We start from the raw sequence: 46961 nt of genomic DNA, 5'->3' as shown, positions 1-46961 counted from the left end.
CACTCGCCGACCTGGCGGAGATCGACGCCACCGGCCTGCTGCCCGCGCCGCCCGGCGGGGTGCGACTGCTGGTCGACGTGACCGCACCGCTGGCCGGGCCGGCCGGTGCCGCCGCCGTCTACGGGCCGCAGAAGGGCGCCGGGCCGGCGGACGTGGCGCTGCTGGACGCGGCGCTGCGCCGGCTCGCCGAGCTGGCCGGCGGTGACCCCGACGAGCCGGGGGCCGGCGCGGCCGGCGGTACCGCGTATGGCCTGGCCGCGCTGTGGGGTGCCCGGATCGTGCCAGGGGCGACGAGCATCGCCGAGCTGGTCGGGCTGGCCGACGCGCTCGCCGACGCGGACGTGCTGCTCACCGGCGAGGGCCGGTTCGACCAGACCTCGCTGACCGGCAAGGTGGTCGGCTCGCTGCTGGACGCGGCCGGCCCCGACGTCCGGGTCGGGGTCGCCGCCGGGCAGGTCACCGGGCTGGTTCCCGCGTCGGTGTCGGCGGCGGTGTCCCTGGTGGAGCTCGCCGGCTCGATCGACGCGGCCCTGCACGACGCGGCGCGATGGTTGACCGAGACCGGCACGGTGCTGGCCGACCGGCTCTCCCGGACGTAACCAGGTTGTCCCGCGCGCCGGCGCTGCGGGCGACCGGCGGTCCAGGCCCAACGCCGCAGCCAGGTGACGTTGGAGTAGCTATGAGGAGATGGCGACCACGGTGCGATGAGTTTGCGGATCGTCGATCGCGGCCAGCAGGTAGTCGGCCAGGTCGGCCCGCGTCGTCTGGGTGCCAACCTTCGCGGTGGCGCCGAGCGATGTGCGTAGACGGCCGGTGCCGGGTCGGTCGGTCAGCCTTGTCGGGCGTACCACGGTCCAGGTCAGGTCACTGGCGGCGAGGAGTTCTTCCATCCGCGCCATGTCGGCGTAGGTGCGTCGCATGAGGCGGTGCAGGATGCGCGAGGCCAACCGGGTGCCGGCTCCGGCGTCGGCGGGGATGGACAGTCCGGCCGAGGAGATCACCAGGAGTCGGCCGTGGGGCTTGAGGGCGGAGATGAGCTCGGCGGTGCCGGCTGAGTAGACCGTGGTGGCTCCGCGGTCCGGGGCGCCGATCGCGGAGATCACCGCATCCTGGTCGTCGAGCAGGCCGTGAAGTGAGCCTGGGGCCAGTACGTCGGCGGCGTGCACGGTGAACCGGGCTCGGGTGGGGCCGAGCGTCTCGGGCTGCCGGGCGACCGCGGTGACGTGATGCCCGGCGAGTTGGGCACGCGCACCGGGTTGACCACCGGGCCGACCACCCGCCTCATCGACCGCCTCGAAGCGGCCGGCTACGTCCGCCGCGCCCCCGACCCCGACGACCGCCGCAAGGTGATCGTCGAGCCGATCGGTAAGCCGGCCCAACTCGACCAGGTCATGGCGCCGGCCCGGCAGAAGATCGGCCAGATCCTCGCCGGCTACTCAGACGAGCAACTCCGCGTGCTCTTCGACTACTTCACCCGCGCCACACAGGCGTACCAGGAGGCGGCCGAACACATCCCCGACGGCGACCAGCAGATGCCGTGAACCCGTGCTCGCCCTGGCGATGCTCGCCGCCGTCGGCGCAAGCTCCTCCGTAAACGCCGGTGGGGACGGCGGCCCCAGGTCGCCGTCCCCACCGGTTCGCACGTCAGGCCGGGTTGCCCGTCACCGTGAACAGACGGGTACGGCCGATGTTGTCGAAGGAGCCGAAGCCCACCCGACCGGAGGTGAAGGTGGTGTCCTTCGCGGTCAGCAGCGGATCCCTGTGCCCGTCGAGGTAGACGGCGATCTCACCGGTGGCGGGCTGGTGCACGACCCGCACCTTGTGCCAGTCGGCGTCGGTGATCGCCGGGTTAGCCCCGCGGGAGCGCCCGTTCCACTGCTGGTCGATGCGCTCCCGATCGGCGTTGTTGACCTTGAAGATGCCGTTGTGCGGGTAGATCGTGTTGTCGGTGGACAGGTGCGCGTAGTAGTACTGCGTGTCCGATTGCCAGCCGAAGACGATGATCACGTCCCGGTTGGTCACCGCCACCGGCGTGTCGAGGCGCACCCGGGCGTCGATCCGCACCGACGACCAGGCCGCCGGGCCCTTGTCGAGGAGGGCGTACTCGAACGGACGGCGCGGGCCGGGGCGGCTGACGCCGGCCTCGGCGAGGATGACCTCATCGCCGTCGAACTGCCACTTGGACGGGGTCACCGGCGCCCAGTTCTGCGCGCCGCCGGTGTGGACCACCCGGGTCCTGCCCACGTCGCCCTCCGCCACCTGCCTGGTGCCGACCACCTTCCAGATCTTGCCGTTGGCCTTGGCGAGAAGGTACAGCTCGCCGGCCGCGTCGGTGCCGAAACGCAGGTCGACCCGGTTCGGGTCGCCCGGCGCGCCGGGGGCGGACAGGTCCCGCATCCGCACCAGGTCACCGGCGGTGGTGTACAGGGCGAGCTGGTGGATGGTGGCCAGCCCCTCGCCACGGCGCATCTCGTTGGCCTCGGTGTAGAGGACACGGCCCTCCACGAGGTCGCCGAAGACGTACTTGCCGATCAGGGCCGGAAGGGTGTGTCCGCGGTAGACGAACCCGCCGGCCACCGCGACCCCGACGTCCGAGCTGCAGTTCCAGCCCGGCGCCGGGTCGTGGTCGTACGCCGCGACCGGGTACGTGTAGCCGTACTTCGCGTCGTCGGCCGGCAGCGGGTAGAGCTTGTCGCAGGGCTTGGTCGAGGTCTTGTCGAAGACCCAGGAGCCCTCGCGCTCGCTCCAGCCGAAGTTGTCCCCGGCCCGTACCTCGTAGATCGCCTCGACGGCGTGCTCGCCGATGTGGCCCAGGAACATCCGGCCGGTGGCCCGGTCCCAGCTGAACCGGTGCGGGTCCCGGAAACCCACCGCGTAGATCTCGCCCAGCGCGCCGGCCTGGCCGACGAACGGGTTGTCGGCCGGGATCCCGTACCGGCCGTTGGGCGAGTTGGTGCCCCGCGGGTCGATCCGCAGCAGCTTGCCGTGCGGCAGGCCCATGTTCTGCGGGTCGCCGTTGCGGTAGCCCTGCCCGCCGTCACCGACGGCCAGGTAGAGCATGCCGTAGTCCGCGTCGTCCGGCTTCGCGGTCGGGTTGAAGTTGATCTCCTGGATGCCGTGGATCTGGCCACCGAAGCCGATCCGCAGCAGCTCCCGGTGGGTGCCGGAGAACGTGTCCGCGGCCGGGTCGGTGGCCGTCCATTCGCTGATGACGCCCTGGTAGATGGTGTTCGGCTGGGCGTAGTCCGGCGTCCGGGTGGCCAGCGACGCCTGCTCGGTGTGGATGGTGTAGAAGCGGCCGTTGCGCGCGAAGTCCGGGTGGAACGCCACGTACCCGAAGCCCTGGCCGAGGCCCCGGCCGGAGAAGAACTGCGGCGCGAAGGTCGCTGCCACGTCGAGGTAGACGTGCGGCACGCCGTTCTCGACCAGGTACAGGTTGCCGTTGAGGTCCGGCACCGCGCGGCGGCCCGAGCCGTCGGGCAGCTCACTGATCGTGTTGATCCGGGCCTTGCGCACCAGCCGCTGGTCGGTCGGGGCCGGGTTCGGGTTCGACTGGGGGAAGCTGGCGTACTCCTCCAGCACCAGGCCCAGCCGGGACTGGGTCGGCGTCTCCGGGATCGGGTCGTAGACGGCCCCGGCGGCCCGGGCGGGCCCCGCGACCAGGGTGGACAGGACGAGGGTGGCGGCAGTGACCCCGGCGGTCAGCGTGGCTCTGCGGAGCCTGCCGGTGCTGCCAGCGCGAATGAACACGCGGTTTCTCCTTCTCGGTGGGACGGTGCCGAGGGACCGGTCAGTGGGCCATGTAGCGGTACTGCTTGGCGATGTCCTTCGCCGGGATCACGCTGTCGAGGAACATGAGCCCGTCCATGCGGCAGTCGCACGGGTTGCGTTCCAGGTTGTTCTGCGGGAAGCTGCCGCCGATCTTGATGCCGCGCGGGTCTGTGGCGCTGGTGACGTGCGGGCCGGGCCCGGACACCTTCCACGGGTCGCCGGCGACCGTGTAGAAGCCGTCGACCGGCTCGCCGTTGCGGTAGAGCGCCATGGTGCCGGTGGTGAAGTCGTACGTGGCGGCCAGGTGGACCCACTCCCCCTTGGGCAGCAGGGTCCGCCAGTCCTCGCTCGCGGCGAACGTCTGCGAGGAACCGCCGTCGAGCCGCCGGCCGAGGGCGACCAGGCGCAGCTCCCCGTTGACGTCGATGAGCTCCAGCAGGGCCCGTACGCCGTGCCCGTCGGAGTCGCCGGTCAGCACGCCGGCCAGGCCGATCGCGTTGTACCGGTCGGTCGGGTTGGCGGTGGTGGAGTTGAGCGCCGGGCCGTCCATCTCCCGCTTGAACCAGCCCATCACCGTCGTACCCTCGGCGCCGTTGAACGCGCGCAGCGTCCGCACGCCGCTGGACGACCAGATGCCGGCCTTCCAGTCGTCGTTGCCGGCGACCTCCGGGTTGACCTGCCGGGTCTGCAACGCGTTGCCACTTCCCCGGTACGCGTGGTCGGGCACCCGCATGGCCGCGCCGCCGTTGATCAGCTCGATCTCGGTGCCCGAGCGGCCGAGGTCCCGTTCGAGCGCGGGATCGCCGGGCACCGGGTGGTCGAAGTCGTAGAAGGCGACCAGGCGCGACCACAGTGCCGGGTGGACGTCGTGCGGGCCGGGCCGGTCGGCCTGGGCGGGGCTCGCCGCCGTGGTCAGGGCCAGTCCGAGCAGGACGGTGGCCGCGACCGCCGCCCGTCGGGTTCTTCTCATGGATGGTGCTCCGTTCGTCGTAGCCGTGCCTATCGCTGACGGAAGCGCTTACGTGACGGGGCGCGGGGCCGTGCTCGGTCGCTGGGGTCGGGTACGTCTGGACAGGAGTGATCGCCGCCCGGCCACCGGACGGCCGAGGTGAGGCTCGCCGTACGGCGCGTGGGCAGCGGCGGTGCCGCGCGTACGAAAGCGCTTACGAAAGCGCTTTCGTAGCCTATGCTGTGCCTTACGCCACAGGCAAGAGCGCGGTGCGGATCAATGTCTCTCAGGAGTTACGGATGCCCAGACCCGGTCCCCGGCTGCGCCTCGTCGACGTGGCGGAACGTGCCGGTGTGTCGCTGGCGACCGCCTCGCGCGCCCTGGCCGGCCGCGAGGGCGTCAGCGAGGAGGTGGCCGACCGGGTTCGCCAGGTCTCCCGCGAGCTCGGCTACGTCGCCAACCCGTACGCCCGCACCCTCGCCGGTGGTGCCAGCTCCACCGTCGGCCTGATCGTCCACCAGATCGACGACCCCTACTTCTCGGAGATCGCCAGCGGCGTCATCGAGGTGGCCGCCGAGGAGGGGCTGCTGGTCCAGATCGCCCACTCCGGCCGCGACCCGGAGAACGAGCTGCGCCAGCTGCGCCACCTCATCGCCCAGCGGGTCGGGATCATCCTGATCGCCGGCTCCGGCTACGACGACCAGCGTATGGAGGCCGAGGCGCGCGCCGAACTGGCCGCGTTCCAACGCGCCGGGGGCCGGGTCGCCGTCATCGGCCGGCACGCCCTGGGCGTCGACGCCGTCCTGCCCGACAACGAGGCCGGCGGCCGCGCGATCGGCACCCACCTGCTGGACCTCGGCCACCGACGCATCGCCGTCGCCGCCGGCACCCCCGGTCTGACCACGGTGGCCGACCGGCTCGCCGGCGTGGCCGCCGCGCTGGCCGAACACGGGCTCTCGCTCGACGCGCTACCCGTCGTACACAGCGACTTCACCCGGGACGGTGGCCGGGTGGCCGCCGAGCGGATCCTGCGCGAGCATCCGGAGAGCACCGCGGTCATCGCGCTCAACGACGCGATGGCGACCGGTGTGCTGTCCGCCCTGCGGGCTCACCGCGTGCGGGTGCCCGACCGGGTGTCGGTGGTCGGTTTCGACGACGTGTCGGTGGCCGCGGACCTCGCGCCCAGTCTCACCACGGTGCGCCTGCCGATGACGCAGATGGGGCGGATGGCGCTCGCCCTCGCCCTCCAGCCGCGCGCGACCCGCCCGCGCCGCCGCTCCACCGGGCACACCCTGATCGTGCGCGACTCGACCGGCCCCGCGCCGGCCGGGCGGCCCTGAGCCGGGCCCGCCGCCGCCCGGCACGAAGCGCGGCGGCGGGCCGAGCAGCCGACCGCCGCCGGCGGGTTTCCCCTGCCGAGGTCCGGGAAGGCACCGGCATGGCCGATTCTTTCGTGGATGAAGACCTGGCGACATTGCGGGCCATCGCGTACGCCGCCGGGATCCCGGACAGTGACCGGATGCCGCACGACGACCTTGTCGCCGCGCTGCGCCGGGCCGGCCTGGCCGAGCCGACCGGCAGGCCGATCGACACCAGCCTGGCTGATCCGGGTGATCCCGGCACGAACGAGGGCGTTTACCACGGCCGGGGCGTGGGGCGACGAGAGTCCGCCGGTGGCCCAGCCGCCCAGACGGCGGCGTCCCGAGCGGGCGGGCCGAGACCGGGACGTTCGGGCACCGACCACTGACCGGCGCTGCCGACCAGTTCGACAGCCCACCACACGGGAGGCGACATGAGCAAGGACATCAACCGGGTGGCGAAGTCCCGAGCCGACCACCTGCCGGGCGAGACCGCGCACCGGAGCATCGACGACCGCGGCGTGACGCGGGGCCGTACCGGGGATTCCCGTACCGCCGGGCCGCCCGACGGCACCGGCACCGTTTCCGGGGTGAAGGGCATGCCCCGCAGCGACCTGAACCTCGGTGACGAGAGCACCGGCGGCCAGGCTGCCGAGCAGGCGATCGGCGCCCGTCGGGAGGAGTCCGGCACCGAGATCGAGGACCGCACCGAACGGTGACGGCACGGCGTCCAGGGCGGCCAGAGGCCGCCCTGACCCGCATCTGACAGGTCCGCTCGCTCTACCCTGTCGGGCGTGCTGTCCCAGGTAACGGGTCTGTGCTGCCGCACCCGGAAACAGCACCCACAGTGCCGCAACAGGCACGACCGCGAGATCGACCCGGCGACCGGCCGATACCGCAGGGTCTGCCGTGTCTGCAACAGCGATGCGCAACGACGGTGGCGGCAGCGGGCAGGCCCGCCAGGCGGCCCAGGCCCGGGCCAGCTACGGCCGCCCGAACGGTTGACAGCTCACGCCTGAACGCTGCCGGTGCTCATCGCGTGAGGGTCGCCGGCAGTGGCTTGGTGTGCAGGATGACCAGCTCCGCGACGGCCCGGGTCAGGGCGACGTAGAGCCGGTTCATGCCACGGGGCTCGGCGGCGACGATGTCGGCTGGCTCCACCAGCACCACCCGGTCGTACTCCAGGCCCTTGACCTGGCTCACCGGGATCGCGTTCAACGACGCGGCGAGGTGATCGGGGGCGATGACCGCGCCGCTCTCCTGAGCGACCGCCGCGGCCAGGTCGTCCACCTGCCGGATCTCCAGGGCGCCGCCGGGTCGGTAGGAGCGGGTGGGCTCGATGCCCGGGGGCAGGGCCCGGGCGGCGAAGTCGGCGATGAGCTGCGGCACCCGGTATCCGGTGGGCAGGTCGAGCGTCCTGACCTCGCGCTTGCCCAGCCGCTGCACCAACTCCGACCAGGACTCGGCGGCCAGCGGGTGGGTGGCCTGCCCGAGGTCGCCCACGATGGTCATCGAGGCGTGGGCGGCGCGGCGGGCGATCATCCGACACTCCATCGGGGACAGGTCCTGCGCCTCGTCGAGGATGACGTGCAGGTACACGTCCTCGACGGGCTCCTCGGGCTCGGCGACCGGGAGCGGCTCGGCCAGGACCGGCACGTAACCTTCCGCGCCGTACGGGTCGAAGCCGTCGTTCCAGCCGGTCACCTTGTGGCCCTCGCGCAGGATGATCGCGGCCGCCCAGCGCTGCGCGGCCCAGTGGTCGTTGCTGTCGATGGACTGCCCGGACAGTGCGATCGGGGTGGACAGGCCGGGCGCGAACAGCTGCCAACCATCGTTGAGGCTCCAGCTCACCACGAAGGTCTCGGCTAGGCGGGTGCCGCTGCTCAGCTCACGCAACTTCCAACCGGGCACCGTCGCCTTGGGCTTCTCCGGCTTGCCGAGGATCTCGGCAAGCTCGTCGAGCAGCGGAACGTCGTCCACCGTCCACTCCCCGTTCTGCGCGGGGAGGACGTCCTGCGGGGTCAGCGGCGGCCACCACGCGTTGAGGAAGGCGTCCGGGATCTCCTTGCCGTCCAGCATCTCGGACAGCACTTTCGCTGCCATGGTGCGGCCGCCGTTGGGCTTGACGCCGAGCGCTTCGCAGCGCTTCCTTATCTCGAGGCGGGCCTTTGCCAGGTCGTCGGCGTTGAGGGTGCGCAGGTGGTCCGGTGCGTTCGGCGGAGTGTCCCACGCCAGCTCCGTGAGCACCCGCACCATCCGCAGATCGCCCTTCTTGCGGGCCACATCGGCGGGGTCGCGGCGCGTCGCGGTGACGCCCTCGAACAGCTCGCCGATCGCCCGCAGGTGGACACTTTCCTCGCCGAGCCCGGGCAGCACCCGACCGATGTATTCGGTGAACACCGTCGACGGGCCGACCACCAGCACCCGGCCGTCGGAGAACCTGCCGCGATCGGTGTAGAGCAGGTAGGCCGCCCGGTGCAGGGCCACCTGCGTCTTGCCGGTGCCGGGGCCACCGGTGATCAGGGTGACGCCGTGGGCGGGCGCCCGGATCGCCTCGTCCTGCTCGCGCTGGATCGTGGCGGCGATGTCGCGCAGGTGCTCGCCGCGCTTCCTGCTCAACGATCTGAGCAGGGCGCCCTCACCGACCACGCCATCCACGTCCTTCGTGGACAGGACCTCGTCATCGAGCCCGACCACCTTGGGGCCGTCGCAGACGATGACGCGTCGGCGATCCACGCCGAGCGGCTCGCCGGGGGTGGCCCGGTAGAAGGGCGCGGCGGCAGGCGCGCGCCAGTCCACCACCAGCGGCTCCCGGTCCTCGTCGCGGACGCCGAGGCGGCCGATGCGGTAGGTGTCGCCGTCGTCGAAGTCCAGCCTGCCGAAGACGATGCCCTCCTCCTGACTGTTCAGATCGGACATTCTGGCGGCGGCGCGCAGCACCATGGCGTCGCGCTCGACCAGGCCGGTGAGCGGGCCCGACGTGGCGCGGCTGTGCCCTTCTTCCTTCAACTCCCTCGTTTGCGTGCGCATGACCTCCAGGCGCTGGTAGACCCGGTCGACTACCTGCTGCTCGATGGCGATCTGCTGTTCTGTCTCGGACACGAGGCTCCCTTGATCGGGCGTGGCTCTTCGCGGATTTGTCGAGGATATGTGCCGGTCAGAGGCACAAAATCGGTATCCGGGACGATTCGAACGGCTTGACGGACCGATAGCATGGAGATGGCGGAAGGAAGAGCCGCTCGAAAAGCTGAAGGTCAGCGGGAGCTGTGGGGCGGCTGAGTCGGGTTCGTGGCCGACGAGACGGTGGCACCGGAACTCGGCCCGTCTTCGGGGGCCGGTCGGCAGCCGAGGTAGGCGTCCAGTGCGGCAGCGCCGCTGAGCATGGCGCGGCTGCGGGCCGAGAGGCGGGCATGCCAGTCGCGCAGCATCGATTCAAGGGGCGCGACGCCTCCGGCGGAGCGGACCTGGACGATCAGCGGGGCTATCTGCTCCAGCAGGTAGCCACCTCGTCTGAGCTGGTGGATGAGTAGGACGTCGCGCACGTCGGCCGCGCTGTAGACCCGGTAGCCCGTCTGCGGGTCGCGGCGCGGTTGGACCAGGCCGGCGCGTTCCCATTTGCGCAAGGTGGCTGGGCGGATGCCGAGCCTTCTCGCCAGGGGGCCGACGAACGTGTCGCCGCGTTCCTGCGGTACGGGACTGAGGTCGTGAAGCGCGGCTTCGACGGCCTGGAGGGTACGGCGGTCGTCGAGAAGCTGGGCGTGGCTCTCGTCGATGATCTGGAGCGCATCCTCGGTCGCGCCCCGGTTGATCGTCTGCATGATCGACGTGGCTCTCTGGTGGCCGTGTCCGGGCACGAGGGCGAGGAACGCGCGCAGCGCTTGCGCGTGCAGCGGCGTGTAGGTGCGGTAGCCATGCGGGGTGCGTGCCGCCGCCGGAATGATCCCGGCCGCCTCGTAGTTCCTGACCGCCTGCGTGGACAGACCGTGCGCTCGCGCCAGGTCAACCGGCCTGAGCTTTCCACCGCTTTGAAGGTTTCGCCTCATCGTCCTGCCATATCGCGGGAAAAGCCTCCACCGTCGGTTCAACGATACCGTTGAGGATATGACTACCGGTATCAAAGAGGCCGCCCACGTCGTCGACGCTGCCACCGTCATGGGCCTGCTCCCGGCCCGACCGCGGCTGCTTGCCTTGGGTGAGCCGACCCATGGCGAGGACGTTCTGCTCGAGCTGCGGAACGATCTCTTTCGGCAACTCGTCGAGCAGGAGGGCTACCGGACGATCGCGGTCGAGAGCGACTGCATGATGGGCCTGGTCGTGGACGACTACGTCACGTCGGGTACCGGTGCCCTCGACGAGGTCATGGAGCGCGGTTTCAGCCACGGGTTCGGCGCCTCCGCGGCCAACCGCGAACTGGTGCGCTGGATGCGGGCGTACAACGACGGCCGGCCAGCGGCAGAGCGGCTGCGCTTCGCCGGTTTCGACGGCCCGCTGGAGATCACCCACGCCGCGAGCCCTCGGCAGGCCCTCACCACACTCCACGCCTACCTCACCGCCTGGATTGACGCCGACCTGCTTCCCTGCGCCGCGGAAACGCTCGACCGCCTGCTCGGCGCCGACGACCGGTGGACCAATCCCGCCGCGATGATGGACCCGTCCCAGTCCGTGGGGCAGACGCCCGAGGCCAAACAGCTGCGGCTGCTCGCCGACGACCTGGTAGCCCTGCTTGACACGCAGGCGCCACACCTGATCGCGGCGTCCTTGCGGGACGACTGGGACCGGGCACGCGGGTACGGTCGTGCCGCCACCGGGTTGCTGCGGTACCACTTCTGGATGGCCGACACGTCACCGAGCCGCATGGCTCGACTGCTGGGCGTGCGGGATTCGATGATGGCCGCCAACCTCCTGGCCCTCGCCGAGCGCAGGCCGACGCTGGTCTACGCCCACAACGCACATCTGCAGCGGGACAAGAGCACGATGCGGATGTGGGAGGGCCCGGTGGAGTGGTGGAGCGCCGGGGCGATCGTCAGCGCCCACTTGGGCGAGGGGTACGCCTTCCTGGCCACGGCCCTCGGCACGATCCGCCACCACGGTGTGGAGACCCCACCGCCGGACACCGTCGAAGGGCTCCTGTACGCGCTCCCGGAGGACTCGTACGTCGTCGACGCCCGCCGACTGGCCGCCATCCTCGGCGACGTCACGCCCGCTCCTCGCGAGTCCCCCTGGTTCGGCTACGCCCCGCTGGACCCGGCCCACCTGGCGAGCAATGACGGGATCGTGTTCGTCAAGGACGCCCCCGCGGGGCAACCGTGGTGGCCGGTGGCGTGACCATCGACAGGTGATCAAGGGGCCAGGTGGCGGGGGGTGAAGCCGGGCGGGCCGGGGTGCCCGCCGCGGCTACATCCCCGCTAGTTCGCGGCCATCACGGTAAAGGTGAATCCGGTGCTCGTCGGACGGCGCAGCGGGATGTCGCACTTGATCCGGCGCAGTACCTCGTTCCTGCTGAGGCCGAGCCCGTGCGCGATGAGTCGTTCCGGGCGCACCGGTACCGGATCCTCGAAGACGACCTCCACCTGGACCGGCCACGCCCTCTCGAGCCATGCCGACGGGGTGTCCAGCCGCCAGGCCCCCGTCCAGTCGAGGGTGAAGCGGTTGCGCCGGGCGAGCAGCGGATCCAACAGCCTGGACGCCACCAGTTCCGGATCGTTGACGCCGTAGCCGTGGAGTTCGGCCGGATCGAAGGATTTGACCGGCGTTCGCTCGTGCACGGTGAGCTTGCTCGTCCGATCGCAGGATACACAGCGGACCAGCAGCCACACGTCCAGCAGCTTGCCGTTGGCGTTGACGCGGAACCGGCCCTCGCCGGTGGTGGCCGACTCCGACCGGCAGTCCACGCACCGCAACGACAGCAGAGGAAGCCTGGTCCGACGAACGACCCAGGGCAGCACGGTATGAGGTTGTGAAGACATGATCTCTCTAGACCTGATCTCTAGACCTGACACGAGGCCGATTGCGCGCGGCCTCAAACGCTGTATGACCAGGCGCACAAGGGCAGCCCGGCAGAACCGACGGGGAGCGTCGGCTACAGGTGAGCGGAAGAAGGTGTCAGGTCTAGAGAGCAGGCGGGGTCACGCGGTTTGTCCTCTGTCCTCGCGGCGACGGGCCGCAGGCAACCTACGGGAACGCGGAAGGAAGGCTCAAACGGTTTTCCGACCGAAACCAGTGCTACCGGGACCCCTCGGTGGCGAAGGCGCCCGGGCTGGGACCGCCGGGTGGCGGCCAGGGCCCGGCCGCCACCGATGTCAATGGGCGCGTCAACCAACACATGCCTCCGGTCGACGACGGCATGAAGATCCTCGCCGCCGCCGACCGGATGTATATCGAACTCCCGTCTTTCGATGACCGTCAGCCGCAGATCAGGTCGTCGAGCAGTGCCATTTCCCGCTGCATGACTGCCGGCGCACGGTCCGGGTCGGCCAGTACGGTGGCCAGGTAGAAGACCGTCGAGCGGTGCCCGTCCGGGGTGACCGCGTTGAGAGTGCTCATCCCGGGCATGTCGCCGAAGTGCGCCCAGTACCCGCCACACCGGTTGGGTAACCACATGATGCCCAGCCCGTAGGCGATGCCGGGCCGGATGTCCTGGACCGACTCGGCCAGCACGGTCTGGTGCAGCTCGGCCATCTGCCCCGGCCGCAATAGCTGGCCGCGCGCCACCGCCTGCCAGAAGCGGGCCAGGTCGGTGGTGGTGCTGACCAGGCCGCCGGCCGACGCCGCAACGGTCGGATTGAAGAGGGTCGTGTCGACCAGCGGCCCGCCCGGCACGAACTGCTGGTACCCCTCGGCGTGCGGCTGGGGCAGGGTCGGCCGGTCACCGGGGTAGAACGTATGGGTCAGGTGCAGCGGCATCAGGATCCGGGAGCGCACCTCGGTGTACCACGGGTGTCCGGTGACCCGTTCGATGAGCATCCCGACCAGGAGGTAGTTGGTGTTCGAGTAGCTCCAGTGCGTGCCGGCGGCGAACAGCGGCGGGTGCCGCATCGCCATCACCACGAGCTGCGCCTCGGTGTAGTGGTCGAAGCGGTGTGCCAGGAACTCGTCGGCCGACTGCAGCGCGACGAGGTCGTCGGTGGAGTCGTAGAGGCCGCTGGTGTGCTGCAGGATCTGGCGTACGGTGACGTGCCGGCCCTCGTTGCCGTTGCCGTTGACGACACCAGGCAGCCAGCGTTCGATCGGGTCGTCCAGCCCGATCCGGCCCTCGCCGACGAGTTGGAGCAGCACCACCGACACGAACGTCTTCGTGGCGCTGCCGATTCGGAAGTACCCGTCGACCGGCATCGGCGCGCCGGTGTCCAGGTCGGCCACGCCGCTGCGGGCCACGGTCACCCGGCCCCCGTCGCGGACCAGGCCCTGCGTCCCGGATACGCCGAGGCCGTGCAGATCGTCGAGGCCCTGCTGTAGCACCGTGGCCGTGGACCGGTGATCCAGGGCCGGCGGCGCGGCCGACCCGGCCCCACCGCCGACCGCCGCGGCCAGCATCACGCCAGCCGTCGCGGCCGCCACGACCCTCCGCCACCTCACCGCCCCCGGGACTGCGGAACGTGCGCTCACATCGAGGCTCCTTTCGGGAAAGCGACTGTGCGTCGACCGTACGAAGAGCTTCGATGCCCGCACCAGCCGGAAGACCCGAAACCGGACGTTGGGGCTAGCCCCACCACCCGACAAGAAGACCGCGTAGCCAGCGCGATACAACTGTTGACAGACCCATGTTCGGCAGCGGCTCGCAGAGCAATTCTGATCCTCGGCGGCGGCCGAACTCGTCGCCCATCGAAGGCGGGCGGTCTGGTGTAGGTGGTCGAAGATGATCTGGTCGACTGGCGAGACGCGGTGACGGTCGGCATGGGTAAGCCAGAGAATCTGCTCGATCTCGCCGGCCGGTTGCAGGGTGCCTCGGTAATCGGCGGTGTAGCAGGTCATCCGCACGATGGTGCCGTCGGGGTGCCCGTGGGCCTGGGCGTGGAAGGTGCCCACATGCGCGCGGCGCTGTCAGCAGCGATCGTGACGGTGAGCTCTTCCTGGGATATCGCGGATGAGGGTGTCGATGTCGCTTTCACCCGGTTCTCGCTTGCCGCCCGGAATGTAGAGACGTCCTTGCCGCGTGAGCGGGAACTGAGGATCGGCACCTTTCTCCAGCCGGATCCAGGCGATTTTGTCGATGGCGGTCACGGTGGTCTCCCTCGTAGCCGGCCCGTAGCAGGTTACGCAATCAGGCCAGGCGGACACTCGACCGATGCGTTGTCAAGGACGGGACCAGCGCTCGCGAGGGCGCCGACGTACGGCGTTGGCCGCGCCAGACTAAGTCCTTTACACAAGAACTGTCATTATGATGCAGTGCCGCTATGCCGGCTTTGTCCGGATAGATTGTTGGATTGCTATTAACGGTAATCCAATAATCCGTACGCACGTCGGACCGCAGACGAGGAAGGCCGGCAAAGCGCCGCCGTCAGCGCTGTCGCTTCGACGGCGAGATGGCGAGATGGCGAGCCGGGCTACGACGTGGCGAGGTGGTGCCGAGTTCTCATTCGATGTGGCGAGCGCCGAACCGAGGACCACGGCATCCAGGCGGGGCTGCCGTGCAGGGCGATTCCCAGCGGATCACCGACGCCGTGGGCGACGCGACGGCCAGCCGACGCCAGACCCCGTCTCGGCTGCGCGTACAGGCGCTCGACCAGGAGCACGGTCCTCCTGATTCAAGCCGATTCCGCGTACTCGGTGAGAACCTCGTCGATCACTCGTCTGGCCTCTACAGCCGCGGTATGGTCCCGCCGCAGCGCCCGGGCGTAGGTGACCAGCGCCTTCCACAGCGCCCAGCCCCGCCCACGGGCCCACGTCCCAGGGTCGACATCGAGCCTTGCGCGGAACGCTTCGCGGCTCGCCCCGGACAGAAGTGTCCAGGCGATCGCGACATCGCACGCGGGGTCACCGACACCGCAGGTCCCGAAGTCGATGACGGCAGCCAGCGCGCCGTCACGGACCAGAAGGTTCCCCGGGGCTACGTCGCCGTGGAACCACACCGGACGGCAATCCCAGGACGCCAGCAGCGCCAATTGCCAGATCTCCTCGACGGGATCCCTGGGTATCCGATCGTCGAGCGCCTCGATCGCCCGTTGCGTCTGGCGGTCGTAGACCTGCAGCGGCCCACCACGGAACCAGTTGTGCAGCCCCGGCTCGGGCCCGCCGGTGGGATCGATCTGTCGCAGCGCGACGAGGAAGGTGGCCAGGCTGTCCGCAAAATCGACCAGGTCGCCGATGGTGTCGATGCCGGCGGGATCGCCGTCGAGCCATTCATAGATGGACCAGTGGAAACCAAACCCTTCGTCGGGCTCGCCCTTCGCCAACGGCACAGGTATCCGCAGCGGCACCCGTGGCGCAAGTATCGGCAGCCATCGGTGTTCCTTGTCCACCGCCAAGGCATACTCCCCAGCGGTGGGCAGCCGTACGGACATACGGTCACCGAGATGAAAAGTCTGGTTGTCCCAACCACTGGTCGCAACAGGCCGCAAAGGCAGGTCGGCCCATCGCGGGAACTGCCTGGCTACCAGCCGTCTCACGACACTCACATCGACCAGCCGTCGATCTGGTACCGGGACGGTGTCCGGGTCAGAGGTCACGCGACAGCATCGCCAGGCGGCCGCCCGACGACAAACCGATTTTGCGCGCGGGCTCGTGCGAAGCGGACGGCCCGGAACACGGACGGGATCACCGATGTGACCGCATCCCTGCAGAAATTGCCGGCTGCGTCCTCGGGTGAGGGCCGGTCAGCGGCGGCGCCAGGGCAGGCGCCAGCGTCGCCGCCTGACGCGGACCGAAGCAGTGGCGGTGCCCGCGACGGCGGCGGTCGTGACACGCTCCGCGGCGGCCCGCTCCCGCTCCTCCCGCCAGCGTCGGACGGTCTCCTCGACGTTCACCGGGCGGACCGCCACCCGCGGCCCGCTCGGTGAACGCAGGAAGTCCACGATCTCCCGGTTCAGCGCGGCGACCACCGTTCGCACCGACTCCTCGGTCGGCAGGTCCCGCACCTCGCCGGGCAGCCGCTCCACCCGACGCCGCAGCTGCAGCGGGGTGGGCAACAGCAGGTCACCCGGGATCCGTTCCCGCTCCAGGAAGCTCTTGATCCACCACGACTCGTCGTAGGGCAGGTCGCGGCCCGGAATCGGCTTCCCGGCGCCGGGCAGGTTGTCGAACTCGCCGCGCTCCTGGGCCGAGCGGATCTGCGCCTCGACCGCCGCCTCCCAGCCAGTTGTCACCGCCGTCACCTCCCGCACCCACCGTATCCGCTGGTCCCGCCCAAGGTCAGCGCTCGGTGCCGACGGTCTGTTCCCCACGGCGCCCGGGGTGCGCCCCGGCGTACGTCTCCGGCCTGGGCCACGGGTGGCCCGTACCGTCAGCGCAGGGACCAGCGGCGGGGCGCGACTGGCCGATCGGCCTCGGCGCCGCGGTGGCGTGCCTGCCGGTGCTGCCGGCCCGCCGGCTTCCGGCGGGCATCCTGCGCGATCTGGCCGCGTTCATCCCGGATGTCCGACCACGGTGCGGCGGCTGTAGCGGGATCCGCGGGTGCCGCGCCGGGCGAAGGCCGCGTACCGTGTTCGCCCTGCTCCGGCTGGCAGGCCGATCGACCGTTGAGGGTTCGCCACGCCGCTGGCTCGCTGTCCGCCGAGCGGAGTTACCGGGTGTTCTTCCTGACCGCGTCGTGAACAGCCGCGGGTACGGGCCAGGGGCGGCAGCGGACGTGCCGGTGCCCGTCCCGCGGAAACGGGGGCCGGGCGGGCAGCACCTCCCGGAAGACGTACCCGCTCTTCTCCGCCACCCGACAGGAGGCCGGGTTGTCCACCTGGTGCAGCAGTTCGAGGCCGGTCAGTCCAGCAGCCGCGAAGCGGGCGAACGCCCACTTGCTGACCGCATCCACGGCACGGGGCGCGACGCCCCGCCCGCGGGCGGGTGCCGCCGTCCAGTAGCCCACCTCGGCGTACGGGCGTCCGGGGGTGACCTCCTTGAGCAGCACGTGCGCCACCAGCCGCTCCCCGTCGGGCGTCGGTTCCAGCACCGCGAAGCTGAACCGGCGATCGGCGGCCCAGCCCTGCTGGCTGCGGCGCAGGAACGCGCGGGCCTCGGCCGGCGTGGTCACCGGGTTCCGGGTCCAGCTCAACAGCACCGGATCCCGGTACGCGGCCAGCAGCGCGTCGGCGTCGCCGTCGCGCCACGGCCGCAGCAGCAGACCGGGCGCGGACGAGGTGGGCGGTGCGTGCAGCACGATCGACATGCCGGTAGTCTGGCCCGCCCCCGCCGCCCGGGGCGACCCCGCCGCCCGGCTGTGGCGGCTGCTCGACCGGCTGGCCGGTGGCATCCTGCTCGCCCTCGGCCTACGGTCCGCGCTGGCGTGACGTGCGTAACCGCCACAGCCGACCGGTGGGGCGTAGGGTCGGCGGCGGGACGAACCCGGGGAGGGCGCATGGTCACGGTCGGCGCGGTGGTGGGGATCGCCCTGGTGGCGCTGGGTCTGGTGCTCACGCCCGGCCCGAACATGGTCTACCTGGTCTCCCGGTCGGTCACTCAGGGCCGACGGGCCGGGCTGGTCTCGCTGCTCGGGGTGGCCGTCGGCTTCCTCGTCTACCTGGCCGCGGCGGTCGCCGGGATCGCGACGGTCTTCGTGCTGGTGCCCGCACTGTACGTGGCGGTGAAGCTGGCCGGGGCGGCGTACCTGCTCTGGCTGGCCTGGCGCACCCTGCGCCCCGGCGGCCACTCCGCGTTCACCCCGGCGCCGCTGCCGCCGGACCGCCCCCGGCGGCTGTTCACCATGGGCCTGGTCACGAACCTGCTCAACCCGAAGATCGCCATCCTCTACGTGTCGCTGCTGCCGCAGTTCATCGACCCGGCGCGCGGGCACGTGGCGGTGCAGAGCCTGCTGCTGGGGCTCACCCAGATCGGCATCGCGCTGACGGTGAACGGGCTGATCGTGCTCACCGCCGGCGCGGTGTCGGCGTTCCTGACCCGGCGGCCGGCGTGGGCGCGGGTACAGCGGTACGTGATGGGCAGCGTGCTGGCCGGCCTGGCGGTCCGCATCGCCGCCGACCGGTCCCGCGCCGCCGTCGCCACCCCCTGACCGGTCGCTGCCCCGCCCGCCTCGCGTCGACTCGGCCGGCGGCACCCAGCCGGTGTCGGCGCCCTGTCAGACCGGCAGCTCGCGCAGCACCGCCACGCCGCCGGGCGGCACGGTCACCGCCCGAGCGCTCGATCCGGGCCGACCGCGGCGGTAGGCGATGATGGTGCCCGTGCCACCCGGGCCGGTGGCGTCGGCGCAGGAGGCGGGCAGTTCGTGATCAGCATCCCCACCCCACCCCAGCCCACCGACCTCGGCGACGTCCGGGTGGCCAACCGGGCCGTGGTCCTGCGCCACGTCCGCCTGCACGCCCCCTGCTCCCGGGCCGACATCGCCGCGCACACCGGGCTCAACAAGGCCACCGTGTCCAGCCTGGTCGCCGAACTGCTCGAGCGGCGGCTGGTGCGTGAGACCGGCCTCACCGAGAACCGGGTGGGGCGGCCGGCCACCATGCTCGTCCTCGACGGCGAGCCCTACGCCGGGCTCGGCCTGCAGATCGGCGCCGACGAACTCGTGGTGGTCGCCGCCGACCTGGGCGGCAACCGCCTGCTCACCTGGCGGCGCGCCTTCGCCGCGCCGGCCGTCGCGCCGGAGGAGACCGTCCGGGCGCTCGCCGCGCTGGCCCACCGGGCGGTCACCCGGGTCACCGCGCAGGGCCGCCGCGTGCTCGGCCTCGTCGTGGGCGTGCCCGGGCTGGTGGCCACCGACGGCGCGGTCCCGCTGGCGCCGGCGCTGGGCTGGCGGGACGTGCCGCTCGCCGCCGAACTGCGCCGCGCGCTGCGGGAGCCGGGCTTCACCGTCGGCGTCGACACCGACGCCAACCTCGCCGTCCTGGCCGAGCAGCGACACGGCGCGTACGCCGGGACGGCCGACCTGGTGCACCTGACCGGCGGCATCGCCCCCGGCGCCGGGGTGATCAGCGGCGGCCGGCTCCTGCGCGGTGGTCGCGGCTTCGCCGGCGAGATCGGCCACGTGCCGCTGGACCCGGCCGGCCCGGCCTGCGTGTGCGGGCGGGCCGGCTGCCTCGCGGCGTTCGTCGGGGTGGACGCCGTGGTCCGGCGGGTGCTCCCGGACGCGGAGCAGGACGGCCCGGTCACCGACTACCTGCCGGAACTCGACCGTCTCCAGGCCCTCGCCCGCTCCGGCGACGAGGCCGTCCTGACCGGACTCGCCGAGATCGGCCGGCGGCTCGGCCACGGAGCGTCCATCCTGGCCAACCTGCTCGACCCACAGGTGGTCGTGGTCGGCGGCCACCTCGCGGCGCTGGCGTCCTGGCTGCTGCCCCCGGCCCGGGCCGAGTTGACCGCCCGTACCCTCGCCGCCGGCGGATGCCGGCTGGAGGCCAGCGCCCTCGGCACCGCGGCCACCGCGCTCGGCGGCGCCACCGCCGCGCTGGCCACCGTGGAGGCCGGCCGGCTACCGGCCGCCTGACCTCGGCGGGCAGCCCCGGTACCCACCGGGCCTTGACCGGTCGGTGCCGTGCTGCCAACCTCGATACCGCCTCCCCGTCACAAGGGCAGCCGGGGCGGCATCTCTTTCCGCGGTCGTCGAAGCGCTTCACCAGCGTCCGGGCCGACCACCGCGCTCCCATCCGCACGATCAGGCGCCGCCGCTCGTCACGGCGGTCGTCGAAGCGCTTCGAGACGTCGGTCGCCCCGACGCCCACGGAAGGCACCCGCCGTGACCGACCGCATCCCCCACCGCCTCGACGACCTGCTGGCCCGGCTCACCCTGCCCGAGAAGCTCGGCCTGCTGCACCAGTGGCAGGCCCCGGTGCCCCGGCTCGGCCTGCCGGCCTTCCGGACCGGCACGGAGGCGCTGCACGGCGTCGCCTGGCTCGGGCCCGCGACCGTCTTCCCCCAGGTGGTCGGGCTGGCCGCCACCTGGAACCCCGACCTGATCCGAGCCGTGGGCGCCGCCGTCGGCGACGAGGTCCGCGCCAAGCACCACGCCGACCCCGCCCGGGTCGGCCTCAACGTGTGGGCGCCGGTGGTGAACCCGCTGCGCGACCCGCGGTGGGGACGCAACGAGGAGGGCTGGTCCGAGGACCCGTGGCTGACCGGCCGACTGGCCACCGCGTACGCCCAGGGGCTTCGCGGCGACCACCCGACCCGGTTACGCACCGCGCCGACCCTCAAGCACTTCCTCTGCTACAACGACGAGACCGACCGGGCCACCACCTCCAGCAACCTGCCACCCCGGGTGCTGCACGAGTACGAGCTGCCCGCCTTCCGAGCACCCGTCGAAGCCGGCGCGGCGGTGGCGGTGATGGCCTCCTACAACCTGGTCAACGGCGTGCCGGCGCACCTGAGCCCGCTCATCGCCGGCGAGCTGCGCGGCTGGACCGACGACGAGATCATGGTGGTCGGCGACGCCGCGGCGGTCGGCAACATCGCCGATGTGCAGGCCCACCTGCCCGACCACGTCGCAGGCTTCGCCGCCGCGCTGCACGCCGGCGTCGACAGCTTCACCGAGGACGAAGCGCGCCGACCGTCGCCCGGCTGGCCGAGGCGCTGCGCCGCGGCCTGGTCACCGAGGCCGACGTGGACCGCGCGGTACGCCGGATCCTCGGCGTACGGCTACGCCTGGGCGACCTGGACCCACCGGACGAGGACCCGTACGCCGACGTGCCGCCGGACGTGGTCGCCTGCCCGGCACACCGGCGACTGGCCCGCGAGGCGGCCCGCCAGGCGGTCGTGCTGCTGCGCAACGACGGGCTGCTCCCCCTGTCCCCCGCCACGGCACCCCGGGTGGCGGTGCTCGGCCCGCTCGCCGACACCGTCCACCTCGACCGGTACAGCGGCACCCCGCCGTACGCGGTCAGCGTGTACGGCGGCCTGGCCGGGCGGCTGCCCGAGGTGACCACCCACCTGGGCACGGACCGGATCGCGCTGCGCCTCGGCGACCGCTACGTGCGCTGCCCGGACACCCCCGACGGCGGCCCGCTGACCCTGGCCGCCGCGCCCACCGGGTTCGACGTGCACCACTGGGCGCCGGGACGTGGTGACGCTGCGCGCGGTCGGCAACGGCCGGCACGTCGGTGCCGACGACACCGGCACGCTGGTCAACGACCGCCCCGGCCCGGGCGGCTGGGTGGTCCGGGAGACGTTCCGCCTCCACCACCGTGCCGACGGCACCGCGCTGCTGCACCATCTCGCCACCGACCGGTACGTCACCGTCGACACCGAGGGCCGGCTGGCCGCCGGGGCGGGTCTCGCCGACGCCGCCGCGTTCGCCGTGGACCTGCTCGCCGACGGGGCCGCCGCGCTGGCCGCCGCCGCGGACGTGGCCGTGGTGGCGCTCGGCAACCACCCGATGGTGGGCGGCCGCGAGACCGAGGACCGGGTCGACCTGGCCCTGCCGGGTGGGCAGGAGGCGCTGCTGCGTGCGGTGCACGCCGCCAACCCGCGGACCGTGCTGGTGGTGACCAGCAGCTACCCGTACGCGGTCGGCTGGGCGCAGCAGCACCTGCCGGCGGTGCTGTGGAGCTGCCACGGCGGCCAGGAGCACGGGAACGCCCTCGCGGACGTGCTGCTCGGCGACGCCGACCCGGCCGGCCGGCTCACCCAGACCTGGTACGGCGACACCGCCGACCTGCCCGACCTGCTCGACTACGACATCATCGGGGCCGACGCCACCTACCTGTACCACCGGGGCGAGCCGCTGTACCCGTTCGGGCACGGTCTCAGCTACACCCGCTTCGGCTATGCCGACCTGCGGTTGAGCGCCGCCGAGGTGATCGCCGGCGAGCAGGTCGAGGTGAGCGTCGCGGTCACCAACACCGGCGACCGGCCGGGCACCGAGGTGGTGCAGCTCTACACCCGGCAGCGGCGCTCCCGGGTCAAGCAGCCGCTGCGGCAGCTGCGCGACTTCACCCGGGTCAGCCTGGCGCCCGGGCAGCGCGCCACGGTCACGCTGCGGCTGCGTACCGCCGAGCTGGCCTGGTGGGACGAGGCGCGGGGCGCCCCGGTGGTGGAGGACGCCACCCACACCGTGCTGGTCGGCCGCTCCGCGCGGGACATCCGGCTGGCCGGCGCCCTCACCGTCACCGGCGGGGCCGGCGCCGCCCCGCCGGTCGTGGTGGACCGGTGCGGGGTGGGCCGGTGACCGGCGCGCGGGGTCGGGGCCGCGGCGCCGGCGGTCAGGTCACCGGCCGCGTTGAGGGTGCCCCGCCAGGGGCCGGACGTCGCCGACGTCGCCCGGCACGCCGGGGTCGCCGCCAGCACCGTCTCGCGTACGTCCTCAGCGGCCAGCGGGTGATCTCCGCGGTGACCCGCGACCGGGTCCTGGCCGCCGTCCGGGCGCTCGGCTGCGGGAGGAACCGGTGCCGGAGGTGACCCTGCTCGCACCGCGGCTGACCGTGCGGGACAGTACCGCCGCCCCCGCCTCGGGCCCGGTCAGAGGTTGTCGGGCTGGGTGAGCGCGGGGTGGCGCCGGCCCGGGGCGGCGTACCAGGCGGTGAGCTCCTCGCGCAGCGCGGTGTCGATCCGCAGCCGCGACCAGTCGTCCAGCTCGGGCAGGTCGTCCGGGTCGAACCAGCCGACCGCGACGGACTCGTCCCCGTCGGCGGTGGCTGCCCCGCCGGCCGCCCGGCAGCGGAACCAGACGTTGAGGTACTCGCAGGTGTCGCCGTTGGGATAGAGCACCGGATGGGTGGCCACCCCAGCGACCCGCTCGATCAGCACCCGCACCCCGGTCTCCTCGTACACCTCGCGCAGCAGCGCGTCGGCCGGCTGCTCACCCGGGTCGACCATCCCGGCGGGCAGCGACCAGCGCCCGTTGTCACCGCGGCGGGCCAGCAACAGCCGCCCGGCGTCGTCGGTCACCACCGCGCTGACCCCGTACAGCATGAGCAGGTCGTGTCCGATGTGCCGGCGCAGCCGGGCCACGTACGGCGAGACAGGCATGGCCGGAAACCTACTCGACGCGCGGGCGTGACCCGTCGTGGCCGGCCGTTAGACTTCGCCCCCGATGGACGCTCAGCCCACCCCCGAGACCCGCCCCTGCGCCCACTGTGGGCGCGACGTGCCGCAGCGCGCGGGCGCCGGCCGGCCGTTCCGCTACTGCCGGGACAACGACGGGGCCTGCCAGCGGGCGTCACGCAACTCGCGGATGCGCCACCGTAACGCCCCCGGGTTGCCCGGCCAGGTGGCCCGCGCCTGGGAGGCGGTGGACCGGCTCGACCAGATCGTGGCGACCCTGACCGAGGCGCTGCACGCCGAGCTGTCCCCGGCCGGGGTGGAGCGGCAGGTCGCCCAGGTCCGCGCCGATGCGGCCGCCCAGGTCGCGGCCGCGCACACCGAACGGGACGAGGCCCGCCGCGACGCCGAGGACGCCGCCGCGACGGCCGCCCGCTCCCGGCAGGACGCCCAGGCGGCGGCCGTCGAGCGGGACACGGCGCGGCAGCGGGCCGAGCGGGCCGAGGCGGAGGCCGCCCAGGCCGGCGAGCGGGCGCGGGACGCCGAGGCGGCCCGGGAGGCCGCCCGCGGGGAGGCCAGCGCCGCGCAGGCGCTGCGGGTGCAGGCCGAACGGGACCGCGACGCCGCCCGCCACGAGTTGTCCACGGTGCGGGCGGAGCTCGACGCCGAGCGGCGGCGGGTGGCCGACCTGGCGGCCGAGCGGGACGCGGCCCGCGCCGACGCCGAGCGGGCCACCCGTACGGCCGGCGAGGCGGCGGAACGCGCCGAGCGGCTGCACGCCGAGGCCGACCGGTCCCGCGCCGACGCCGACACGGCCCGGACGGCGGCCGAGCGGGCACGCGCGGAGACCGCCGAGGCGCGGCGGGCCGAGCGGGAGGCGCGGATGACCGCGGAGCGGGCCGAGGCCGCCCGGACGGAGGCCGTCGCGGCGGCCGTGGCGGCGCGGGAGGAGGCGGCGACCCGCGCCGGCGAGCGGGACGCCCTCGTCGCGGACCTGGTGGCCGTGCGGGAGGCCGCCGACACCGCCGAGGCCCGGCTGGCCCAGCTGACGGTACGCCTGGCCGCCGCCGAGGCCGACCGCGACGCGGCCCAGCGCCGGGCCGCCCAACTCGCCGACCAGGTCAGCGACCTGGCCACGGCGCTGGCCCGGCTCGGCACCCGGGCCGGCTGACCCGCATCCGGCCACCGCCACCGGGCCGTCGACTGCGGTCCCGGAATCGCCCTCGGAGTCCGCGCCGCGCTGCCCCTGAACGCCGGCGTGATCACCGGGTGGCCCGCCGAGGAGTGGGACGGGGCGGCGGCGCACCTGGCGCGGCGGGGATGATCCGGGGCGTGGGAAAGACGTACGAACGCATCGACGGCCGGCTGCGCACCTTCATCGAGGCGCAGCCGATGTTCTTCACCGCCACCGCCCCCCTCGCCGGCGACGGCACGGTCAACCTCTCCCCCAAGGGCCTGCGCGGCTCGTTCGCCGTGCTCGACGAGCGCACCGTCGCCTACCTGGACTTCGCCGGCAGTAACGCCGAGACCATCGCCCACCTGCGGGAGAACGGGCGCATCACGCTGATGTGGTGCGCGTTCTCCGGGCCGCCGAACATCGTGCGGGTGCACGGGCGCGGCGAGCCGGTGTTCCGCGACGATCCCCGCTGGCCCGACCTGCTGCGCCACTTCCCCGACATCGATTCGAGCAGCCACGGGCTGCGGGCCATCATCGTGGTCCACGCCACGCTGATCCGTGACACCTGCGGGTACGCGGTGCCGCTGATGACCTATGACGCGGATCGCGACCTGCACGGCAGGCGGTTCGCCCGGGAGGACGACGCGTCGCTGAGCGCGTACTTCGCCGGCAAGGAGCACGTGGCGACCAGCATCGACGGGCTGCCCGGCCTGCCCCTGCCGTTGCCGCCCACCCCGGCGGGGTGACCGTGGGCGCCGGTCAGTGGATGCCGGCCATCAGTGCCCGGATGTGCCGGGCGAACAGCACCGCGCTCAGTCCCAGCACCACCGACGCCAACCCGAAGGTGAGGAAGTAGACCGTCTGCGACCAGGCCCCGGCCAGCCGGGCCACCTGGCCACCGATCGCGTCACCGACGGCGGAGGCGAGGAACCACAGGCCCATCATCTGGCTGGCGTACTTGACCGGCGCCAGCTTCGTGGTGGCCGACAGCCCCACCGGGCTCAGCGACAGCTCACCGGCGACCTGGATCGCGTACACCGCGACCAGCCACCACGGCGAGACCAGCCGGCCACCGACGGCGGCCTGCGCGGCGGCGGCCATCAGCACGAACGACAGGCCGTTGAGGACCAGACCGACGGCGAACTTCATCGGGGTGGACACCCGGTGGCCCAGTTTCAGCCACGCCCAGGCGGCCAGCGGCGCCCCGATGATGATCAGGATCGGGTTCACCGACTGCAGCCACGACGCCGGGAAGGTGAAACCGAGCGCTTCCCGGTTGGTCTTGTCGGCGGCGAAGATGTTCAGCACCGACCCGGCCTGGTCGTAGATCAGCCAGAACGCGGCGGCGAAGACGAACAGCCACAGGTACGCCTTCATCCGGCTGCGTTCGGTGGTGCTGATCTCCCGGTCGGTCAGGATCCGGGCGAAGTAGCCGACGGCCACCAGCACGGTGACCGCGGTGAGCAGGTTGACCACGGTGTTGACGGTGAACAGCCCGGCCAGGGCGAGCGCCGCCAGCACCGCCAGCGCCACCACGACGACCACGCCGGCGCGGGTCAGGGCCCGTCGCCGGTCCGCCCCGAGCAGCGGGTCGGCCGGCCGAGCGCCGGCGTCGCCCAGGTTGCGGCCCCCGATGACGTACTGCACCACGCCGAAGGTCATGCCGATCGCGGCCGCACCGAACCCCAGATGCCAGTTGATCTTCTCGCCGAGGAAGCCGGTGACCAGTGGGGCGATGAACCCGCCCAGGTTGATGCCCATGTAGAAGATCGAGAACCCGGCGTCGCGGCGCGGGGAGTCCCGGTCGTACAGGTCGCCGACCATGGCGGAGATGTTGGGTTTGAGCAGGCCCGTACCGAGCACGATCAGGGTCATCCCGGCGAACACGCTCCACCGGGTCGGCACCGCCATCACGTAGTGGCCGGCGGCGATGACCACGCCGCCCCACAGCACGCTGCGTCGGGCACCGATGAGCCGGTCGGCGACCCAGCCGCCGGGCAGCGCCATCAGGTACACCATCGCGTTGTAGGTGCCGTAGACGGCGTTGGCGGTGGACTCGCCGATGGCCAGACCGCCGTCGGCGACGGCCGCGGTCAGGTAGAGGACCAGGATGGCCCGCATGCCGTAGAAGCTGAACCGCTCCCACATCTCGGTGAGGAACAGCGTCGACAGCGCCCGCGGATGACCGAAGAAGGTCTTCCCGCCGGGCGGTCTCGCCTCGACCGGCATGTCGCTGCTCATCGTCACCTCCGGCACTCTCTGGGTGGTTAACATCCCCAGTGGCAGCCGAAACACTCCACCCATTCGACCCGGCCGGGGACGACCCCGCCGGGCGGCTGGCATGGCCGGCTACCCTTGCAGGGTTCCGACCCGCGCGGATCGTGCCGGCGTGGGCGGGAATGGCCCGGCGGGGACGGACCGTTACACCGAGAAGACCAGCACCACGAACGAGGGGAAGTCGATCATGGGCGAGCGCATGCTGCGCGGAAGCCGCCTTGGCGCGGTCAGCTACGAATCCGACCGCAACACGGAGCTCGCGCCGCGTCAGACCCGCGAGTACCTCTGCGCCAAGGGCCACCAGTTCGAGGTGCCGTTCGCCGTCGACGCCGAGGTCCCGACGACCTGGGAGTGCAAGTTCGACGGCAGCGTCGCCCGGCTGGTCGACGGCAGCGAGCCGGAGCAGAAGAAGGCGAAGCCGCCGCGTACCCACTGGGACATGCTGCTGGAGCGGCGCTCCATCGCCGAACTGGAGGACATCCTCGCCGAGCGGCTCCAGGAGGTCCGCGCCCGCCGCGGTCGCGCCTGAGCACACGAAACGACCGAAGCGCCCCCGGGATCACCCCGGGGGCGCTTCGTCACGTTCAGTCAGGGCCGCCGCGGTTCGACGATCTCGCCCTCGATGGCCGGGCCCGGCTCGGCGGCCGGCTGCTGCGGGGCCGCCGGCGGCGGCTGCGGGGCACCCCGGCGCACCCGGACCCGGCGCGGGCCGAACAGGTCACCGGCGACCATCGACGACACCCGGCGCTCCGCGGCACGTTGCGCGCCGCCGCGAGCCAGCCGCCGCACCGGCGGCACCAGCAGCAGCAGCCCCACCGCGCCGGTGATCAGGCCGGGCAGCGCCAGCAGCAGCGCACCCGCCAACCCGACCAGGCCGTCGGTGACCTGCTGCCCCGGCGGCTGCCCGGACTCCGCGGCGGCGCGGAACCCCCGCCAGGCGCGCATCCCCTCCCGGCGCAGCAGCACCAGACCGAGCAGGGACGCCGCGAACACCAGCAGCAGCGCCGCGCCGAAGCCGATGCCCCGGCCCACCAGGACGAACACGGTCAGCTCCAGCACCGCGAGCAGCAGCAGGGCCGGCGGTACGTACCTCAGTCCTCGGCGCATCTCACCTCTTCAGCCACGGGCGTCATCACGCTCCTCCAGCATGACACGCCGGCGTTCACGGCCAACGGGCCAACTCGTCGGGCATGCCCCGCCGGACCGCCGGGCGCCGGTCCCGCAGCCCCCAGCTGGTGATCCGCCACAGCGCCTCGGCCATGATCAGCGGACTCATCTTGCTGTCGCCGTGCTCCCGCTCGGCGAAGGTGATCGGCACCTCGACGATCCGCATCCCGGCCCGGTGCGCCAGCCGGGACAGCTCCACCTGGAACGCGTACCCCTGTGAGCAGACCGAGTCCAGGTCGATGGCGTCCAGCGCGGTCGACCGGTACACCCGGTAGCCGCCGGTGGCGTCGGACACGGGCATGCCCAACGCCAGCCGCGTGTACAGGTTGGCGCAGCGGGACAGCAGCAGCCGCCGCAGCGGCCAGTTCAGCACCCGCGCCCCGCGGGTCCACCGGGAGCCGATCACCACGTCGGCGTCGCGGGCGGCGGCCAGCAGCGCCGGCAGGTCCTCCGGGGCGTGCGAGCCGTCGGCGTCCATCTCCACCACCGCGTCGTAGCCGCGCTCCCGCGCCCAGGCGAAACCGGCCAGGTAGGCCGCGCCGAGGCCTTCCTTGCCCTGCCGGTGCAGCACGTGCACGTGCGGGTCGGAACGGGCCAACGCGTCGGCGATCGCGCCGGTGCCGTCCGGACTGTTGTCGTCGGCGACGAGGACGTCCACGGCGGGCGCGGCCGTGCGGACGCCCGCGATGATCCGGCGGACGTTGTCGGCCTCGTTGTAGGTGGGGATGACCACGAGCACCCGTCCCACCCCGGGATGCCCGGACGTCCGCCGCTCGGCTGCCACACCCACCGTTCTACCGCCCTTCCCGCCGGCGTGCCGGCACCTCGCCCTACCCGGCGGCGACCTCCCGGCGGCGGCGCAGCACCGTCGCCCCGGCCAGGGCCGCGACGGCGAGCGCCGCGAGGGCCACCTCCGGCCACACCCCCGCCCGGGTGGCGGCGGTCCGCCCCTCCCCGAGCCGCATCTGCCGGACCACCACCGCCGCGGTGTTGAACCCGGTGGCACCGTCTACCCGCCCGTCGGGGGTAACGAACCCGGACACCCCGACCGTGGAGGCCATCAGCGCGGCCCGGCCGTGCTCGACGGCGCGCAGCCGCACCATCGCCAACTGCTGGCGGGCCTCCGCCACGTCGAAGGTGGCGTTGTTGGTCTGCACCACCAGCACCTGCCCACCGCCGGTGACGGTGTCCCGGACGAGGCCGTCGTAGGCGACCTCGAAGCAGATCACGTCGCCGACGGTGACCGCTCCGGCGTCGATCACCCCGGCTGTGGTGCCGGGCACGAAGTCGGAGCGGACCCGGTCGACCTCGGCGCTGACCATCCGCGCGATTTTGCGCAGCGGCACGTACTCGGCGAACGGCACCGGGTGCCGCTTGACGTACATCTGGTCCAGGTCGACGCCGCTGCCGGGCCGCCACAGCAGGCCGGCGTTGCGGACCTGCCCGACGTCGGGGCCGAGCAGCACCGCGCCGACCAGGACGGGCGCGCCGATCGCCTCGGCGGCCTGGGAGATCCGGTACCCGGCGTCCGGGTTGCGCAGCGGGTCGATGTCGCTGGAATTCTCCGGCCACACCACCAGGTCGGGGCGGCGTTGCGCGCCGGCGGCGACCTGCTCGGCCAGTTTCAGGGTGGCGTTGACGTGGTTGTCGAGCACGGCCTGCCGCTGGGCGTTGAAGTCCAGCCCGAGGCGGGGCACGTTGCCCTGCACGATGGCGACGGTCACCTCGTCCCCGCCACCGGGCACGCCGGCCGGCACCACCGGTGCGGCGGCGAGCAGCGCGGCCAGCGCGGCCGTGACCCCCGCCACAGGCCGCCACTGCCCGGCCGGCCGGCGCCAGTCCCGCCACGCGGCGGTGACCAGCAGCCCGCCGGCCACCGCGACGGCGCAGGTGACCAGCGGGGCGCCGCCGAGCGCGGCCAGCCGCAGCAGCGGGGAGGTGTCCTGGCTGAACGCCAGCCGCCCCCACGGGAAGCCACCGAACGGGGTGCGGTCGCGCAGCGCCTCCTGCCCCACCCACAGCACGCCGGTGAGCAGCGGCCACCCGACCCGGTACCGGTCGGCCAGCGGGGACACCCAGGCGGTGGCCGCGCCGAGCAGCGCGAGGTACCCCGCCTGCAGCAGGGACAGCAGGATCCACGGCAGGTAGCCGGTGTGCAGGTTGGTCCATTCCAGCAGCGGCGCGAACAGCGCCACGCCGGTCAGGAAACCCAGCCCGGCGCCGGCGCGCAGCCGCCGCCGGTGCGCCGCCGCGGCCAGCAGCGCCACCCCGACCGGGGCGAGGGTCCACACCCCGTACGGGGGGAACGCGGCCAGCAGCGCCAGCCCGGCCAGCACGGCCAGCGGCGCGGCCACCCGCAGCGGCAGCGGGCGGGCTCCCACCGTCTCGCGTACCCCCTCCGGGGCACTCACCTCTTCCCGGTCGAGCGTCGTCACCGGCGCCTCATCACGATCACGCGCCGAAGGCTACCCGGCCGGGCGGCGCCGCCGCCGGTGGCGCGGCCGCCGAACCCGCGCCCACCGGCGGCGGCGGGTCAGCGTGCTGGGGCCGGTACGCGCAGCCGACCGTCGTGCACCTCGACGATCCGGTCGACCGCGGCGAGGTGGGTGCGGTCGTGGGTGACCAGGACGGTGGCGGCGGCCTGCTGGTGGGTGAGGCGGACGATCAGGTCGATGACGGCGGCGCCGCGGTCGTGGTCGAGGGCGCTGGTGGGTTCGTCGACGAGCAGCACGGTCGGGTCGTCCATCAGGGCGCGGGCGATGTTGACGCGTTGACGCTGGCCGCCGGAGAGCTGGTGGGGGCGCCGGCCGGCCTCGGCGGCGAGGCCGACGGCGTCGAGCAGTTCCATCGCCCTGGGCCGGGCCCGGGCCGGGGACCGCCCGCCGATCTGGGCCATGACCTGGAGCTGTTCGACGGCGGTGAGCGAGGGCAGCAGGTTCGGCTGCTGGAAGACGATGCCGATGCGGCGGCGACGCAGATCGGCCAGTTCCGCCCGGGTCAGGCCGGTCGTGGCGGCGCCGTCGATGGTGACGGTGCCGGCGTCGGGGGTGATGAGGGTCGCGGCGACCGCGAGGAGGCTGGACTTGCCGGAGCCGGACGGGCCGACGACGGCGGTGAGGCTGCCCCGGGGCACGTCGAGGGTGACGTGGTCGAGGGCGGTCAGCCGACCCGCCCCGTCGGGGTAGGTGAGGGTGACGTCGGTCAGGTTGAGGCTCATCGGGCGCTCCCCAGGGCGGTCAGCGGGTCGACGGAGGTGATGCGGCGGATGGCCAGGGCGGCCCCGAGCGCGCCGAGGACGACGATCACGGCGGCGGGTACGCCGACCGTGGCGGGGGTGAGCAGGAACGGCACGGCCGTCGCCGCGACGGCGGCGCCGAGGGCGGCGGCGACGCCGGTGCCGACGAGGGTGCCCGCGGCCAGCAGGACGACGGCCTGGCCGAGCGCGTCGCGCAGCAGGTTCGCGGTGGAGGCGCCCAGCGCCTTCAGCACGGCGACGTCGGCGCCGCGTTGGATGGTCCACACGTTGAAGAACGCGCCGATGACCAGGGCGGCGATGGCGAACAGGAAGCCGCGCATCAACTGCAGCGAACCGTTCTCGGACCGGTACGAGCCGATCGCGGACAGCGAGTCGCTGGTGGTGACGGTCCTGGTGCCGGTGGCCGCGTCGGCGGCCTCGACGTCGACGTCGGGGGTGGTGCTCAGGGCGACCACGGTGGCGGTCGGACCATCGGCCGCCCCGGACGGCGGCGCCACCTGCCGCCACGTGTCGAGGCTGACCCAGACCACCGGAGTGTGGCTGTAGGAGGCGTCGCCCCGAACGGCGGCGACGGCCAGCCTCCGCCCGGCCAGGGTGACGCTGTCACCGGCCCGCGCGTCGAGGTCGTCGGCGGCGGACGTGGACAGCACCACCGACCGGTCGTCGATCCGTGCGCCGTCCGGAGCCAGCGCGGAGCCGGGAAGCACGCCGAAGGCGGTCACACCGACGCCCAGGTCACCCGCCGTGGCCCTGGTGACGGTGATGCCCAACGGCTCGGCCCGGGCCACCCCGGGCACCTCGGCCCACCGCCGCCACTGCCTTTCGGTGACCGTGGAGTCGGCGTACGACAGGCTCTGCCCGCCGGCAGGCGCGTTGAAGGCGATCCGGTCCGCGGGCAGGTCGGTGATCGCGGAGACGTTCTGGCGGCCCAGCCCGGCGGTGAGCCCGGACAGCAGCCCGACCAGGGCGCTGATGAGCGCGACGACGGTACCCATCAGGGCGAATCGCCCTCTGGCGAACTTCAGGTCTCTCCACGCGACGAACACGATGGTCCCGGCCTTTCTCGTCGGAAGCGGTGCCGGTCCAGCGTCGCCGCGCGGGTGTGGTGGCGGCATCTGGCCGAGGATCGGACTTCCCGGGTCGAACCGTGGCGGCCGGATTGCATCTTTTGGTAGAGGGCGACGCCCTGGGCAGCGCCTAGGCTGGAAGGACCGTGAACACCACCGCCTCCACCTCCACCCCGGGCGTCCGGGCCCTGTCCTGGTGCCTGCACCTGCTGGTCGCCGGCCTCCTCGCCCTGACCGCCGGCCGTGCCGTGGCCACCGCCGCGCCGCACGCGGCCGGTGTGGTCGCCGCGGCTGCGCTGCTGGCGCTGGTCTACGCGGCCGGTGGGCTGCTGCGGCGCGCCCCCACCGCGCACCGGGCCGCCGTCGGGTGGCTGGCCGCCGTGGGTGCCCTGTGGGTGGTGCTGCTGGCGCTGTCCGCCGACGCGGTGTGGCTCGCGTTCCCGCTCTACTTCCTGCACCTGCATCTGCTGCCGCGCCGGGCCGGGCCGGGGGCGGTGGCCGCGACCGCGCTCGCGGCGATCCTCGCCTTCGCCGCCCACCGGGGGTCGTTCGCCCTGGCCACCGCCGTCGGACCGGCCCTCGGCGCGGCGGTGGCGGTGGCGGTGGTGTGGGGGTACGAGGCCCTGTACCGGGAGAGCGAGCGGCGGCGCCGGCTGATCGAGGAACTCACCGCGACCCGGGCGGACCTGGCCGCCGCCCAGCACACCGCCGGGGTGCTGGCCGAACGCGAACGCCTGGCCCGGGAGATCCACGACACCCTCGCCCAGGGGCTGTCCAGCATCCAGTTGCTGCTGCGCGCCGCCGAGCGGGCGCTGCCCGACGGGACCGGCAACGCCGCCCGCTACGTGGAGCAGGCTCGCCAGGCGGCCGTGGACAACCTCGCCGAGGCCCGCCGCTTCGTCACCGCTCTCACCCCGCCGGCCCTGCAGGACGCCACCCTGGCCGGCGCCCTGCGGCGGCTGAGCGCCACCACGTCCACCCGCCACCGGTTCGCCGCGCGTTTCCACGTCGTCGGCGAACCGGTACCGCTGCCGACGGCACACGAGGTCGCCCTGCTGCGCATCGCCCAGTCCGCCCTGGCCAACACGGTCCGTCACGCGCAGGCCAGCGCCGCCGAGGTCACCCTCAGCTACCTCGACGGCCAGGTGACGGTGCGGGTCGCCGACGACGGCATCGGCTTCGAACCGGCCGCCGCCGGTTTCGGCCTGGCCGCCATGCGCGCCCGCGTGCACGCCCTCGGCGGCACCCTCGACGTCACCTCCGCCCCCGGGCAGGGCACCACCGTGACCGCCCGCCTGCCCGTCACCGCGCCCGTGCCCGACGTCGAGCCCGAGGTGAGCCGGTGACCGACGCCGACATCCACCTGCTGGTGGCCGACGACCATCCGGTGGTGCGGGCCGGACTGCGGGCCGTGCTGGAGACCGAACCCGGCCTGCAAGTGGTGGCCGAGGCCGCCACCGCGGAGGAGGCCGTCGCCCGCGCCGCCGCCGGTGACATCGACGTCGTGCTCATGGACCTGCAGTTCGGTCGAGGCATGAACGGCGCGGAGGCGACCGCCGCCATCACCGCGCGGCCCGGCGCGCCCCGGGTCCTGATCGTCACCACCTACGACTCCGACGCCGACACCCTGCCGGCCATCGAGGCCGGCGCCATCGGCTACCTGCTCAAGGACGCCCCGCCCGAGGACCTGGCCGCCGCCGTGCGGACCGCAGCGCAGGGGCGTACGACGCTGGCCCCGGCGGTGGCCGACCGGCTCATGAGCCGCCTGCGCGCCCCCGCCACCGCCCTGACCCGGCGGGAGACCGACGTGCTCGTGCTGGTCGCCGAGGGGCTGTCCAACCGGGCCGTCGCCCAGCGGCTGCACCTCACCGAGGGCACCGTCAAGTCGCACCTGGCCCGGATCTACGCCAAACTCGGTGTCGACTCCCGCACCGCCGCCGTCGCCACCGCCGCCAACCTCGGCCTCATCCGCCGCTGACACTTCCGCGGCTTTTGTGCCGCCGTGACCGGTGCGGCTGACAGACTCGGCAGCATGAGCGCCGGCCGCTGGCGGGGTCGGATCCTGCCTGCCGCGCCAGGGTCCCGGGCCACCCGCCTGGAGTTGTTCTACGACCTGGTGTTCGTGCTCGCGTTCCTCAACGTCACCACCCTGCTGTCGGAGAACCTGAGCGTACGCACGCTGCTCGGCGGGCTCGAGGTGCTGGCCCTGCTGTGGTGGTGCTGGGCGTCCTTCGCCGCACTCGGCAACGTGGTCCGCACCGACCAGGGCGTGCTGCCGCTGGTCGGCGCGGTCACGGTGGTCGCCCTGTTCGTGCTCAACCTGAGCGTGCCGCAGGCGTTCACGAACCGTCCCGGCGGGCCGCCCGGCCCGCTCGTCTTCGCCGCCTGCTACCTGCTCATCCGGGCGGTGCAGGTGCTGGTGCTGCTGACCCGCGCCGACGCGCCGGGCCGCGCGGCCGCCCGGTACGGTCTGCCGCTGCTGGCCAGCGTGACGCTCATCGTGATCGCCGGGGCGCTGCCCGAGCCGCCGGAGGTCGGGCCGACGTGGCGGCGGGTGGCGCTGTGGGCGGCCGCCGTGGCCATCGAGTTCACCGCCGGCGGCCGCGTCCACAGCGTCGGCATCGCGGTGGTCTCCGCCGCCCACTGGGCGGAGCGGTACGCGCTGATCCTGCTGATCGCGCTCGGCGAGTCGATCATCTCGCTGGGGCTGGGATCCAAGCCGATCACCGGCCCACCGGCCAGTTGGGCGGTGATCGTGGCGTCGATACTCGGCGTCACCACCATCGCGGCGCTGTGGTGGATGTACTTCGACACCCTGGCGCCCGCCCTCGAGCAGCAACTGCACCGCACCCGCGACCCGGGCGCGCGGGCGGCCTACGCCCGCGACGTCTACACCTACCTGCACCTACCGTTGATCGCCGGGATCATCATGTTCGCCCTCGGCCTGAAGCGCTACCTCGCCGTGATCGCCGATCCGCACGGGGATCCGTGGCGGGTGCGGGCGCTCGGACTGGACTACCGCGTGCTGTTCGCCGGCGTGATCGTCTACATCGTGGGCCTGCTGGCGCTGTGGGTGCGGGCCAGCCACCGGCTGCGTCTGCTGCCGGCGGTGACGGTGGTGCTCCTCGCCGTCGTGCTGCTGCCCGCCGGCCGGTTGCCGGCGGTCGCCGGCCTGGCGGTGCTCGCCGTGGCCTGCGTCGCGCTGGTGCTGGCCGGGCTGCGCGCCGGTGACCCGCTGCGCCGTCAGGTGCGGCAGGTGGCGCTCAGCGAGCAGATCGCCGCCGAGCAGGAGCAGTCGGAGTGGCGCCGCCGCCATCTGTGAGCCGCACAGGGCCATCGTTGAAGCGAAAATCGGGGCGCGGCTTGCGCCGCGCCCCGATGCTCCCAGGCCCTTCCCGGCCGGTGGGGCGAGGACGACCGGCGCCGACCTTCGGACCGACCGGACGTGGACTGGCTGCCCCCGCCTGGCCGTTGTCTACTGGCCGTGCCTTTCACCCTGCCCGTACACCGGTAACCGCGGCCGGTTCGCGCCGCCCCGCCGACCCCCGCCCGCTGGACCTGGCCGCCGCAACCGCTCGGGTCGCTCGGCCAGCGGACGAAGGGACGAAGCGAACAACAGCCGCTTCCCGTGGTAGGACTCAAAGACGGTACGGCGTGCACCCCCGCCGCTGTCAACCCACCCCGGCCTGTCGTGTGTTGCGCCACGGCGTGTCGCGTCGGCGCGTCTCGATCCGTACCGCTGCGGTGGGGTCAATCCGCGCCGAGATGGCGGCGCAGCAACCCGGCCGCCGCCCGCGGATGGTCGGCGGCGAGCAGCCCACCGGCCGCCAGGACGTAGTCCACGTCGACGACGGCGCGGGCGGCCCGGGGCAGCGGCCAGCCCCCGGCGTGGTCGCCGAGCACCGCGGCGAGCACCCCGACGGCCTCGGCGGCGGCCGCGTGCCGCAGCACCCCGCCGGAGCCCACCACCAGCTTCACGTCCCGCAGGTCCCGGCCCGCGCGTTCGCCGGTGGCCGCGCCGCGGGCGTGCCGGCGCACCGCCACCGTCGCGGCGAGGGCGGCGATCCGCCGGTCGGCGACCCGGTCGGCGTCGCCGGCGGGCAGGAAACCCGGGTCGCCGGCCCGCACCGCCGCGGCCGCGGTCAACTCCTCGGCCTCCCCGGCGGTGATCAGGCGTTCCTCGACGGCGGCGCGGACCACACCCGGGGCGCTCCACCGCATGCCCAGGTCCCCCTCGACGGTGCGGGCCCGCCACAACGTGCCGGCGACCTCCCGGCCCGGCCCGCTGTCCCGCTCGTCCGGGGTGAGCACCGAATACACGTCGGTGGTGGCGCCGCCGACGTCGACCACCACCAGGTCCCCGCCGAGCGCGTCGGCGAGCACCTCCACCCCGGTGAGCACCGCGTCGGGGGTGGCCGCCCGCACCAGCCGGGTGAAACGGCCACCCCGGGACAGCTTCTTGCCGCCGATGACGTGCCGCAGGAACACCTCCCGGATCGCCGCCCGCGCCGCCGCCGGCGCCAGCACCCCGATCCGGGGCAGCACGTTGTCGGCGGCCGTGACCGGCACCTTCGCGGCGGCCAGCAGCCCGTGCAGGTCGTCGCGGACGTCACTGTTGCCGGCCAGCACCACCGGCACCCGCCAGCGGGCCTTCGCCAACCGGGTCGCGTTGTGCGTCAACACCTCCGCGTCCCCGCCGTCGGTGCCACCCACCAGCAGCACCACGTCCGGGCGGGCGGCCCGCAGCGCGGCCAGGTCGGCCCCGCCGAGCCGGCCCGCGGCCACGTGCACCACGTTCGCCCCGGCCGACAACCCCACCCGCCGGCCGGCCTGCGCCGTCACGAGCGGCTCGTAGCCGATCACGGCCAGCCGCAACCCACCCCCGGCCGACGAGCACACGTACCAGGGCACCTCGCCGCGCGCCCCCGCGTCGGCGGTCGCCGCCGCGACGGCCGCGTCCAGGCCGTGCAGCACGTCCGTGCCGACCGTCGTCGGCGCCGACGCCGCCGCGACCAGCCGGCCACCGTCCAGGTCGACCACCGCCGCCTTCGTGTACGTCGACCCGACGTCGGCGCAGACAGCGACGTTCACGTCGCCGCGGGCACGACCACGGTGCCGGTCGCGGTGACCGCCACGATCGGCACCGCCAGCACCTCGGCGGCCGACTCACCCTGGTCCGGGCGGCCCCGGCACACCACCCGCGCCTCGAAGTCGATGGTGCGGCTGCGGGTACCCACCCGGGTCACGGTGGCCACCACCTCCAGCACGTCCCCGGCCTTCATCGGCGCCTTGAACTGCACGTCCGAGTACGAGGCGAACAACCCCTCGTCACCGTCGGTGCGGATGCACACCTCGGTCGCGACGTCACCGAACAGGCCCAGCGCGTACGCCCCGTCAACGAGGTTCCCCGCGTAGTGGGCGTGCGAGTACGGCACGTACCGGCGGTGGACGACGGTCAGACCGACCCGGGAATCACTCATGCTCTCGCCTTCTTCTCGGTGATCAGGGCGTGGACCAGGTAGCTGGCGACCTCACCGGGGGTGGTGCCCCGACCGAAGATCCGGTCCACCCCCAGCTCCTCGGTCATCGTCTCGTCGAACCGGGGCCCACCGACGACCAGCAACGGCCGCTTCCCCGCCGGCATCGCCTCCCGGAACGCCGCCGACATCTCCCGCGTGTTGTGCAGGTGCGCGTCACGCTGGGTCACCACCTGCGACACCAGCACCGCGTCGGCCCTCTCCCGCCGGGCCGCCTCCACCAACTCCGGCACGCTCACCTGCGCGCCCAGGTTGGTGACCTTCAACTCCCGGTAGTACTCCAGGCCCTTCTCCCCCGCGATGCCCTTGACGTTCAGGATCGCGTCGATGCCCACAGTGTGCGCGTCCGTGCCGATGCACGCCCCCACCACCGACAGCTTGCGCCGCAGCCGCTGCTTCACCACCGCGTTGACCTCCTTGGCCGACAGCAGTGGGAAGTCCCGCTCCACCACCTGCACCGCCGACAGGTCCACCAGATGGTTCACCCGCCCGTACACCACGAAGAAGGTGAACTCGTCACCCATCTGCTTCGCGTGCACCAGCATCGCCGGGTCGATGCCCATCCTGTTGGCCAACTGGACCGCCGCGCCCTCGGCCCGCTTGTCGTGCGGCACCGGCAGCGTGAACGACACCTGCACCATGCCGTCACCGGTGGTGTCCCCGTACGGCCGGACGATCTTCTTCTCCGTCGGGGCCGTCACGCCGCCGCCTCCAGGATCTCCGTGGCCGGGTTGTAGTAGTCGGCCTCGTGCCTCGCCACGCCGTCGAGGCCCTTGCCGCGGTCCGCGGGCCGCTTCATGATCCCGAACGTGCCCTCGGCGATCGCCGTCAGCAACGACTGCTCACCGATGCGCTCCAGCAACCCCACCGCCTCGGACAGCACCCGATGCGCGCGCTGCTGGATGAACCCGCCCGGCGCGGGCACGAAATCCTCGTGCAGCCCACCCGCGGCGCCCAGCACATACCGGACGTTCTGCAGGGCGATGTCCCGATCGGACAGCCACGGCGTCACCACCGCCTCGGTCATCATGCCGACCAGCAGGATGCCCTGCCCGGTCATGGTGCCCACCAGGTTGAAGAACCCGTCCAGCAGGTTGCCGCGGAACACGTCACCGGTCATGTGCTTCGTCGGCGGCATCCACTTCAACGGCGCGTCCGGGAACAACTCCCGCGCCAGCAGCGCGTGCGCCAGCTCGAGACGGAACGACTCCGGCAGATCCGGGTTGATCTCGAACGCGTGCCCCAGGCCCAACTGCCAGTCGGCCAGCCCCGCCTCGTGCGCGAAGTACTCGTTGAGCAGCTGCGACACGGTCACCGTGTGCGCCTCGTCGACCGCGTCCGCGGTGGTCAGGTAGTTGTCCTCACCGGTGTTGATGATGATCCCCGCCCGGGCGTGCACCTGCCGGGAGAACCGCTGGTCGACGAACGTGCGGATCGGGTTGATGTCGCGGAACAGAATCCCGTACATCGAATCGTTGAGCATCATGTCCAGCCGCTCCAGGCCGGCCAGGGTCGCCATCTCCGGCATGCACAGGCCCGACGCGTAGTTCGTCAACCGCACGTACCGGCCCAGCTCCTTCGACGACTCGTCCAACGCCGCCCGCATCAGCCGGAAGTTCTCCTGCGTGGCGTACGTGCCGGCGAACCCCTCCCGGGTCGCGCCCTCCGGCACGTAGTCCAGCAGCGACTGCCCCGTCGACCGGATCACCGCGATGATGTCCGCGCCCGCCCGCGCCGCCGCCTGCGCCTGCGGGATGTCCTCGTAGATGTCACCGGTGGCCACGATCAGATAGACCCACGGCCGCTGCTTCGGATCCCCGTACCGCTTGATCAGCCGGTCCCGCTCCGCCCGCCGCCGGTCGATCAGCCGGACACCCGCGGCGACCGCCCGGCGCGCCGCCCTGCGCGCGGCGGTGGCCGCCTTCCCGGTCGGCACCGTGAACCGCACCGACCCGGCCGCCGCCTTCTGCGCCAGCAACGTCACATCGGTGATCTGCTCCCGAACGAGGGCGTCGAACACCGGCACCGCCACCCCGTGCCCCAGCCCCACATCGGCGACCACCGCGTCGACGAGCCGGTTCACCCACGGAATACCATCCGGGTCCGCGCCGGTCACCCCCGCCAGCCGCAGCACCGCCCGCTCCACCGACACCGTGGTGTGGCTACGCGCCAACTCCACCACCGGCTGCCCGGCCCGGCGCGCCAACTCCCGCGCCCGCACCACCAACGCCGGGTCCAGCCCAAGTTTTCCGGTCACGCCGTCACCTCGCCCCGCTCGGCGACGCCGTGCCGGCGCCTCGCTGTACCGATGGTTCGCTCGCAAGCTCGCTCACGCACTACCTTCCTCATAGATCACGTCACCGCGCAGCACCGTCGCCCGGCACACCGGCAGCGGCGTCGGATCGTCCGCACCCCGCAACTCCGGATCCTCCGACTCCAGCACCGGCAGCCCCCGCCGCGCGCCCGCCGGAGCCGACCACACCGCGAACGTCGCCGGCGCCCCCAACGCCAGCACACCCTCGTTGTCCAGGTGCACCGCCCGCCACCCACCGCGGGTGTGCGCGGCGAACGCCGCCCGCACACTCATCCGCTGCGCCGGATTGTGATGCGCCGCCGCCGCCCGCACCGAACCCCACGGATCCAACGGCGTCACCGGCGAATCCGAACCGAACGCCAACGACACCCCGACCGAGTGCATCGCCCCCATCGGGTTGGACTCCAGCGACCGGGACAGACCCAACCGCGACTCGTACATGCGGCCCGCGCCACCCCACAACCGGTCGAACGCCGGCTGCATCGACGCCACGATCCCGTACTCCACGAACCCGGCGATCAGCCGCTTGTTCATGATCTCCGCGTGCTCGACCCGGTGCCGGGCCGCCCGCAGCCGATCCACACCCAGCTTCTCCGCCGCACCCGCGAACCCCGCCAACACCGTGGAGATCGCCGCGTCACCGATCGCGTGGAAACCGCCCTGCAGCCCGTACGCCGCACAGTCCAACAGATGGTCACGCACCTGCTCGGCGGTCAGATACCCGTGCCCGCACCCCCCGGGCTCCTCGTCCAGGTACGCCTGCGACACGTGCGCCGTCCGCGACCCCAACGCCCCGTCGGCGAACAGGTCACCACCGGCCCCCACCGCCCCCAGCTCCCGGGCCCTCGCCGCACCCAGCAGCTCACCCCAGTAGCCGTACACCTCAGGCACCCCGTCGCCGGAAATCGCCAACAGGCCGGTGAAGTCCTCCTCGTCGGAAATCTCCGGGCCACCGCACTCGTGCACCGCGGCGATACCCAGCGACGCCGCATGCTCCAGGGCCTGCCGCTGCGCGGCGACCCGCTGCGCCCGGGTCACCGACCCGAACGCCGCCGCCCGCACCACATGATGCGCGTCCCGCCGCACCCAGCCCGACGGGTCGTACCCGGCCGCGGCCGCCACCTCCGGACACGCCGCCAGCAGCGCCCGCGACACCAACGCCGAGTGGATCGACGCCTGCGACAGGTACACCCGCCGGCCCCCGGCCGCCCGATCCAACGCCGCCGCGTCCGGCAGCGCCCGCTCCCCCCAGTTCGACTCGTCCCAGCCGTGCCCCAGCACCACCGCGTCCGCCGGCAGACCGGCCGCGAACGCCGACACCGCGTCCAACAGCTCACCGGCCGACCGCACCCCGGACAGATCCAACCCCGACAGCGCCAGCCCGGTGTCCGTGGCGTGCACGTGCGCGTCCACGAACGCCGGCGTCACCAGCGCCCCCGCCAGGTCCACCACCCGGTCGGCGGCCGGCGCCTCCGCGTCCACGCCCAACCAGACGATCCGCCCGTCCCGCACCAGCAGCGCCGTCGCGCTCGGGTCGGCCGGACAGTGCAGCATCGCGCCGCGATACAGAGTCGAGGGGTTCGTCATGATGTCAGTCTGCCGCCAACCGCGCCTCGAACAGACGCCGCACCCCCGGCTCGGTGCGCAGCAGATCCAGCGCCAACTCCGCGTGCCCCGGCACATACCCGTTGCCCACCAGCATCGTCACATCCGCCGCCAGGCCCTCCGCGCCCAGCGCCGCCCCCGCGAAGCTCGTCGCCATCGAGAAGAAGATCACCGTGCCGCCGTCCGCGGTGGCCAGGATCGCCCCATGCTCACAGCCCGGCACGTCCACGCACACCACCGTCACGTCCGCCGGCGACCCCAACGCGGTCGTCACCGCCGTGGACAACCCCACCGGATCCCGGGCGTCGGCCAACGCGACCGCGTCAGCCAGCCCGGCCGCCCCCAGCGCGTCCCGCTCCGCCGGCACCGGCACCACCCCGACCGTACGGCCGGCGCCCGCCCGCCGCGCCGCCGCGAGCGACAGCGACCCGCTCTTGCCGGCCCCACCGATCACCGCCACCCGCACCGGCCGGGCGTCCCCCTCCCGCGCCCGGTCGGCCACCTGCCGCGCCACCACCCGCGCGGTCAGCGCCGGCGCCCCGCACACGTCCAGCACCGCCAGGGACAGCTCCGGGTGCAGGTCCGCCGGCAGCACCGCCGCGATCGAACGGGCGAACAGGACCGCGTACCCGTCGCACGGCACCTGCTCGCTGCGCCCGTCCCACCGGGCCAACCCGTCCAGGATCGTCAGCGGCGTCAGCGTCAGCGACACCAGCGTGGCCACCCGGTCACCCGGCTTCAGCCCCAGCGGAGACCGCCGCCCAGCCTCCTCCACCGTGCCGATCAGCATGCCACCCGACCCGGTCACCGGGTTCTGCATCTTCCCCCGGGTCGAGATGATCTCCAGCACCTCGGCGCGGACCTTCTCCCCGTCACCGCCGTGCTTCTCCGACAGCTGCCGGAAACTCGCCGCGTCCAGATTCAGCCGCTCCACCCGGATCCGCACCTCGTTCGAGGCGATCCGCGGATCGGCGTCCAGGCGCCAGGCCGCCTGCGGCAGCACCCCCGCAGGTTCCACGACGCGGTGCAGACCCACCGGTGACGTCACGCCCAGCCCCCTCCGTCAATCCGCCCGAACCCCCTGACCAGGGCTCGCCTCGCGGGAAAACTTCCGGCAGACTAATTTCTTCACCGGATATTTTCCAGTAGCCTTCGGGACCATTGATCAACCCGCACCGCAACGAGGAGGGGCCGTGACCCAGACCCAACCGGTGGAGACCATCCCTGCGCCCCGCCCCGCGCCGGCTGCGGTCCCCACCGCCGGACAGCCGTACGACTACCGCCGCAGCCCGCTGGTCGAGCCCGACTGGACCCGCTTCCCCGGCTGGCGCCACGTCACCCGCGAACAGTGGGAGAACGCACAGTGGCAGCGGGTCAACTGCGTCAAGAACATCAAGCAGCTCCGCACCGTCCTCGGCGACCTCGTCGACGAGACCTTCTACGCCGACCTCGAGGCCGACCAGAAGGCCCTGGCCACCATGTCCATGCTGGTGCCCCCGCAGATGCTCAACACCATGGTGCCGTTCGCGCCCATGACCACCGAGGCCTTCCTCGCCGACCCGGTCCGGCGCTACATGATCCCCGTCGCCTCCGACCGGCGCACCGACTGGCCCTCCCACCCGTACGCCAGCCGCGACAGCCTCCACGAGCACGACATGTGGGTCGCCGAGGGCCTCACCCACCGCTACCCGACCAAGGTCCTCGCCGAACTGCTCTCCACCTGCCCGCAGTACTGCGGCCACTGCACCCGCATGGACCTCGTCGGCAACTCCACCCCCGCCGTCGACAAGCTCAAGCTCACCCTCAAGCCCGTCGACCGCTACGACGCCCACATCACCTACCTCAAGGCCCACCCCGGCGTCCGCGACGTCGTCGTCTCCGGCGGAGACGTCGCCAACGTGCCGTGGAAGAACCTCGAGTCCTACCTGATGCGGCTGCTCGAGATCGAAACCATCCGCGACATCCGGCTCGCCACCAAGGCCCTCATGGGCCTGCCCCAGCACTGGCTCCAGCCCGACGTCGTCGAAGGCCTGGAGCGGGTCGCCCGGACCGCCGCCCGCCGGGGCGTGAACCTGGCCATCCACACCCACGTCAACCACGCCCAGTCGCTCACCCCGCTCGTCGCCAAGGCCGCCCAGACCGCCCTCGACGTCGGCGTCCGCGACGTCCGCAACCAGGGCGTGCTCATGCGCGGCGTCAACGCCACCGCCAAGGACCTGCTCGATCTCTGCTTCGCCCTGCAGGGCGAGGCCGGCATCCTGCCGTACTACTTCTACATGTGCGACATGATCCCCAACGCCGAGCACTGGCGGGTCCCCGTCTGGCACGCCCAGCAGCTGCAGCACGACATCATGGGCTACCTGCCCGGCTACGCCACCCCCAGGATCGTCTGCGACGTGCCCTTCGTCGGCAAACGCTGGGTCCACATGCTCACCGAGTACGACCGCGAGCGCGGCATCTCCTACTGGACCAAGAACTACCGCACCTCGATCGAGTCCGCCGACCTCGAAGCGCTCAACAAGCGCTACGCCTACTACGACCCGATCGACACCCTGCCCGAGCCCGGCCAGGCCTGGTGGGCGGCCCACCGCGACGACTGACCTGAACACCCGTTGCCCGGGCACCTGGTGGAGGTGCCCGGGCAACGGATGGTCCCGGCACGGACGGCCGCGGCTCCCAGATCCGGCCGACCCGTTGGCGGCGCGCCCGGCGACCCGGTGATCGTGTCTTCAGTGCCCCTTGCGATCGAGCGCGGCAACCTCGCGTACGGCCTCGGCGATGGCCGGGGAGTCCTTCCGCAGGATCGCACCGTGGTTGCTGGCGACCTTCGCGCTCACCTTGATGTTCGGATTGCGGGCGCACACCCCATCGAGGCTGGCGCGGATCCGTTCCTGCTCGTCACCGCGGCTTCCGAAGGACGTCCCCGAAGCAACCACGTACCGCGCCGGGACGGCGATGTTGTCCAGCACAGGGCCCAGCTCGCGCTCGCGGGAGAGCTTACCGAGTTCGATGTTGCTGTCGGCCTGCTGTGCGGCGGTCATCCGTGGGGCCAGGCCGGCCGGGCGCAGCAGCGGCATGAACCAACCCATCCGCCGAAACAGCTTCCGGATCCGCTCCGCCATGGCCTCGTCGAGCCAGTCGTACGGGAACGCGCCGTCAACCAGGACCGCGCCCAGGGTACGGTCCGGATTCCGGCTGGCCCAGTGCGCCGCGACGACCGCTCCGTAGGACCAGCCCACCGGCAACGCCCGGTCCACGCCCCTGGCCGCGAGAACGGCATCGACATCCCGGACGGCGACCTCGAAGGAATAGTCCGCCGAACACCGCGATTTGCCGCGAGCCCGCTCGTCGTAGGTGATGTGCCGCCACCCCGTCCCCAGCTCAGCGATGACCCGCCGCCAGTACCCCTGAGTGGCGAACTGGCCATTGAGGTAGACCACAGGGATACCGGGACCGCCGGTGTCGGTGACCGCCAGGGCCGTGTCGTCGACCGACACCATGCCGGTCCACGTCGAACTGGTCGAGGAAATGCCGCTTCTCGTCATGTTTCTGCTCCGTCAGAGGCTGCGGGCGGTGATGTCGCCGTGGGAGGTGGTGGCGCGGATGTCGAGTTCGGCGGTCCCGTCGTTCTTGAGGGCGTTGCTGATGCGGCCGTAGCCCGTGCCGGCGTCCAGGGCGGCCGAGACGCCGGCGGCGGCGGTGATCGAAATGTCGCCGGACTGGGTGTGGAGCACGACACTGCCGCGCGCGGCCTCGGTGATCCGGATGTCGCCCCTTGCGGTGCTGATCTGCGCGGCGCCGTTCAGCCGGCCGACCTCGACGTCGCCGTCGATCGCAGTGAGGCGGACGCTCGCGGCCTCGTCGATCTTGATCCGGCGGTACGCGCCTTCGAAGGCGACGTCGCCGAGGCGGCCGACGCCGCGGAGTTCGGAGCTGGTGGCCTTGGCCTCGATGCGGGAGCCGGCGGGCAGCTGAACGGTGACCTCCAGGGATCCGGAGGGGCCGACGAGCTGGTTCTTGGGCTCGGGGGTGTGGATCCGCAGGACGCCGTCCGCATAGGCGACGGTGGTCTGCTCGGCGGTCTGGACGTCGCGGCTCTTGGTGGGGTTGGCGGGCAGGACCTCGACGGTGGTGTCGGCGCGGTCGGCGGCGATGAACTGGATGCGTCCGGCGGGGATGTCCAGGACGGCGGAGATCGGGGCGGGGGTGTCGAACTTCTGCATCGTGCTCTCCCGTGCGCGTTCGTTGTTTCTGATGCCAGAAACGCTACGTTGCTTTCCTAAACCCTGCAACGTGCTCGTTGCACTGGAAGTGCATTTTCCCAGGTCAGGCCAATGACATTGTTGCAACCGCCTCGTTTTTAATGCAACGACGACAGCCGCTCGCGTTGCAATGGGTGAGAAGTGAACGCTATGGTGGCGGGATCAGGGACCACCAGCGGATCACCAAGGAGATCGCGATGCCGGGAGGCAGGCTCACCCAGCAGGAACGCCAGCAGATCGCGCTGGGGCTGGCCGACAGCCTCCCCTACGCCGAGATCGCCCGACGCCTCGGCCGTCCAACCTCGACGATCACCCGTGAGGTGATGCGCAACGGCGGCCCCACCGCCTACCGCGCCGACCTCGCCCACCACGCCACCGAGCGCCGCGCTCGCCGCCGCAGGCCCGCCTCCTCCCGAGAGTCGGTGTCACTCCCCCGGCCACCCGGACGCGACGCCGAGGCCGTGGCCGAGTACGAGGAGAAGCTCACCACCGTCCTCCTGGCTTCGGGCCTGCCCAAGATGGCGGCGAGAGTGCTGACCTGCCTGTTCACCACCGACGCGGGCAGCCTCACCGCGGCCCAACTCGCCCAGCGCCTTCAGGTCAGCCCGGCGTCCATCTCCAAAGCGATCGCCTTCCTGGAGAGCCAGAGCCTCGTCCGCCGAGAACGCGACGAACGCCGCCGCGACCGCTACGTCGTCGACGACGAACTCTTCTACCAGGCGACGATCGCCAGCGCGCGATCCAACGACCAGCTCGTCGAAACCGCACGCCAAGGCGTCGCCATCCTCGGCCCCCGCACCCCCGCCGCCCACCGCCTGGAGAACATCGCCCGCTTCCTCGACTTCATCAGCGAAAGCATCACGCGCGCCGCCGAGCAGGCCCGCGAAGTCCTCCACACCAAACCCGGAACCGCCTCAACCGCACCGCCCAACCACGTCCACCGATAGGCAGCCGTCTCGACCGTCACAGCCAGGAGACGAAGCGGCTGCTCCGCCAGCGCGGCCAGCACGAACAACACCAGGGAACGCGGGACAACCACCCCGCGGCCCTGTCCGGCGCCGCACGACCCGGCCAGCACTCGATCACGCGGCGGCGGCCCCCGGGACTGCCGTTGCCCGTGCCCGCCCGATCCGGTCAGCTGCCGCGCGAGC

43 protein-coding genes and 2 pseudogenes are annotated in these 46961 nt (G+C 72.8%); 19 read left to right on the top strand and 26 right to left on the bottom strand.

The features are described 5' to 3' along the window. A partial coding sequence (locus tag ABZ570_RS21085) for a glycerate kinase (RefSeq protein ID WP_358066020.1) occupies nt 1-599 on the top strand: 599 nt, incomplete at its 5' end. A 78-nt stretch (nt 600-677) separates the two neighbouring features. Here the strand turns inward: ABZ570_RS21085 and ABZ570_RS21080 are convergent. Beyond that, nucleotides 678-1187, bottom strand: a pseudogene (locus ABZ570_RS21080) (NAD(P)H-binding protein); the annotation flags it as partial. Between ABZ570_RS21080 and ABZ570_RS21075 the strand changes: the two are divergent. Then, nucleotides 1161-1541: a MarR family transcriptional regulator gene (locus ABZ570_RS21075; RefSeq protein ID WP_358066018.1), complete on the top strand. Its 381-nt coding sequence runs from the start codon at nt 1161-1163 to the stop codon at nt 1539-1541. The pseudogene ABZ570_RS21080 and the gene ABZ570_RS21075 sit on opposite strands and share 27 nt — an antisense overlap. Nucleotides 1542-1644: 103 nt before the next feature. On the opposite strand, the gene ABZ570_RS21070 is transcribed toward ABZ570_RS21075, so the two are convergent. Both ABZ570_RS21070 and ABZ570_RS21065 read right to left on the bottom strand, forming a co-directional pair. Then, nucleotides 1645-3750, bottom strand: coding sequence for a PQQ-dependent sugar dehydrogenase (locus ABZ570_RS21070; protein ID WP_358066015.1), 2106 nt, complete (start codon nt 3748-3750; stop codon nt 1645-1647). Nucleotides 3751-3790: 40 nt separating this feature from the next. Then, complete coding sequence (locus ABZ570_RS21065) at nt 3791-4741, bottom strand: LamG-like jellyroll fold domain-containing protein (protein WP_358066012.1); 951 nt, start codon at nt 4739-4741, stop codon at nt 3791-3793. Between the two features lie 278 nt (nt 4742-5019). Between ABZ570_RS21065 and ABZ570_RS21060 the strand changes: the two genes are divergently transcribed. The 3 genes from ABZ570_RS21060 to ABZ570_RS21050 all read left to right on the top strand — a co-directional run bounded on the left by ABZ570_RS21060 (nt 5020) and on the right by ABZ570_RS21050 (nt 6797). Next, nucleotides 5020-6060 (top strand): LacI family DNA-binding transcriptional regulator, encoded by a 1041-nt coding sequence (locus tag ABZ570_RS21060; protein ID WP_358066009.1) that lies wholly within the window; start codon nt 5020-5022, stop codon nt 6058-6060. Between the two features lie 98 nt (nt 6061-6158). Beyond that, the gene (locus ABZ570_RS21055) at nt 6159-6467 is read left to right on the top strand and encodes a hypothetical protein (RefSeq protein WP_358066006.1); all 309 of its coding nucleotides are present in this window, start codon (nt 6159-6161) and stop codon (nt 6465-6467) included. Between the two features lie 45 nt (nt 6468-6512). Then, a complete protein-coding gene (locus tag ABZ570_RS21050; protein ID WP_358066003.1) occupies nt 6513-6797 on the top strand; it encodes a hypothetical protein in 285 nt (94 codons plus the stop codon). A 313-nt stretch (nt 6798-7110) separates the two neighbouring features. On the opposite strand, the gene ABZ570_RS21045 is transcribed toward ABZ570_RS21050, so the two are convergent. Both ABZ570_RS21045 and ABZ570_RS21040 read right to left on the bottom strand, forming a co-directional pair. Then, nucleotides 7111-9180 carry a UvrD-helicase domain-containing protein gene (locus ABZ570_RS21045; protein ID WP_358066000.1) on the bottom strand — a complete coding sequence of 690 codons (2070 nt, stop codon included), beginning with the start codon at nt 9178-9180 and terminating at the stop codon, nt 7111-7113. 152 nt (nt 9181-9332) lie between these two features. Then, nucleotides 9333-10121, bottom strand: coding sequence for a TioE family transcriptional regulator (locus tag ABZ570_RS21040; RefSeq protein WP_358065997.1), 789 nt, complete (start codon nt 10119-10121; stop codon nt 9333-9335). 58 nt (nt 10122-10179) lie between these two features. Between ABZ570_RS21040 and ABZ570_RS21035 the strand changes: the two genes are divergently transcribed. Beyond that, nucleotides 10180-11403, top strand: coding sequence for an erythromycin esterase family protein (locus tag ABZ570_RS21035; protein ID WP_358065992.1), 1224 nt, complete (start codon nt 10180-10182; stop codon nt 11401-11403). A gap of 80 nt (nt 11404-11483) precedes the next feature. On the opposite strand, the gene ABZ570_RS21030 is transcribed toward ABZ570_RS21035, so the two are convergent. The 6 genes and pseudogenes from ABZ570_RS21030 to ABZ570_RS21005 form a co-directional block, all read right to left on the bottom strand. Next, complete coding sequence (locus ABZ570_RS21030; protein WP_358065989.1) at nt 11484-11969, bottom strand: DUF1062 domain-containing protein; 486 nt, start codon at nt 11967-11969, stop codon at nt 11484-11486. 511 nt (nt 11970-12480) lie between these two features. After that, complete coding sequence (locus tag ABZ570_RS21025) at nt 12481-13635, bottom strand: serine hydrolase domain-containing protein (protein ID WP_358066034.1); 1155 nt, start codon at nt 13633-13635, stop codon at nt 12481-12483. 264 nt (nt 13636-13899) lie between these two features. Continuing rightward, nucleotides 13900-14298 (bottom strand): annotated as a pseudogene (locus tag ABZ570_RS21020) (NUDIX domain-containing protein); the annotation flags it as partial. A 524-nt stretch (nt 14299-14822) separates the two neighbouring features. Further along, nucleotides 14823-15683, bottom strand: a complete 861-nt coding sequence (locus tag ABZ570_RS21015) for an aminoglycoside phosphotransferase family protein (protein WP_358065986.1) — start codon at nt 15681-15683, stop codon at nt 14823-14825. A gap of 207 nt (nt 15684-15890) precedes the next feature. Further along, a complete protein-coding gene (locus ABZ570_RS21010; protein ID WP_358065983.1) occupies nt 15891-16379 on the bottom strand; it encodes a DUF1992 domain-containing protein in 489 nt (162 codons plus the stop codon). A 416-nt stretch (nt 16380-16795) separates the two neighbouring features. Further along, the gene (locus ABZ570_RS21005; RefSeq protein WP_358065980.1) at nt 16796-17392 is read right to left on the bottom strand and encodes a GNAT family N-acetyltransferase; all 597 of its coding nucleotides are present in this window, start codon (nt 17390-17392) and stop codon (nt 16796-16798) included. On the opposite strand from ABZ570_RS21005, the gene ABZ570_RS21000 reads away from it, so the two are divergent. From ABZ570_RS21000 to ABZ570_RS20980, 5 genes are all read left to right on the top strand, one after another. After that, complete coding sequence (locus ABZ570_RS21000) at nt 17391-17513, top strand: hypothetical protein (RefSeq protein ID WP_358065977.1); 123 nt, start codon at nt 17391-17393, stop codon at nt 17511-17513. The two genes, ABZ570_RS21005 and ABZ570_RS21000, sit on opposite strands and share 2 nt — an antisense overlap. Before the next feature lie 68 nt (nt 17514-17581). Next, complete coding sequence (locus tag ABZ570_RS20995) at nt 17582-18232, top strand: LysE family translocator (protein WP_358065974.1); 651 nt, start codon at nt 17582-17584, stop codon at nt 18230-18232. 213 nt (nt 18233-18445) lie between these two features. Next, nucleotides 18446-19660: an ROK family transcriptional regulator gene (locus tag ABZ570_RS20990; RefSeq protein WP_358065971.1), complete on the top strand. Its 1215-nt coding sequence runs from the start codon at nt 18446-18448 to the stop codon at nt 19658-19660. A 249-nt stretch (nt 19661-19909) separates the two neighbouring features. After that, nucleotides 19910-21091, top strand: a complete 1182-nt coding sequence (locus tag ABZ570_RS20985) for a glycoside hydrolase family 3 N-terminal domain-containing protein (RefSeq protein ID WP_358065968.1) — start codon at nt 19910-19912, stop codon at nt 21089-21091. Nucleotides 21092-21229: 138 nt separating this feature from the next. Further along, entirely contained in the window at nt 21230-22336 is a 1107-nt protein-coding gene (locus tag ABZ570_RS20980; RefSeq protein ID WP_358065965.1) for a glycoside hydrolase family 3 C-terminal domain-containing protein, read from the top strand. A gap of 290 nt (nt 22337-22626) precedes the next feature. On the opposite strand, the gene ABZ570_RS20975 is transcribed toward ABZ570_RS20980, so the two are convergent. Beyond that, nucleotides 22627-23136, bottom strand: coding sequence for an NUDIX domain-containing protein (locus ABZ570_RS20975; protein ID WP_358065962.1), 510 nt, complete (start codon nt 23134-23136; stop codon nt 22627-22629). Between the two features lie 64 nt (nt 23137-23200). Between ABZ570_RS20975 and ABZ570_RS20970 the strand changes: the two genes are divergently transcribed. Together ABZ570_RS20970 and ABZ570_RS20965 are read left to right on the top strand one after the other, a co-directional pair. After that, nucleotides 23201-24319 carry a hypothetical protein gene (locus tag ABZ570_RS20970; protein ID WP_358065959.1) on the top strand — a complete coding sequence of 373 codons (1119 nt, stop codon included), beginning with the start codon at nt 23201-23203 and terminating at the stop codon, nt 24317-24319. 161 nt (nt 24320-24480) lie between these two features. Then, nucleotides 24481-25071 carry a pyridoxamine 5'-phosphate oxidase family protein gene (locus tag ABZ570_RS20965; protein ID WP_358065957.1) on the top strand — a complete coding sequence of 197 codons (591 nt, stop codon included), beginning with the start codon at nt 24481-24483 and terminating at the stop codon, nt 25069-25071. 13 nt (nt 25072-25084) lie between these two features. Here ABZ570_RS20965 and ABZ570_RS20960 read toward each other — a convergent pair whose 3' ends face one another. Continuing rightward, nucleotides 25085-26566 carry a peptide MFS transporter gene (locus ABZ570_RS20960; RefSeq protein WP_358065954.1) on the bottom strand — a complete coding sequence of 494 codons (1482 nt, stop codon included), beginning with the start codon at nt 26564-26566 and terminating at the stop codon, nt 25085-25087. A gap of 223 nt (nt 26567-26789) precedes the next feature. Here ABZ570_RS20960 and ABZ570_RS20955 point away from each other — a divergent pair, with 223 nt between their 5' ends. Continuing rightward, nucleotides 26790-27131 (top strand): RNA polymerase-binding protein RbpA, encoded by a 342-nt coding sequence (locus tag ABZ570_RS20955; RefSeq protein ID WP_091349210.1) that lies wholly within the window; start codon nt 26790-26792, stop codon nt 27129-27131. Nucleotides 27132-27190: 59 nt separating this feature from the next. Here the strand turns inward: ABZ570_RS20955 and ABZ570_RS20950 are convergent, their stop codons facing one another. The 5 genes from ABZ570_RS20950 to ABZ570_RS20930 form a co-directional block, all read right to left on the bottom strand. Beyond that, nucleotides 27191-27709, bottom strand: a complete 519-nt coding sequence (locus tag ABZ570_RS20950) for an FxsA family protein (RefSeq protein WP_358065951.1) — start codon at nt 27707-27709, stop codon at nt 27191-27193. Nucleotides 27710-27764: 55 nt separating this feature from the next. After that, nucleotides 27765-28559, bottom strand: a complete 795-nt coding sequence (locus ABZ570_RS20945) for a polyprenol monophosphomannose synthase (protein WP_358065948.1) — start codon at nt 28557-28559, stop codon at nt 27765-27767. 40 nt (nt 28560-28599) lie between these two features. Next, the gene (gene lnt, locus ABZ570_RS20940; RefSeq protein ID WP_358066029.1) at nt 28600-30150 is read right to left on the bottom strand and encodes an apolipoprotein N-acyltransferase; all 1551 of its coding nucleotides are present in this window, start codon (nt 30148-30150) and stop codon (nt 28600-28602) included. Nucleotides 30151-30302: 152 nt separating this feature from the next. Further along, nucleotides 30303-30986: an ABC transporter ATP-binding protein gene (locus tag ABZ570_RS20935; RefSeq protein ID WP_358065945.1), complete on the bottom strand. Its 684-nt coding sequence runs from the start codon at nt 30984-30986 to the stop codon at nt 30303-30305. Continuing rightward, the gene (locus tag ABZ570_RS20930) at nt 30983-32020 is read right to left on the bottom strand and encodes an ABC transporter permease (protein WP_358065942.1); all 1038 of its coding nucleotides are present in this window, start codon (nt 32018-32020) and stop codon (nt 30983-30985) included. The genes ABZ570_RS20935 and ABZ570_RS20930 overlap by 4 nt, the downstream gene beginning before the upstream one ends. Nucleotides 32021-32238: 218 nt before the next feature. Here ABZ570_RS20930 and ABZ570_RS20925 point away from each other — a divergent pair, with 218 nt between their 5' ends. The 3 genes from ABZ570_RS20925 to ABZ570_RS20915 are packed head-to-tail and all read left to right on the top strand — an operon-like array spanning nt 32239 to nt 35414. Next, nucleotides 32239-33438, top strand: coding sequence for a sensor histidine kinase (locus tag ABZ570_RS20925; protein WP_358065939.1), 1200 nt, complete (start codon nt 32239-32241; stop codon nt 33436-33438). After that, complete coding sequence (locus tag ABZ570_RS20920) at nt 33435-34070, top strand: response regulator transcription factor (protein ID WP_358065936.1); 636 nt, start codon at nt 33435-33437, stop codon at nt 34068-34070. The genes ABZ570_RS20925 and ABZ570_RS20920 overlap by 4 nt, the downstream gene beginning before the upstream one ends. A gap of 54 nt (nt 34071-34124) precedes the next feature. After that, nucleotides 34125-35414: a low temperature requirement protein A gene (locus ABZ570_RS20915; protein ID WP_358065933.1), complete on the top strand. Its 1290-nt coding sequence runs from the start codon at nt 34125-34127 to the stop codon at nt 35412-35414. 428 nt (nt 35415-35842) lie between these two features. Here ABZ570_RS20915 and ABZ570_RS20910 read toward each other — a convergent pair whose 3' ends face one another. The 6 genes from ABZ570_RS20910 to ABZ570_RS20885 form a co-directional block, all read right to left on the bottom strand. Next, nucleotides 35843-37183, bottom strand: a complete 1341-nt coding sequence (locus tag ABZ570_RS20910; protein WP_358065930.1) for a glutamate mutase L — start codon at nt 37181-37183, stop codon at nt 35843-35845. Then, a complete protein-coding gene (locus tag ABZ570_RS20905) occupies nt 37180-37572 on the bottom strand; it encodes a hotdog domain-containing protein (RefSeq protein ID WP_358065927.1) in 393 nt (130 codons plus the stop codon). The genes ABZ570_RS20910 and ABZ570_RS20905 overlap by 4 nt, the downstream gene beginning before the upstream one ends. Beyond that, nucleotides 37569-38330 carry an OAM dimerization domain-containing protein gene (locus ABZ570_RS20900; RefSeq protein WP_358065924.1) on the bottom strand — a complete coding sequence of 254 codons (762 nt, stop codon included), beginning with the start codon at nt 38328-38330 and terminating at the stop codon, nt 37569-37571. The genes ABZ570_RS20905 and ABZ570_RS20900 overlap by 4 nt, the downstream gene beginning before the upstream one ends. Continuing rightward, entirely contained in the window at nt 38327-39886 is a 1560-nt protein-coding gene (locus tag ABZ570_RS20895; RefSeq protein WP_358065921.1) for a lysine 5,6-aminomutase subunit alpha, read from the bottom strand. Before ABZ570_RS20895 ends, ABZ570_RS20900 begins: the two co-directional genes overlap by 4 nt. Nucleotides 39887-39958: 72 nt before the next feature. Beyond that, a complete protein-coding gene (locus tag ABZ570_RS20890) occupies nt 39959-41530 on the bottom strand; it encodes an amidohydrolase (RefSeq protein ID WP_358065919.1) in 1572 nt (523 codons plus the stop codon). Between the two features lie 4 nt (nt 41531-41534). Then, entirely contained in the window at nt 41535-42584 is a 1050-nt protein-coding gene (locus ABZ570_RS20885; protein WP_358066026.1) for a zinc-binding alcohol dehydrogenase, read from the bottom strand. A 157-nt stretch (nt 42585-42741) separates the two neighbouring features. Between ABZ570_RS20885 and ABZ570_RS20880 the strand changes: the two genes are divergently transcribed. Then, entirely contained in the window at nt 42742-44148 is a 1407-nt protein-coding gene (locus ABZ570_RS20880; protein WP_358065916.1) for a lysine 2,3-aminomutase, read from the top strand. Nucleotides 44149-44277: 129 nt separating this feature from the next. Here ABZ570_RS20880 and ABZ570_RS20875 read toward each other — a convergent pair whose 3' ends face one another. Both ABZ570_RS20875 and ABZ570_RS20870 read right to left on the bottom strand, forming a co-directional pair. Then, a complete protein-coding gene (locus ABZ570_RS20875) occupies nt 44278-45093 on the bottom strand; it encodes an alpha/beta hydrolase (RefSeq protein ID WP_358065913.1) in 816 nt (271 codons plus the stop codon). A gap of 12 nt (nt 45094-45105) precedes the next feature. Continuing rightward, nucleotides 45106-45771 carry a DUF4097 family beta strand repeat-containing protein gene (locus ABZ570_RS20870; RefSeq protein ID WP_358065910.1) on the bottom strand — a complete coding sequence of 222 codons (666 nt, stop codon included), beginning with the start codon at nt 45769-45771 and terminating at the stop codon, nt 45106-45108. A gap of 236 nt (nt 45772-46007) precedes the next feature. Between ABZ570_RS20870 and ABZ570_RS20865 the strand changes: the two genes are divergently transcribed. Further along, entirely contained in the window at nt 46008-46757 is a 750-nt protein-coding gene (locus tag ABZ570_RS20865; RefSeq protein ID WP_358066023.1) for a helix-turn-helix domain-containing protein, read from the top strand. Nucleotides 46758-46961 lie beyond the last annotated feature (204 nt).

Source organism: Micromonospora sp. NPDC007271 (genome assembly GCF_040634005.1).
Lineage (GTDB): Bacteria > Actinomycetota > Actinomycetes > Mycobacteriales > Micromonosporaceae > Micromonospora.
This window is presented reverse-complemented; position numbering and strand designations above follow the sequence as displayed.

What these genes read in the sequence shown, in the direction of transcription:
- ABZ570_RS20950 (WP_358065951.1), bottom strand. Translation starts at nt 27,709, where the DNA reads ATGCGCCGAGGACTGAGGTACGTACCGCCGGCCCTGCTGCTGCTCGCG.
- ABZ570_RS20915 (WP_358065933.1), top strand. Translation starts at nt 34,125, where the DNA reads ATGAGCGCCGGCCGCTGGCGGGGTCGGATCCTGCCTGCCGCGCCAGGG.
- ABZ570_RS21000 (WP_358065977.1), top strand. Translation starts at nt 17,391, where the DNA reads ATGCCGGTAGTCTGGCCCGCCCCCGCCGCCCGGGGCGACCCCGCCGCC.
- ABZ570_RS20975 (WP_358065962.1), bottom strand. Translation starts at nt 23,136, where the DNA reads ATGCCTGTCTCGCCGTACGTGGCCCGGCTGCGCCGGCACATCGGACAC.
- ABZ570_RS21065 (WP_358066012.1), bottom strand. Translation starts at nt 4,741, where the DNA reads ATGAGAAGAACCCGACGGGCGGCGGTCGCGGCCACCGTCCTGCTCGGA.
- ABZ570_RS20875 (WP_358065913.1), bottom strand. Translation starts at nt 45,093, where the DNA reads ATGACGAGAAGCGGCATTTCCTCGACCAGTTCGACGTGGACCGGCATG.
- ABZ570_RS20870 (WP_358065910.1), bottom strand. Translation starts at nt 45,771, where the DNA reads ATGCAGAAGTTCGACACCCCCGCCCCGATCTCCGCCGTCCTGGACATC.
- ABZ570_RS20890 (WP_358065919.1), bottom strand. Translation starts at nt 41,530, where the DNA reads ATGACGAACCCCTCGACTCTGTATCGCGGCGCGATGCTGCACTGTCCG.
- ABZ570_RS20955 (WP_091349210.1), top strand. Translation starts at nt 26,790, where the DNA reads ATGGGCGAGCGCATGCTGCGCGGAAGCCGCCTTGGCGCGGTCAGCTAC.
- ABZ570_RS21055 (WP_358066006.1), top strand. Translation starts at nt 6,159, where the DNA reads ATGGCCGATTCTTTCGTGGATGAAGACCTGGCGACATTGCGGGCCATC.
- ABZ570_RS21060 (WP_358066009.1), top strand. Translation starts at nt 5,020, where the DNA reads ATGCCCAGACCCGGTCCCCGGCTGCGCCTCGTCGACGTGGCGGAACGT.
- ABZ570_RS20995 (WP_358065974.1), top strand. Translation starts at nt 17,582, where the DNA reads ATGGTCACGGTCGGCGCGGTGGTGGGGATCGCCCTGGTGGCGCTGGGT.
- ABZ570_RS21005 (WP_358065980.1), bottom strand. Translation starts at nt 17,392, where the DNA reads ATGTCGATCGTGCTGCACGCACCGCCCACCTCGTCCGCGCCCGGTCTG.
- ABZ570_RS20970 (WP_358065959.1), top strand. Translation starts at nt 23,201, where the DNA reads ATGGACGCTCAGCCCACCCCCGAGACCCGCCCCTGCGCCCACTGTGGG.
- ABZ570_RS21040 (WP_358065997.1), bottom strand. Translation starts at nt 10,121, where the DNA reads ATGAGGCGAAACCTTCAAAGCGGTGGAAAGCTCAGGCCGGTTGACCTG.
- ABZ570_RS20905 (WP_358065927.1), bottom strand. Translation starts at nt 37,572, where the DNA reads ATGAGTGATTCCCGGGTCGGTCTGACCGTCGTCCACCGCCGGTACGTG.
- ABZ570_RS20935 (WP_358065945.1), bottom strand. Translation starts at nt 30,986, where the DNA reads ATGAGCCTCAACCTGACCGACGTCACCCTCACCTACCCCGACGGGGCG.
- ABZ570_RS21050 (WP_358066003.1), top strand. Translation starts at nt 6,513, where the DNA reads ATGAGCAAGGACATCAACCGGGTGGCGAAGTCCCGAGCCGACCACCTG.
- ABZ570_RS21035 (WP_358065992.1), top strand. Translation starts at nt 10,180, where the DNA reads ATGACTACCGGTATCAAAGAGGCCGCCCACGTCGTCGACGCTGCCACC.
- ABZ570_RS20930 (WP_358065942.1), bottom strand. Translation starts at nt 32,020, where the DNA reads ATGGGTACCGTCGTCGCGCTCATCAGCGCCCTGGTCGGGCTGCTGTCC.
- ABZ570_RS20865 (WP_358066023.1), top strand. Translation starts at nt 46,008, where the DNA reads ATGCCGGGAGGCAGGCTCACCCAGCAGGAACGCCAGCAGATCGCGCTG.
- ABZ570_RS20960 (WP_358065954.1), bottom strand. Translation starts at nt 26,566, where the DNA reads ATGAGCAGCGACATGCCGGTCGAGGCGAGACCGCCCGGCGGGAAGACC.